Origin of the sequence: Streptomyces sp. NPDC001796 (assembly GCF_042892355.1) — a bacterium.
Lineage (GTDB): Bacteria > Actinomycetota > Actinomycetes > Streptomycetales > Streptomycetaceae > Streptomyces.
Genome location: NZ_JBIAUC010000032.1, coordinates 1 through 47706, shown reverse-complemented (window position 1 = coordinate 47706; position 47706 = coordinate 1). Strand labels below are relative to the sequence as shown.

General features: G+C 69.5%; 48 protein-coding genes and 6 pseudogenes. 28 read left to right on the top strand and 26 right to left on the bottom strand.

Annotated features, from left to right (window positions below; translation table 11 throughout):
- Positions 1–107: 107 nt before the first annotated feature.
- The gene (locus tag ACFYZE_RS35145; RefSeq protein ID WP_389003462.1) at positions 108–1355 is read right to left on the bottom strand and encodes a glycoside hydrolase family 3 N-terminal domain-containing protein; all 1248 of its coding nucleotides are present in this window, start codon (positions 1353–1355) and stop codon (positions 108–110) included.
- An 836-nt stretch (positions 1356–2191) separates the two neighbouring features.
- Here ACFYZE_RS35145 and ACFYZE_RS35140 point away from each other — a divergent pair.
- On the top strand, positions 2192–2764 hold the full coding sequence (locus ACFYZE_RS35140; protein WP_389003459.1) for a dihydrofolate reductase family protein: 573 nt from the start codon (positions 2192–2194) through the stop codon (positions 2762–2764).
- A 201-nt stretch (positions 2765–2965) separates the two neighbouring features.
- On the opposite strand, the gene ACFYZE_RS35135 is transcribed toward ACFYZE_RS35140, so the two are convergent.
- From ACFYZE_RS35135 to ACFYZE_RS35125, 3 genes are all read right to left on the bottom strand, one after another.
- Complete coding sequence (locus ACFYZE_RS35135; protein ID WP_389003456.1) at positions 2966–3490, bottom strand: ATP-binding protein; 525 nt, start codon at positions 3488–3490, stop codon at positions 2966–2968.
- Between the two features lie 133 nt (positions 3491–3623).
- Complete coding sequence (locus ACFYZE_RS35130; RefSeq protein ID WP_389003453.1) at positions 3624–3845, bottom strand: hypothetical protein; 222 nt, start codon at positions 3843–3845, stop codon at positions 3624–3626.
- Positions 3846–4301: 456 nt separating this feature from the next.
- Complete coding sequence (locus ACFYZE_RS35125) at positions 4302–4442, bottom strand: hypothetical protein (RefSeq protein ID WP_389003450.1); 141 nt, start codon at positions 4440–4442, stop codon at positions 4302–4304.
- Between ACFYZE_RS35125 and ACFYZE_RS35120 the strand changes: the two genes are divergently transcribed.
- The gene (locus ACFYZE_RS35120; RefSeq protein WP_389003447.1) at positions 4435–4626 is read left to right on the top strand and encodes a DUF4396 domain-containing protein; all 192 of its coding nucleotides are present in this window, start codon (positions 4435–4437) and stop codon (positions 4624–4626) included. The genes ACFYZE_RS35125 and ACFYZE_RS35120 overlap by 8 nt on opposite strands.
- A gap of 152 nt (positions 4627–4778) precedes the next feature.
- On the top strand, positions 4779–5189 hold the full coding sequence (locus ACFYZE_RS35115; protein ID WP_389003444.1) for a four-helix bundle copper-binding protein: 411 nt from the start codon (positions 4779–4781) through the stop codon (positions 5187–5189).
- A 194-nt stretch (positions 5190–5383) separates the two neighbouring features.
- Here ACFYZE_RS35115 and ACFYZE_RS35110 read toward each other — a convergent pair whose 3' ends face one another.
- A complete protein-coding gene (locus ACFYZE_RS35110) occupies positions 5384–6301 on the bottom strand; it encodes a polysaccharide deacetylase family protein (RefSeq protein ID WP_389003441.1) in 918 nt (305 codons plus the stop codon).
- A gap of 640 nt (positions 6302–6941) precedes the next feature.
- Between ACFYZE_RS35110 and ACFYZE_RS35105 the strand changes: the two are divergent.
- Positions 6942–7037 (top strand): annotated as a pseudogene (locus ACFYZE_RS35105) (IS5/IS1182 family transposase); the annotation flags it as partial.
- Between the two features lie 872 nt (positions 7038–7909).
- Here the strand turns inward: ACFYZE_RS35105 and ACFYZE_RS35100 are convergent.
- From ACFYZE_RS35100 to ACFYZE_RS35090, 3 genes and pseudogenes are all read right to left on the bottom strand, one after another.
- A complete protein-coding gene (locus tag ACFYZE_RS35100) occupies positions 7910–8575 on the bottom strand; it encodes a hypothetical protein (protein WP_389003438.1) in 666 nt (221 codons plus the stop codon).
- A gap of 306 nt (positions 8576–8881) precedes the next feature.
- Positions 8882–9199: a hypothetical protein gene (locus tag ACFYZE_RS35095; RefSeq protein ID WP_389003474.1), complete on the bottom strand. Its 318-nt coding sequence runs from the start codon at positions 9197–9199 to the stop codon at positions 8882–8884.
- A pseudogene (locus tag ACFYZE_RS35090) lies at positions 9174–10234 on the bottom strand (glycoside hydrolase family 2 protein); the annotation flags it as partial. The gene ACFYZE_RS35095 and the pseudogene ACFYZE_RS35090, both read right to left, overlap by 26 nt.
- Before the next feature lie 167 nt (positions 10235–10401).
- Between ACFYZE_RS35090 and ACFYZE_RS35085 the strand changes: the two are divergent.
- Complete coding sequence (locus ACFYZE_RS35085) at positions 10402–10641, top strand: ester cyclase (RefSeq protein WP_389003435.1); 240 nt, start codon at positions 10402–10404, stop codon at positions 10639–10641.
- Here ACFYZE_RS35085 and ACFYZE_RS35080 read toward each other — a convergent pair.
- Complete coding sequence (locus ACFYZE_RS35080) at positions 10619–12568, bottom strand: maleylacetate reductase and hydroxyquinol 1,2-dioxygenase domain-containing protein (protein WP_389003432.1); 1950 nt, start codon at positions 12566–12568, stop codon at positions 10619–10621. The two genes, ACFYZE_RS35085 and ACFYZE_RS35080, sit on opposite strands and share 23 nt — an antisense overlap.
- A gap of 122 nt (positions 12569–12690) precedes the next feature.
- A complete protein-coding gene (locus ACFYZE_RS35075; protein WP_389003429.1) occupies positions 12691–14466 on the bottom strand; it encodes an FAD-dependent oxidoreductase in 1776 nt (591 codons plus the stop codon).
- A gap of 191 nt (positions 14467–14657) precedes the next feature.
- Between ACFYZE_RS35075 and ACFYZE_RS35070 the strand changes: the two genes are divergently transcribed.
- The 5 genes from ACFYZE_RS35070 to ACFYZE_RS35050 all read left to right on the top strand — a co-directional run bounded on the left by ACFYZE_RS35070 (position 14658) and on the right by ACFYZE_RS35050 (position 19127).
- On the top strand, positions 14658–15617 hold the full coding sequence (locus ACFYZE_RS35070; RefSeq protein WP_389003426.1) for a LysR family transcriptional regulator: 960 nt from the start codon (positions 14658–14660) through the stop codon (positions 15615–15617).
- A 105-nt stretch (positions 15618–15722) separates the two neighbouring features.
- Positions 15723–16922, top strand: coding sequence for a thiolase family protein (locus tag ACFYZE_RS35065; RefSeq protein WP_389003423.1), 1200 nt, complete (start codon positions 15723–15725; stop codon positions 16920–16922).
- Positions 16919–17611, top strand: a complete 693-nt coding sequence (locus ACFYZE_RS35060; protein WP_389003420.1) for a 3-oxoacid CoA-transferase subunit A — start codon at positions 16919–16921, stop codon at positions 17609–17611. Before ACFYZE_RS35065 ends, ACFYZE_RS35060 begins: the two co-directional genes overlap by 4 nt.
- Complete coding sequence (locus ACFYZE_RS35055) at positions 17608–18303, top strand: 3-oxoacid CoA-transferase subunit B (protein WP_389003417.1); 696 nt, start codon at positions 17608–17610, stop codon at positions 18301–18303. The genes ACFYZE_RS35060 and ACFYZE_RS35055 overlap by 4 nt, the downstream gene beginning before the upstream one ends.
- Positions 18304–18341: 38 nt before the next feature.
- Positions 18342–19127 carry an IclR family transcriptional regulator C-terminal domain-containing protein gene (locus ACFYZE_RS35050; RefSeq protein WP_389003414.1) on the top strand — a complete coding sequence of 262 codons (786 nt, stop codon included), beginning with the start codon at positions 18342–18344 and terminating at the stop codon, positions 19125–19127.
- A 30-nt stretch (positions 19128–19157) separates the two neighbouring features.
- Here the strand turns inward: ACFYZE_RS35050 and ACFYZE_RS35045 are convergent, their stop codons facing one another.
- The gene (locus ACFYZE_RS35045) at positions 19158–19427 is read right to left on the bottom strand and encodes a hypothetical protein (RefSeq protein ID WP_389003411.1); all 270 of its coding nucleotides are present in this window, start codon (positions 19425–19427) and stop codon (positions 19158–19160) included.
- A gap of 240 nt (positions 19428–19667) precedes the next feature.
- On the opposite strand from ACFYZE_RS35045, the gene wrbA reads away from it, so the two are divergent.
- A complete protein-coding gene (wrbA, locus tag ACFYZE_RS35040) occupies positions 19668–20282 on the top strand; it encodes an NAD(P)H:quinone oxidoreductase (RefSeq protein WP_389003408.1) in 615 nt (204 codons plus the stop codon).
- Between the two features lie 358 nt (positions 20283–20640).
- Entirely contained in the window at positions 20641–21633 is a 993-nt protein-coding gene (locus ACFYZE_RS35035; protein ID WP_389003404.1) for a GlxA family transcriptional regulator, read from the top strand.
- Positions 21634–22270: 637 nt separating this feature from the next.
- Here ACFYZE_RS35035 and ACFYZE_RS35030 read toward each other — a convergent pair.
- Entirely contained in the window at positions 22271–22471 is a 201-nt protein-coding gene (locus ACFYZE_RS35030; RefSeq protein WP_389003471.1) for a helix-turn-helix transcriptional regulator, read from the bottom strand.
- Between the two features lie 189 nt (positions 22472–22660).
- Here ACFYZE_RS35030 and ACFYZE_RS35025 point away from each other — a divergent pair, with 189 nt between their 5' ends.
- The 6 genes from ACFYZE_RS35025 (at position 22661) to ACFYZE_RS35000 (ending at position 27287) form a co-directional block, all read left to right on the top strand.
- A complete protein-coding gene (locus ACFYZE_RS35025) occupies positions 22661–23299 on the top strand; it encodes an HD domain-containing protein (protein ID WP_389003401.1) in 639 nt (212 codons plus the stop codon).
- Positions 23300–23439: 140 nt separating this feature from the next.
- The gene (locus tag ACFYZE_RS35020) at positions 23440–24105 is read left to right on the top strand and encodes an MFS transporter (RefSeq protein ID WP_389003468.1); all 666 of its coding nucleotides are present in this window, start codon (positions 23440–23442) and stop codon (positions 24103–24105) included.
- 127 nt (positions 24106–24232) lie between these two features.
- Positions 24233–25123, top strand: a complete 891-nt coding sequence (gene sigJ / locus ACFYZE_RS35015) for an RNA polymerase sigma factor SigJ (RefSeq protein WP_389003398.1) — start codon at positions 24233–24235, stop codon at positions 25121–25123.
- Between the two features lie 181 nt (positions 25124–25304).
- Complete coding sequence (locus tag ACFYZE_RS35010; protein ID WP_389003395.1) at positions 25305–26225, top strand: NADP-dependent oxidoreductase; 921 nt, start codon at positions 25305–25307, stop codon at positions 26223–26225.
- A 15-nt stretch (positions 26226–26240) separates the two neighbouring features.
- On the top strand, positions 26241–26705 hold the full coding sequence (locus tag ACFYZE_RS35005; RefSeq protein ID WP_389003392.1) for a cupin domain-containing protein: 465 nt from the start codon (positions 26241–26243) through the stop codon (positions 26703–26705).
- Between the two features lie 123 nt (positions 26706–26828).
- Positions 26829–27287 (top strand): carboxymuconolactone decarboxylase family protein, encoded by a 459-nt coding sequence (locus ACFYZE_RS35000; protein ID WP_389003389.1) that lies wholly within the window; start codon positions 26829–26831, stop codon positions 27285–27287.
- 180 nt (positions 27288–27467) lie between these two features.
- On the opposite strand, the gene ACFYZE_RS34995 is transcribed toward ACFYZE_RS35000, so the two are convergent.
- The 3 genes and pseudogenes from ACFYZE_RS34995 to ACFYZE_RS34985 form a co-directional block, all read right to left on the bottom strand.
- Positions 27468–28016 carry a putative immunity protein gene (locus tag ACFYZE_RS34995; RefSeq protein ID WP_389003386.1) on the bottom strand — a complete coding sequence of 183 codons (549 nt, stop codon included), beginning with the start codon at positions 28014–28016 and terminating at the stop codon, positions 27468–27470.
- Between the two features lie 66 nt (positions 28017–28082).
- Positions 28083–28577: pseudogene (locus ACFYZE_RS34990) on the bottom strand (saccharopine dehydrogenase); the annotation flags it as partial.
- Positions 28578–28625: 48 nt separating this feature from the next.
- Positions 28626–29441: an SAM-dependent methyltransferase gene (locus tag ACFYZE_RS34985; protein ID WP_389003465.1), complete on the bottom strand. Its 816-nt coding sequence runs from the start codon at positions 29439–29441 to the stop codon at positions 28626–28628.
- A 192-nt stretch (positions 29442–29633) separates the two neighbouring features.
- Here ACFYZE_RS34985 and ACFYZE_RS34980 point away from each other — a divergent pair, with 192 nt between their 5' ends.
- Positions 29634–30827: a serine hydrolase domain-containing protein gene (locus ACFYZE_RS34980; protein ID WP_389003383.1), complete on the top strand. Its 1194-nt coding sequence runs from the start codon at positions 29634–29636 to the stop codon at positions 30825–30827.
- A 63-nt stretch (positions 30828–30890) separates the two neighbouring features.
- On the opposite strand, the gene ACFYZE_RS34975 is transcribed toward ACFYZE_RS34980, so the two are convergent.
- Entirely contained in the window at positions 30891–31289 is a 399-nt protein-coding gene (locus ACFYZE_RS34975; protein WP_389003380.1) for an RBBP9/YdeN family alpha/beta hydrolase, read from the bottom strand.
- A gap of 9 nt (positions 31290–31298) precedes the next feature.
- Between ACFYZE_RS34975 and ACFYZE_RS34970 the strand changes: the two are divergent.
- Positions 31299–31397, top strand: a pseudogene (locus tag ACFYZE_RS34970) (IS481 family transposase); the annotation flags it as partial.
- 96 nt (positions 31398–31493) lie between these two features.
- Here the strand turns inward: ACFYZE_RS34970 and ACFYZE_RS34965 are convergent.
- The gene (locus ACFYZE_RS34965) at positions 31494–32273 is read right to left on the bottom strand and encodes an NAD(P)H-dependent oxidoreductase (RefSeq protein ID WP_389003377.1); all 780 of its coding nucleotides are present in this window, start codon (positions 32271–32273) and stop codon (positions 31494–31496) included.
- Between the two features lie 138 nt (positions 32274–32411).
- Between ACFYZE_RS34965 and ACFYZE_RS34960 the strand changes: the two genes are divergently transcribed.
- Positions 32412–33260 carry a helix-turn-helix transcriptional regulator gene (locus ACFYZE_RS34960; RefSeq protein ID WP_389003374.1) on the top strand — a complete coding sequence of 283 codons (849 nt, stop codon included), beginning with the start codon at positions 32412–32414 and terminating at the stop codon, positions 33258–33260.
- A gap of 360 nt (positions 33261–33620) precedes the next feature.
- On the opposite strand, the gene ACFYZE_RS34955 is transcribed toward ACFYZE_RS34960, so the two are convergent.
- Positions 33621–34526 carry a LysR family transcriptional regulator gene (locus ACFYZE_RS34955; RefSeq protein WP_389003371.1) on the bottom strand — a complete coding sequence of 302 codons (906 nt, stop codon included), beginning with the start codon at positions 34524–34526 and terminating at the stop codon, positions 33621–33623.
- A 146-nt stretch (positions 34527–34672) separates the two neighbouring features.
- Here ACFYZE_RS34955 and ACFYZE_RS34950 point away from each other — a divergent pair, with 146 nt between their 5' ends.
- Positions 34673–35791: a PrpF domain-containing protein gene (locus ACFYZE_RS34950; RefSeq protein WP_389003368.1), complete on the top strand. Its 1119-nt coding sequence runs from the start codon at positions 34673–34675 to the stop codon at positions 35789–35791.
- On the top strand, positions 35788–37185 hold the full coding sequence (gene dctA / locus ACFYZE_RS34945; RefSeq protein ID WP_389003365.1) for a C4-dicarboxylate transporter DctA: 1398 nt from the start codon (positions 35788–35790) through the stop codon (positions 37183–37185). Before ACFYZE_RS34950 ends, dctA begins: the two co-directional genes overlap by 4 nt.
- Positions 37186–37403: 218 nt before the next feature.
- Here the strand turns inward: dctA and ACFYZE_RS34940 are convergent, their stop codons facing one another.
- On the bottom strand, positions 37404–38168 hold the full coding sequence (locus tag ACFYZE_RS34940; RefSeq protein WP_389003362.1) for an SDR family NAD(P)-dependent oxidoreductase: 765 nt from the start codon (positions 38166–38168) through the stop codon (positions 37404–37406).
- Positions 38169–38344: 176 nt separating this feature from the next.
- Here ACFYZE_RS34940 and ACFYZE_RS34935 point away from each other — a divergent pair, with 176 nt between their 5' ends.
- Both ACFYZE_RS34935 and ACFYZE_RS34930 read left to right on the top strand, forming a co-directional pair.
- A complete protein-coding gene (locus ACFYZE_RS34935; protein ID WP_389003359.1) occupies positions 38345–38671 on the top strand; it encodes an ArsR/SmtB family transcription factor in 327 nt (108 codons plus the stop codon).
- A gap of 128 nt (positions 38672–38799) precedes the next feature.
- Positions 38800–39018: a hypothetical protein gene (locus tag ACFYZE_RS34930; protein ID WP_389003356.1), complete on the top strand. Its 219-nt coding sequence runs from the start codon at positions 38800–38802 to the stop codon at positions 39016–39018.
- 91 nt (positions 39019–39109) lie between these two features.
- Here the strand turns inward: ACFYZE_RS34930 and ACFYZE_RS34925 are convergent, their stop codons facing one another.
- Complete coding sequence (locus tag ACFYZE_RS34925; protein ID WP_389003353.1) at positions 39110–39610, bottom strand: MarR family winged helix-turn-helix transcriptional regulator; 501 nt, start codon at positions 39608–39610, stop codon at positions 39110–39112.
- Positions 39611–39704: 94 nt separating this feature from the next.
- Here ACFYZE_RS34925 and ACFYZE_RS34920 point away from each other — a divergent pair, with 94 nt between their 5' ends.
- On the top strand, positions 39705–40157 hold the full coding sequence (locus ACFYZE_RS34920; protein WP_389003350.1) for an SgcJ/EcaC family oxidoreductase: 453 nt from the start codon (positions 39705–39707) through the stop codon (positions 40155–40157).
- Between the two features lie 79 nt (positions 40158–40236).
- Here the strand turns inward: ACFYZE_RS34920 and ACFYZE_RS34915 are convergent.
- Together ACFYZE_RS34915 and ACFYZE_RS34910 are read right to left on the bottom strand one after the other, a co-directional pair.
- Positions 40237–40532, bottom strand: a pseudogene (locus tag ACFYZE_RS34915) (hypothetical protein); the annotation flags it as partial.
- 125 nt (positions 40533–40657) lie between these two features.
- On the bottom strand, positions 40658–41353 hold the full coding sequence (locus ACFYZE_RS34910; protein ID WP_389003347.1) for a TetR/AcrR family transcriptional regulator: 696 nt from the start codon (positions 41351–41353) through the stop codon (positions 40658–40660).
- A gap of 102 nt (positions 41354–41455) precedes the next feature.
- Here ACFYZE_RS34910 and ACFYZE_RS34905 point away from each other — a divergent pair, with 102 nt between their 5' ends.
- The gene (locus ACFYZE_RS34905; protein WP_389003344.1) at positions 41456–42829 is read left to right on the top strand and encodes a serine hydrolase domain-containing protein; all 1374 of its coding nucleotides are present in this window, start codon (positions 41456–41458) and stop codon (positions 42827–42829) included.
- Positions 42830–43025: 196 nt separating this feature from the next.
- Here the strand turns inward: ACFYZE_RS34905 and ACFYZE_RS34900 are convergent, their stop codons facing one another.
- The gene (locus tag ACFYZE_RS34900; RefSeq protein WP_389003341.1) at positions 43026–43958 is read right to left on the bottom strand and encodes a LysR substrate-binding domain-containing protein; all 933 of its coding nucleotides are present in this window, start codon (positions 43956–43958) and stop codon (positions 43026–43028) included.
- 71 nt (positions 43959–44029) lie between these two features.
- On the opposite strand from ACFYZE_RS34900, the gene ACFYZE_RS34895 reads away from it, so the two are divergent.
- On the top strand, positions 44030–44944 hold the full coding sequence (locus tag ACFYZE_RS34895; RefSeq protein WP_389003338.1) for an SDR family NAD(P)-dependent oxidoreductase: 915 nt from the start codon (positions 44030–44032) through the stop codon (positions 44942–44944).
- Between the two features lie 498 nt (positions 44945–45442).
- Here ACFYZE_RS34895 and ACFYZE_RS34890 read toward each other — a convergent pair whose 3' ends face one another.
- The 3 genes and pseudogenes from ACFYZE_RS34890 to ACFYZE_RS34880 form a co-directional block, all read right to left on the bottom strand.
- Positions 45443–46672, bottom strand: a complete 1230-nt coding sequence (locus ACFYZE_RS34890) for an MFS transporter (protein ID WP_389003335.1) — start codon at positions 46670–46672, stop codon at positions 45443–45445.
- A gap of 145 nt (positions 46673–46817) precedes the next feature.
- Positions 46818–47576: an SDR family NAD(P)-dependent oxidoreductase gene (locus ACFYZE_RS34885; RefSeq protein WP_389003332.1), complete on the bottom strand. Its 759-nt coding sequence runs from the start codon at positions 47574–47576 to the stop codon at positions 46818–46820.
- 35 nt (positions 47577–47611) lie between these two features.
- Positions 47612–47706: pseudogene (locus ACFYZE_RS34880) on the bottom strand (MarR family transcriptional regulator); the annotation flags it as partial.

Here is a 47706-nt window from a genome sequence, read left to right as displayed (position 1 = left end):
GAGTACGAACGCGAGTGGTGGCGACAACAGGAAGCCACCCCCCAGTCCGCCTAAAACAAGATCACCGGACTCCACGAAACTCGGGGCAGCTCACGGTGCGAGTTCGCTCAGCGACAGGTGAGCAGGCCGGCCTGGAGTTTGGCGGCGAGGATCCGGTGCACGCTGTCGTTCACCTTGGCGCGGAAGGAGGCGTCCTGCTGCATCCTGGTCCGGACCGCCTGTGTCATCGCCGGAACGGTGCTCGGCTGCACCGTCAGGATCATGTTCCCGCCCGCAGAAAGGAAGTTCAGCGCCCGCTGCGCCGGCGTGTATGACCGCACGGCGACCGCTTGCCCGAGGTCGTCGGAGATGACCACGCCCTTGAAGCCCAGTTGGGTGCGCAGCAGCCGGCCGATGACCGTCGGCGAGAAGGCCGCCACATGCGTGGAGTCGATTTTCGTGTATTTGGCCAGGGAGACCATCACGAACGGCGAACCGGACCTGATCCCGTTCCGGAAGGGCGTGAGACTGGCGCTGGAAGCGGTCGTCACCGAGTCCACGACGTTGGCCGTGGTGTCGGTGTTCCCGAGCACCTGACCCAGCCCGGGAAAGTGCTTGAGGGTGGTCATCACACCCGCCTGCGCGAAGCCGGCGGCGAAGGCGCCGCTGTGCGAGGCCACCGTGTCCGGGGTGTTGCCGTACTCACGGAAGTAGCGGCCGATCGGGCCGTTGCGGGTACCCAGGCCGGCCGGGACGACATCGGCGACGGGAGCCAGGTCGAGGCCGACTCCGGCGGCCTTGAGCTGACCGGCCCACTGGGCGGCCCGGGTCCGCAGGGTTGCGGTCGACCAGCTTCCCTGGGTCAGCCCGCTGGGTATGGCCGCGAAGCCGGGACCGCTCAGTACCTGCACATGGCCGCCTTCCTGGTCGGTGGCGACCAGGATCCCGACCCGCCGGCCGGCGACCTGGTCCGCCTGTCGCTGGAGACCGTCCACCAGGCTCCTGGTCGCCTTGACACCGGCACTGCTTCGCCCGGTCAGCATGATCGACCCCACGTGGTTGTCGCGCAGGACACGCAACTGGGCCTGGTCGGGACGGGCCGCGGAGATCCCGCCCATGAAGAGCTGCCCGACGCGTTGGGCCGTGGTCATACCGGAGAACAGCTGGTCGGTGCAGGAGGCGGCCGAGGGCATGACACTGGCGCCGCGGGTTCCGGCGCCATGGCCGGTGGTGGCGGACTCGGGTGAGTTCCCCGGGCTCACCTGCGAAGCCGGTACACCGCAGGCGACCACGGCCAGCATCATGGTGACCATCGGCACCGCGGTGCGCAGGGCTGTTGAGCGGCGACCTCTGCGCGCTCGGGCACGTGCTGTCATGGATGTCGCTCCTGACATTGATGGTGTCACTTGGCTGAGGGCCCACGGCATCAGGGGACCCGGGGATCGCGCGATCAGGGCGCTGTGGATCCCCTCCCGTTGCGGCGAGCTCGGCACTCGGGCTCATACCAGCATGCCCACCCCGGCCCGGTGCCGCGACCGGTGCAGGATCTCGAGTGACATGTGGGTGGTCTCGGCCCGGCATTCCCGCGCGTCCTGCCGGAGAACAGCTGATCAGACTCCGTTTGTGGCAGACGCACTCAGACGCACGTGGAGGGTCGCGTTGCAGGGGCGGGGCGACTGGTCACGTCGATCCACCCGCGTCGGGCCTGCACCACGGCGGCCACGATCACCTGCCGGAGTCCGGTGCCGTAGGCCGAACGCGCGACATGCCGGGGTCGGCGCGGGAGGATCGTTCATCACGTCCGGTGGAAACGTCGTCGCTGCCCCCTCCTCGGACGGCACCCCGCTGGCCGTCGGCCATTACCACCCAGCGAACGGCAGGACCGGGATCGGCGACATCCGCACTCCGCCCAGCGGCCGCCGCCGCGGGCGGTGTGGGGCGGCGTGTTCTGCCTCCGCACGTCTGAGCCAGGCGCTGGTCACCGCTCGTCACTGTTGCGCTGCTGGTAGGTCTCGCGGTCGGACACGTGTGTGGCTGCCCGGGGCGGTCCGGATCCCGGAGGCTGCCGGGAGGAGCCGGGCGGACGGCCGATGAGTTTCTCCGTGTTCCGCAGTCATAGAACATGCTTGGTGCGCTGCAGCCGCGAGTGTGGTCGAAGCGTGCACCGGCCGAACCTGCCGAGAACCAGACACGAGATGCCGAGGAACCGTAGATGCGTACTCTGATCAGCACCGCCTTCGTCTCGCTCGACGGCGTCGTGGAGGCCCCGGGCGGCGAGCCCGGTTACCGGAACTCAGGGTGGACCTTCAAGCATGTCGAGTTCCTCCCCGAGGCATTCGACATCAAGGGCCGGGAGCAGAAGGAAGCCACCGCCATGTTGCTGGGCCGGGTCAGCTACGAGGCGTTCAGCCCGGTGTGGCCCGACATGGAGGACTTCGCCGGCTACAAGACGATGCCGAAGTACGTCGTCTCCACCACCCTCACCGAAGACGACCTGGTATCGAACTGGGGCAGGACCACGATCCTGCGCTCAATCGACGAGGTCGCCGCATTGAAGGAGACCGAAGGCGGCCCGATCATCGTCCACGGCAGCGCCGCACTGAACCACAGCCCTTCGGACGCCGGTCTGATCGACCGTTACCACCTGCTCGTCTTCCCCCTCCTGCTCGGCGCGGGCAAGCGTCTGTTCAGTGCAACGGACAAGGACACCCAGAAGCTGAAGCTGGTCGAGCACGAGGCCTACGCCAACGGCCTGCAGAAGAACGTCTTTGACGTGATCCGCTGACAAGGCACCCGTGCTCGCCGTCCCGTCGCGTCCCCGCGGACGTGGCACTCGGCGGAAGGACCTGCTCGGCGTGAGGTCGGCTCGCCGGTAAGCGGCGACCAACATGCTCACCGGCGCCATCACAGGACCGAGGACTTCGAGGCGTAGGCGTCTGCTTGGGGCACCGGCGGGCCGGCCGGGGCTGGGCGGTGAGCTTCTGGGTCAGTCACTCTGGGGTGTTCCGTCCGCCAGGGAGGCGGGCAGGACGGTCCGGTCGATGGCAGTGTGGCTGTCGTTCTTGTCGAGGCGCAGATGGGCGGTGATCTGCTTTCCCGCAGCGCTGGGTATGACGCTCACCTTGCTGCTGGCCGCGCGTACCAGGTGCAGTCCGTGGCCGCCGACGCGGTGCCGATCGGGCCTCCGGAAAACCGGTTCTTCGGCGGAGGTGTCCCACACGGTGATCGTCAGCTCGTCATCGGAGAGCTGCAGGACCAGTCCGCAGGGACCGGGGGCGTGCCGGATGGCGTTCGCTATCAGCTCGCTGACGACAAGCTCGGCGTCCAGGACGACAGGTTCGGGCGCCGGGGCGCGCCCGGAATGCGGGGCGTGGGCGAGGAAGGCGCGCAGTGCCCGGCGCGCGTCCGCGGCGCGGGCGGCGCCGCCGGCCCAGGCCGTGCTGTAGCGCAGCGTGGCGTGCTCACCCGTGCCGTGCTCGTCTGCCGCCTGCTTCCTAAGCGGGAAGACCATGTGGCTCTTTCGTCGTCTCTCGGCCGTTCGGATACAGCTTGTTCGCCCTACGCGTACCCCGGCCGCCGAGCGTGCATACCGCCGACAGTGCGGCAACGTCGGCGCGGGAGATCGGCGGGTGCCGGGACGTCGCCTAATGCCTTTCGTCCCGCCCACGCATCCGCCTCAGTGCTCGTCGGATCAGGAAGAGGGTTCCCGCCGCGAGCATGGCCATGCCCATGAAGATCAGGAATCCGCCGATGGCGGCCAGGACTACGGCCACCAGGGCCAGGAGGGCGCCGATGAAGAGCACGAGCGTGCCGACCAATACCAAGATCATGGCGGTGACAAGCAGAAGAAGTGCGAGGATCGCCATTGCTACCTCCAGCCCCTCGCTCTATTCGCTTACTGGCGAGGACTGGGCGGCGCTGCGCCGACGCAGCGGTGACGGTGCCCTCGTCGGTGGCCTTCTCGCCCAGCCGGTAGATCGCCTGCCCGACTGCCGATCATCGTGACCGCACGGTCAGACAGACAGGCAGGCGGGGCCGGGGTGATGATCGGCACGCCAGTGTCTTGCTGCTCGCCTCCAGCCTCACCCCCGCGACCCACGGACGCCAGCACCCACCGGCTTCTCGGAGCTCCGCCATCGAGGAAGTGGAGAGCAGCAGGTGAGAACAGCGTTGGCCCCCGTGCAGGGCCCCCTTCGGGTCATCGCTTTGTGCCCGAAGGGGGCCTTCGACTGGGCGACTACCAGCTCGCCGTCAGCGACATCTTCGGCGGCAACGCCTTCCTGCCTGTGCTGTTACCAGCACGTGCACCATGCCGGTCACGATCACCGCGTCCTCGGTTCTTCCTGACGCTCCGCCGCGCAGGCGGCGCGGACTGCCTGACGGGCCGCACCACCGGCGAAGTCCTCGGCATGGTGATCGGCACCACTGTCGGTCTGCTCTGCCGCCACCGTCGTCATGTCCATCGCGCTGACCTTGGTCTTCGGCCACGCGCCGACCATGTGGGGCGTGCTGCGCGCCGGTCTGCCGGTCCGCCAGGCGCTGAAAGGCGCTTCGGCCGCGGACACGGTGTCCGTCCCCGTGATGGAACTGATCGACAACACCGTCATGGCGGGCAAGGGGCGTGCCGTCGTGCGGGCCTACCGCTGACGGCCGCTGCGCTCCCGCCCGGCCCGGACCCCATGGCCCGGGCCGGTCCCGTTTGCCCCGGTTGTGGTGGGTGAGTCGACAAGAGTCGGGGGTTGAGCGGCATGTCCCACCCGGTGTGCCGCCTCCGGCGACCAGGAGAAGGAGGTATCACCGTGACCACCAGCGTGAAGGACATGCTCGCCACCTACCCGGCCGATCTTGGCGACGTCGACCGCGACAAGCTCACCCGCTGCATCGAGGAGTGCATCGCCTGCGCCCAGGCGTGTACGGCGTGCGCGGACGCCTGCCTGTCCGAAGGCATGGTCGGCGAGCTCACCAAGTGCATCCGCACCGACATGGACTGCGCCGACGTCTGCAACGCCACCGCCGCCGTCCTGTCCCGCCACACGGGCTACGACGCCAACATCACCCGCGTGATCCTTACCGCCTGCGCCACGGCGTGCAAAGCCTGCGCCGACGAGTGCGCCTCCCACGCTGACCAGCACGACCACTGCCGCGTCTGCGCCGAAGCCTGCCGCTCGTGCGAGCAGGCGTGCAACGAACTGCTGCAGTCCCTCGGCTGAACCGCGCAGCGGCCGACCTCCGTCGATGGGCCCGCAGCGCGGGCCGGGACGGTGAGCAGCGGCCGGGAGGCCGCGTTCGTGGGCCCACGAACGCGGCCTCCCGGGCAGACTCTCCAATGCCGGTGCGCACTCTTTCCTGGACGCCGCCCCGCAACTGAGAGGGCCGTCATCGGACAGCCGGCCAGGTCGGCGTCTCAGGCGGGGAAGCCGTAGCTGTAGCCCTGAGCGTCCAACTGGTTGAGGAGGCGGGCGAGGGCCTGCACCGTCTGCGAGCGGTCACCACCGCCATCGTGCATCAGGATGATCGTGCCGGGTCGCAAGTCCTGGTTGATGTTGCGGAGGATGCCGTCCACGCCCGGGCGCCGCCAGTCGTTGGCGTCGTCGCTCCAGCCGAGCGGCTGCAGGTGGTTGGCGCCGGCTATCGCCCGGATCGTCGGGCTCCAGTCGCCGCCGGGTGCCCGGTAGTACATCAGCTTCGCACCATCGCCCGCCGCATTGGTTATCTCGCGCTTGGCGTCGACGATCTCGCGGATGTTGTACTCGACCGGCTTGCGGCTCTGCTGCTCGTCGTGATGGACCGAATGGTCACACAGCCGGTCCCCATTCGCGACGATCGCACTGGTCAGGTACGGGTACCTCTGGGCGAGCGGCCCGATCTCGCAGAAGGTGGCCTTTGCGTGGTGCTGGGCGAGGAGCGCCAGCACCTGCGGGGTCCACCGCGGGTCCGGGCCGTCGTCGAAGGTGAGCGCTACGGACTTGCCGCCGCCCACGACCCCGTGGCCGACCACCATGTCGGAGCCCGCCGGGGCGCTCGGCAGCTGCGCGTAGGTATGCGCCGGGCCGGGCTGCGAGGCAGGCCCGGACGGCACTGCGGCGGAGCCTCCGGTGCGGCCGGACTGCGTTCCTCCTGCGGCGCCGCCCGGTACCGGCGCGGACGGGGAAGCCGACGAGGGCGACGGCGCCTGGGAGGGCGGGTGCGGCCCGGGAGAGGCGGGCTTCGCCGGGGGAGTCACGCTGCTGGGTGAGCTCTGGGCCAGGTGCCCGCCCGCGTGCGGCCCGCACGCCGTGAGCACGGCTCCCGAGATCGCCGCCGTGATGGCGGCTGCCGTCACCCCTTTGATTCTGGCCGATGCCACAGATCTACCTCCGTCGGCGCCACTCGGTGCCGGAATCGGTGTCGGTACTGGTCACGTCGATGCGCTGGCAGGGCCGAGCGCAGGCGCGCTGCCGGTCGACGGCACGTCGGCGTCCGCAGTCAGGGTCCGCTGGAGATCTGCGTCCCTGCACGTCAGCGCCCAGGGGTTACCGGTCGCTCCGAGGGTCGGTCACGCGGCGGGCTCCATCGCCCAGCCGCTGATCCCCCGCTCTCGTAGGAGATGACCAGTACATCCATGTTTGTGCCTGGTGTCGAACCACAATAAAGGACGCGCGGGGCTTTGCTTAACAATTCCAATACGTGATGAATGTCGCATTGCGTCCTGAGATGAAAGGGTGCGAGTCGAAAACAAAACCGCCGGCACTGAAATCGGGGGTGGTTCAGAACTCCGGGACGAGCCGGCGGATGCCCGGGCGGCAAGCCGGCGCGACCTGGTCGTCGGGCTGCTCATCGCCGGCGTCATCGCCGCCTGCGTGCCGGACTCGTTCCGGGCGGCAAGATGGCCTCCATTCTCCGGGGCGCCTTCCGCCTCGCCATGGTCATCGCCGGATACGGGTGCCGTGCCGGTGTCACGTTGCCGTCCTCGAGCTGTTCTCCGTACCGGTGGGCCACAATCCTTCGTCAGGACTGCCTACCGGCAGCGCAACACCACCCTCGAACGGTGCATCAACCGCCTGAAGCAACGGCGAGGCCCTGTCATCTGCCGCGGAATGGCGAAGGCGGGCAGGCGGACGAGTGAATAAACCGGAGCAAGGCCACCTGACTCGCAGTTCGCTGGTTGTCGAGGGTATCTCCAAACCATACGTTCAGCTCCAGCGCTCACAGCAGCGGCCCGTGCACAGAGTTCGGCCACACCTGCCACAGACCACAAAGCCGAGAGGAACAGTTATGCGCCTGATCCGCTGCGCTCTCGCTGCTGCAACGGTGGCGGCTTCCGCCTCAGCCATCGGCCTGCCCCTCTTCTTCACGGACTGGATGCCCCGGAGTTCCGACGCCACGCAGGTCCGCATGGTCAGCGCCCCACGCATCTCGCAGAGCGAAGTCGAATCGCCCCAGCCGTCCTTCACTGATCCGGACCCGCAGGAATGGGTGCACCACTGTCACAGCTACGGTGGCCCCTACTGCGGCTGGGTGGGGACATACTGGGGCGGCTGCGACAGGGAGTGGGGCCTGAGCTACGGAATCAAAAGCCCTTATTGGATCTGCCCCCACGACCCCCGCCCGAGTCCCTCGGACCCACCCAGTTCCTCGGACACCCCCAGTCCTTCGGACACACCCAGTCCTTCGGACACCCCCAGTTCCTCGGATACACCGAGTCCATGGGATACGTCAGCCACTGCCACAAGCAGCAGTTCCTCTTGACCAGTCCGGCCGAGACTTACCGCGACCGGCACCGGCGGCGGTGCGCACCTGCGGTGGCTGTGAACCGCAGGTGCTGCCGAGGGAAGAAGACCCACTCCGCTCTCGTCCCTGTGCGCACAGCGAGTGGGGCAGCACATCAGGCTCCCGATGCGACGTCACGTCAGGGACCGAAAGTGCCGCCGGTTCCTTTTCCGGTCGGGTGTCACGGGGCAGAACGATGTCGGCGGAGCCAGGCCACAGCCAGCATTCCTAGGATCATCAGCAAAGCGCCGCCCGCGATCACGATGTGAGTGGCGCTCAGAAGGCAGGTGCTCCAGCCGGCGGTCGCAGCATCAGGCGGAGCAGGGCGAACGGCGCCCCCGGGGGTGAGGGGCTTCTGCTCACCCTGGCCGTTTCGATGGTCGTCCCCCTTCCGCGGCGGCGGGTAGCCGGATGAGTCACTCCCGTCAGCAGTTGCTCCACCATGCGGACGCGAATGGTCCCGGCCGTCCCGGTTGTCTCCCTCGTCCCCGTTGCCTCCCACGCCCCGGTGGCCCCTGCGGTCCCGGTAGTCCCCGCGGTCCCTGCGGTCACCGTCCTCGTCGTCCTCGTCGCAGTGGGCGGCCGGGAAGAAAAAGGCTCGCTCGTGGCGGTCGAACGCCTTCACCACGAAGAGCGGGTGGACCCTGAAGAACCCCTTGATAGCGAACTCATAATGCTTGTGGGTCTGCGTGGGGTAATTCACGTCCAGATACGTCGCGACACTAAAGCTGCTCCACGGTGCCGTCGGCGACGAGGACGAGGATGCCGGGGTCCCCTCGAGGACGAGAGCCTCAGGCCCACGTCGGCCGTTAGTCAGAATCGCCCTCACTTCCTTCTCGATGAACACGACACGACGTCGGCTGTAGCAGTGACGCCAGGGATTGCGGCGACCGTGGTAGCCGTCCCCATCATGATGCCGCAGGGAGCCGGACGCGTGCCGCGCAGAAGCCTGTGCAGCGACGCCGACCGGAGACACGAGGACGATAGCCGCACCCGCCAGGGACGCCGCGACCCAAGGACGAAGATTCATTCGATGACCTCCATGGGTGGCGGACGCAGGAGACCGCCTGCTGCGCGACACATCGAATCTCAGAAGAAGTTAAGAGAAAACGACTCGCCGCATCCCGAACATCCTTGTGGAGCCCAACGCCTGTCACTCAACCGCAGCAGTCTCATGGGCCGCTTGCGCGTTCGGCGACAGCTCGGTCGTCCGCGTACCGGGCCGGATGTGGTCCTCGCCGACAAGGCCTACTCGTCCGCGCGCCGCCATGCCGCTGACCGGCTGGGCCGTGCACGTCAGCTCATCCGTCGTCACTTCGAGGGCCTGCGCTTCGAGTTCGGCGTGGCCTTCGGGGTCGTCGTCCTGGTCGTAGCCGGCTTTCGGGCCGTGGACGGTGCAGACGATGCCCTCGCTGTCGTCGAGGTCCCCCCTCGGGGACGCCGGCGAAGGCGTCGCTCTCGTAGAGGCCACCGCCCCACACACGCACGAGATCGACATGGGCCGCCGCGGCCTGTTGGAGGCGGCGGTAGGCCACCAGGGCGAGGCGGGAGGGCAGCACGTCGTCGGGGATCCAGTTCACCCCCGCGCGCGAAGACGCGTACCCCATTGATCACGAAGGTGAAGCCCGTGCCGTGCTCGTCCTCTGACCGGTCCAGCCGGAGGGTGCGGAAACCGATCCGGCGGCTCCAGACGTCGAGTGGCACTGGTTCGCCGGCCTCGTCATCGAGCAGCGTCAATTCCACGTCGTACAGGGGCTGTTCGCCGTATCCGCGAGGCCACCAGAGCTCGGGGTCGGGCACGTCGAGGACGACGGTGGCCCGGTCGCCGTGCAGGACGCCCGTCGCCTCGGCCCCGGCCACCGTGGCCCGGGCCGTCAGGGTGCGGGTGGCACCGGATGCGGTGCGCTCGACCTCGATGTGCAGTTCCACCCGGCCCCTGCCGTCCGCGACCGTCACCAGGGGCCGGACCCGGTCGATGCGCGCGGTGGACCAGCTCTTTGACCGAACCGGTTTCCAGATGCCGGCGGTGGGTCCAGTCCCAGCCGAAGCTGCAGGCCATCTTGCGGATGTACGGAGACGGCTCCGGATAGACGTTGGGACGCTCGCCGACCAGGTCCCTGACGGCGGCGGCCTCGGTGTAGGCCGAGGTGAACAGCACACTCAGTTCGCCGCCCCGGCCGGAGACGTCGAAGCGGTAGGAGCGGTGCATGTTGCGGGTGCGTCCCAGGACGGCGCCGTCAAGGGTGACCTCCGCCGCCGTGTCGAGCCCCTCGAAGACGAGGTCGGTTCGCTCGTGGGCGGTGGCCGGCAGGCCGAGGGACCGGCTGTAGACCCAGTCGCGACGGTCGACCCAGGCCACCTCGTGCTCGTTCCTCCCGAGGAACGGATCGGGGATGCGCCCCGCGGCGAGCAGGTCCGTGTGGACGCATCCCGGGACCTGTGCGAGCAGCAGCGACCCGTCGTGGCGCAGGTTCCAGCCCTCGGAGAGGAGGGTGACGTCCTTCATGCGCGCCTCCCGTCGAAGCGACTCGGGCCTGTCGGCGATCGGCTGCGGGGCGTCTGTCACGCGCCCTTCGGGCGGTCGGCGCTTTCAGCAGAAAATAACGGCTGACTTCCCTCCCTGTCCCGTCGAGCACGGTCGGCTCCAGGCCACTGCCTCCCGTCTCGCTGAGCGTGTGGCCGCCGCACCGCGAGCACCGGGCCGAAGATCCCCTCCTGGCCGACGACGGAGGTGTCGGCGACCCCGACACCGCCATCACCCTGGAGCACGTCTTCGCCTCCGGTGACCAGGTCGCCCTGGCGACCACCATGACCGGTACGAACACCGGGCTGTACTTCGGCAAGCCGGCCACCGGGCGCAAGCTGCAGTCCCAGGCGGCGGCGAGGACCGCTACTCCGGTGTCTGGTGCGTGACCGGTGCGATGCGAAACGTGAACCGCAACTCGCGCCACTCCCCGTTGATCTCCCGCCCGTCCGGCGTGGTTCCGGTGCGCGGCACGAACTCCACGATCAGGTCGTCCTTCACACCGAAGACCGCATCGGAGTCGAGGTACTTCCCGCCGGAGACGAACAACTGGGTGATGAGCCGCTGGTGTCCCTCCGCGTTGATCATGAAGTGCAGGTGTGGTGCCCGATAGGGGTGGCGACCGGTTGCCTTCAGCATGTCGCCGACCGGGCCGTCGTCGGGAATCGGGTAATCGCAGGGCAGGACGGACCAGAAACGCAGTCGGCCGTCGGTGTCCGTGCGCAGGCGCCCCCGCAGCACCGGACCCTCCAGATCCGGGAGTTGGACGTCGTAGTAGCCGTCCTCATTCGACTGCCATACGTCGACCACCGCGTTCGCGACAGGCTGGCCCTGCGTGTCCAGGACGTCGACGTCGACGTACAGCGGGGTGCCCGGCAGGTCCTGGGAGATGTCGGTGCCCTGTTCCAGCTCGGGCGGCCCCTCGACGTAGAAGGGGCCGAGCACAGCCGACGGAGTGGTCTGCGGACTACGGGAGTTGGTGAGCATGTCGACGACACTGGAGACTCCCAGGGTGTCCGACAGCAGCACGAACTCCTGGCGGGTGTCGGAGCACAGGTGTCCGGCGCGAGTGAGGAAGTCGATGGCGTACTGCCACTCCTGCTGGGTCAGGTCGTTGTCGACCGCGAAGGCGTGGAGCCGGGGAACCAGGTCTGTCAGCAACTGCTTGAGTCGCTGGTTCGGGGTTCCGTCGAAGGAGGCGACCACCTCGGCCGTGAGCCAGGACAGGTCCGGGGGACCGTCGGCCGTGCCGGCCGGCCGTACGCCCGCCCAGGCGTCGCGCAGCAGCACCTCGATGCCGTCCTGGGTGACCGGGCGGGGGTTGGGGTAGGGGGACGCGGTCGCCAGCTCCGCCGCCCGCTGCAACCGGTCCTCGGCCAGTCCCAGTTCGCGCAGGGAGGTCGGTCCGCCGGATGCGGTGAGCAGATCGAACACGGCTTGCGGAGCGTCAACGGCGTCCAGTGCTCCGGCGATCTCCCGCATCACGTCCGGAGTGGCGGGAGCGTTGTAGGCCATGGCGTGCGGGAGCACCACCGCGTGAGTGGGGGAGTGCGGCAGGTCGAAGCTGCCGCCCAGGGTGTGGCACAGCTTGTGGTGCAGGCCCATGCCGACGGCAGCCAGACAGGTGCCGGCGAGCCACGCACCGTGGAGGAGGTCAGCGCGAGCCTCAGGGTCCCCCGCGTCGATGGAGCTCTCGGACAGCCGGCGCAGGCCCCGGGCGAGACGGCGGATCGAGTCCAGGGCGAGACGGTCGACCAGCGGATTGCGATCGGGCGCGTACAGTGCCTCCACGGCGTGGGCCATGGCGTTGTACGCGCTGGTGACCGTTACGGACATGGGCAGCCCCCGGGAGAGCTCCACATCGTAGATCACCGTCTCCGGAAGGATGTCCGGCGAGGAACGGGTGGTCTTGACACCCGCGTCCGTCTCGCCCAGCACCGGGGTCACCTCGGAGCCCGCGTACGTGGTGGGCAGGATGACCTGGTCGGCTCCCGTGCGAACGGCCAGGGCCTTGGCCAGTCCGGTTGTCGAGCCGCCTCCCACGGCCACCACGCAGTCCGCGTCCACCTTCTCGAACACGGCGAGCGCCTCGCGGGTGACCTCCACCGGCGTGTGCATCACGGCCCCGTCGAACCGCCCCGCGCACAGGGCGCCGAGAGCTTCCTCGACCCGGTCCCCGAAGTCCGCGAGATCGGGGCCGGCCAGGAGGAGGGCCCGGCCGTGTCCCAGTCGTTCGACCTCCTCGCGCACCTGCTGGAGCGTGCCGGATCCGAAGACGATCCGGGCGGAATGGCCGGTGTACGTGAAGTTCTGCACCTTCGACTGCGCTCCTCTGTCTGGGGATGTGCCGCGTACGGCGGGCGGGCTGTGTCCTGGCGCCGACCGCCCCGCCCCCGACGGTGTGGGGTGTGGCGGGCGGGCGGCGGAGAAGGTGAGGGTCAGGCCCGGTCGAGCAGGCGGGCCAGCACCTCGGTGAGCTCCTTCTCCGGGTCGGCGGGCAGCTCGTGAGCGCGCCAGCCGACGTGCGCGTCGGGCCGTACGAGGACGCAACCCGACTCGGTGACCTCCCGCAGGCGCGCCCAGTCGCCGTACAGGTCCGTGTGGGTGCGGCCGGGACCGATCACATGGGCGTCGATCTCGATGCCGAGGGAGCGTGCGGCGCCCGCCGCGGCCTCGGCCCACGCCTCACCCGAGATACCGGTGAGCAGGGAGAAGCGGCCCTTGCCGGTGATGTCGTGGGTGCTGACCTTGCGGCCGCCGTCGGTGCCCAGCCAGCAGTGCGGCAGCCGGGCCCCGGGCCAGGTCGTCGGGTGGTAGTACAGCTCGGGGTCGCGGGTGTACCCGGGCTCCGGAGTGCCGTCGCCGATCACGGCACCGGACCTGTACCGCTGGCCGAGTTCCACGCCGTGCGCGTTGAACTCGTAGTCCTTCAGCTCCAGGGCGTCGAGCAGCGCGGCCCGCTGGGCCGCCGCCTCGGGAGTGTTGCCGGTCCGCGCTCGCATGTTGGCGATCTGCTGCTCGGGGTCCGGCGCCGAGCTGACGCCGAGGGCGTCGAAGATCGGGCCGAACTCCTCGATGGACTTGTTGGCCCGAAGCACGATCTGCTTGCCCACGGGGGCCCGTTCGGCGTCGTAGCTGTCGAGGAGGCCTTCGCCCGCCTGCCCCTTGAGGACCATCGCCAGCTTCCAGGCAAGGTTGTAGGAGTCCTGGACGGAGGTGTTGGAGCCGAGGCCGTTGGACGGCGGGTGACGGTGGACGGCGTCCCCGGCGAGGAAGACGCGGCCGGCGCGGTAACGGGTGGCGTATCGCCTGTTGTTGCCCCACAGGGACGTCGAGCGGATGGTGACCGGGATCGTGTCGTCGCCGATGAGGTCGTGCACGATCCTGGTCGCCATGGCGTCGTCGACCTGGGGTGGCGGCTGGTTGATGTCATAGCCCCAGACGACCAGCCACTCGTCCCAGGGGCGGACCATGCGCACAAGACCCATGCCGATGCCGCCGATCTCCGACCCCGGTTGCAGCACCCAGTACAGGACACTGGGCCGGTGTTCCACGAGACGGGTCAGGTCGGCGTGGAAGACGATGTTCATGCTGCCGGCGAGGTCCATCTCGCCCTCGAAGGGCAGGTCGACGTCCTCGGCGACCTGGCTGCGGCCGCCGTCGGCGGCGATGACGTACTTGGCGCGGATCGGGTACGTGTGACCGCTCAGCCGGTCCCGGACCGTCACCGTGACGCCGGTGTCGTCCTGGACGAGGGAGAGGTACTCCGTGTCGAACCGGATCCGGCTGCCGCGTTCGGCGGACCGGCCGACGAGGATCGGCTCGAACAGGGTCTGTGGCAGATCGCAGTTCTCGGACGGGCTGGCCAGGGTGTAGTCCGCCTTGCGGGCCGGGTGGGTGCCCCAGGTGCGGACCCGGCCTATCTCGTCGCCGGTGAGGCTGGTGCAGAAGACGGTGTCGCCCATGAGGTCCGACGGTGTGCCCTGGGCCTTGATGTCGTCCTCGATGCCCATGTCGCGCATGATCTCGACGGTGCGCTGGTTGGTGATGTGGGCCCGGGGAGTGTTGGCGGTCCACCGGTACTTGGTGATGACGATGTGGTCGACACCGTATGTCGCCAGGAAGAGGGCGGCCGAACCTCCGGCCGGGCCGCTGCCGATGACCAGCACGTCCGTCGTCAGGATTCCGTCGCTCGTGTCTCGCGTCTCGCTCACGCCGCCTCGTCTCTACAGCGGTGGATGGGGGAGGGTCCGGAGTGCCGCCGACGCACCTCGCGGCGGGTCGACAGATCCGCCGGGCGGCTCGGTGCGGCCGATTCGTGTGTTCCGGCTCACAGAGGTGAGTATGGAAACACGTCCGTCATACGTCCAATACCAATCCGCAACCCCGGCTATATCCTCGCGCTATGGACCTGCGCGGGCTGGAGTGTTTCCTCGCGGTCGCCGACCACGGCTCCGTGAGCCGGGCGGCGGCCCATCTGCACATGACGCAGCCTCCCCTCACCGTGCGCCTTCAGTCTCTCGAACGCGAGCTCGGGGTCGAGTTGCTCGTACGGCACAGCAAGGGAGTGGAGCTGACGGCGGCGGGCCGTCTGCTGGCGGAGCGGGCGCGGCGTCTGTTCGCCGAGCTCGCGCAGACGAGGGAGATGGTCCGGGCGGTCGGCCTGGGCACACGTGGGCGGCTGTCCGTCGCGGTCGGCCACACGGTCTCCCCAAGGCTCCTGGCTCGTTTGACCGGCGGTCCGCGCCTCGGCCCGGATGTCGACGTCGCGCTGACCGACGTCTCCGACGCCGACGTCATCGAACGCGTCCACCGACGTGAGGCGCACGCCGGACTGCTGCACCTCCCCCCGGTCGAACCGGGGCAGGCCCGACATGCCGGCGGGAGGGCGCGCGGTCTGGAGGTGGCCGTTGTCGCCCGCGACCGCCTCGCCGTCGTCCTGCCCGAGCGGCACCCCGCAGCCGGTTGTGACCGTGTCGACCTGGCGACGCTGGAGGACGACAGGGTGGTCGTCGCCGACGCGGTCGGCGAAGGCCTGGCAGCGCATGTGCGGACGGCCTGGTCCGGTGCGCCGAAGGCGTCCGCCACCCACCACGAGGCCGGGTCGGTCGCGCACGCCCTGGCCCTGGTCGAGGCCGGTGCCGGAGTGACGCTCGTGCCGATGGAGCACACGGCCCTGGTGTGGCCCGGCCTGGTGCCCCGCCCACTGCGCCAGCACACGGGCGTCGTCGAGACAGCCGTGTGCTGGCGTCCGGACGAGGACTCGCCCGTCCTGCGCCGCTTCCTGCGCGGCGCTCTGTCGACCCCGGAGCCCGATGTGCTGGGGCCCGCCCTGGGGCGTCACGAGCCCGACGTGAGGGGCTGACAGCAGGTACGCACGAGGGTCCCGAGAAAGCCACGGTTGTGGCGGCACGGGCGGGGGCCTACGCTGTATTCGCATATTGAACAGCTGTGCGCTATACGAACAAGGATGGTTCGGGTGGGTGACTCATATGTCTATTCGGCAGTTCGCACACCGTTCGGCCGCTTCAACGGGGCCCTGGCGGAGGTCAGGCCGGACGACCTGGCGGCCACGGCCCTGAAGGGCGCCCTCGCCACCGTCCCCGGCCTCGATCCGGCCGACATCGACGAGGTCGTGTGGGGCAACGCCAACGGCGCCGGTGAGGACAACCGCAACGTCGGCCGGATGGCGGTGCTGCTCGCCGGGCTGCCGGTGAGCGTCCCGGCGACGACCGTGAACCGGCTCTGCGGTTCCGGGCTCGACGCCGCGATGATCGCCTCACGCCTCGTCGAGACCGGCGACGCCGGCATCGTCATAGCGGGCGGGGTCGAGTCGATGACCCGCGCTCCCTGGGTGCTGCCCAAGCCCTCGAAGGCCTTCCCGGCCGGCAACGTCACCGCCGTCTCGACGACGCTCGGCTGGCGCCTGGTCAACGAGCGCATGCCCGAGGAGTGGACGGTCTCCCTCGGGGAGTGCAACGAGCAACTGCAGGAGCGGTTCGGCATCTCGCGGGAACGGCAGGACGCCTTCGCCGCCCGCTCCCACCAACTGGCCGACGTGGCCTGGGAATCGGGCTTCTACGACCGGATGGTGGTGCCAGTCGAAGGGGTCGGACTCAGCCGGGACGAAGGCATCCGGCCCGACACGAGCGTGGCCAAGCTCGCCGGGCTGCGGCCTGCGTTCCGCAAGGACGGGACCATCACGGCCGGCAACGCCTCGCCCCTCAATGACGGCGCATCGGCCGTCGTCATCGCTTCCGCCCCCGCCGCCGAGCGGCTGGGTCGGGACCCGCTGGCTCGCATCGCCGGACGCGGAGCGCACGCCCTGGAGCCGCAGATGTTCGGCTACGCGCCCGTCGAGGCCGCCGCGACGGCGCTGCGGCGCGCGGGCATCGGCTGGTCCGACGTGGGCGCCGTCGAACTCAACGAGGCCTTCGCCGTGCAATCCCTGGCCTGCATCGACGCCTGGGGCATCGACCCCGCGATCGTGAACGTCAAGGGCGGCGCGATCGCCATCGGCCACCCGCTCGGCGCCTCGGGCGGCCGCATCCTCGGCACCCTCGCCCATGTCCTGCGCGAACGGAACGAACGCTGGGGAGTGGCGGCGATCTGCATCGGCGTCGGCCAGGCACTGGCCGTCGTCCTGGAGAACGAGGAGGCGGCCCGATGAGCACCACCACCATCACCGCGGAGGCCGACGAGGCGGTCGCGGGCATCGAGGACGGCTCGACCGTCCTGATCGGCGGTTTCGGCATGGCAGGCATGCCGGTCACCCTCATCGACGCACTCATCCGGCAGGGCGCGAAGGACCTCACGGTCGTCAGCAACAACGCTGGCAACGGCGACCACGGGCTTGCCGCGCTGCTCGCCGCGGGGCGGGTGCGCCGTATCGTGTGCTCCTTCCCGCGCCAGCACGACTCCTGGGTGTTCGACGGGCTCTACCGCGAAGGCCGTATCGAACTCGAGGTGGTGCCCCAGGGCAACCTCGCCGAACGGCTCCGGGCGGCGGGTGCCGGCATCGGCGCCTTCTACTGCCCCACCGGTGTCGGCACCATGCTCACGGAGGGCCGGGAAAGGCGCACCATCGACGGCCGCGACTACGTCCTCGAATATCCGATCAAGGGCGATGTCGCCCTCATCGGCGCCCACACGGCCGACCGCATGGGAAACCTCGTCTACCGAAAGACCGCACGCAACTTCGGCCCGGTCATGGCCACCGCCGCCAAGCTGACCATCGCCCAGGTCCACTCCGTGGTCGACACCGGCCGACTCGACCCGGAGTCCGTCGTCACCCCGTGCATCTACGTCGACCGCGTCCTCGACCTCAGCCACGCCGCCCAGGCCCAGGAGGCATCATGATCCTCGCCACCGACACCGCACGAACGACCGAACACCTGGACCGTGGTCCCCTCGACGCGGACGAGGTGGCCGCACTGGTGGCCCGTGACATCGCCCCGGGCTCCTTCGTCAACCTCGGCATCGGACGGCCGACGAAGGTCGCCGACCATCTGGAACCCGAGAAGGGCGTCATCCTGCACACGGAGAACGGCATGCTCGGGATGGGGCCGGCCGCGCACGGTGACGAGATCGACCCCGATCTCACGAACGCAGGCAAGATACCGGTCACCGAACTACCGGGGGCCTCCTACTTCCACCACGCCGACTCGTTCGCCATGATGCGCGGCGGACATCTGGACGTCTGCGTGATGGGCGCGTTCCAGGTCTCGGCGCACGGCGACCTGGCCAACTGGCACACGGGCGCGCCCGACGCGATCCCCGCCGTGGGAGGTGCCATGGACCTGGCGATCGGTGCCAAGGACGTCTTCGTGATGATGTCCCTGTTCGCGAAGGACGGAGCCCCCAAGCTCGTCCCTCAGTGCACCTATCCGCTGACCGGCCTGGCATGCGTCAGCCGCGTCTACACCGAGGTGGCCACCTTCCTCGTGGGGGCCGGCGGAGCCGTCGTACGGGAGACCTTCGGAACCTCGGTCGAGGACCTGGCCGAACGCCTGGACGTTCCGCTGCGACGAGTCGAGGAGAGCGCCCGCTGACGGCGAGGCCGCATCCCCTCCCACCTAAGATCGACGCCATGGTGAGCGAGAAGCCCGAACCCGGAGACCAGTACGTCCAGTCTCTCGCCCGCGGTCTGTCGGTGATCACGGCGTTCGACGCCCAGCACCCCGAGATGACCCTCAGCGAGGTGGCCGCACGCACTGGTCTGAGCCGGGCCACCGTACGGCGTCTCCTGCTCACCCTGGCCGAACTGGGATTCGTCCGCGTCCTGGACAACCGCTTCACGCTGACGCCACGGATCCTGCGCCTCGGCACGGCGTACCTCTCCGGACTCGAACTGCCGCAGATCGCCCAGCCGTACCTCGAGCAACTCTCCGCCCGGCTGGGCGAGTCGACGTCCCTCGCCGTGCTCGACGGCACGGACATCGTGTACGTGGCACGCGTTGCGACCCGACGGATCATGACCGTCGGCATCACCGTCGGAACCCGCTTCCCGGCCTTCGCCACGGCCATGGGCCGCGTGCTGCTGTCGGCTCTGCCACCGAGCGGACTCGACGACTACTTCACCCGGGCCGATCTCACACCGCCCACCCCCCGAGCGGTGCACGACGAAGCGTCCTTGAGGGAGATCCTCACAATGACACGCGCTCAGGGGTGGGCTTACGTCGAGGAAGAGCTGGAGCGCGGCCTGTGCTCCCTGGCCGCACCGGTGGTCAACGGATCCGGCGACGTGGTGGCCGCGGTGAACGTGTCGACGACGACCCACCACGACGAGTCCACCGTCGACCGTTACCGCGAGGCGCTGCTGGCCACCGCAGCGGACATCAGCGAGGACGCGGCCGCGGCGGGAGTGCGGCCCTAGCCGACGGCGTCCGGCACCCGGCGCTGCCGGTCAGGGCCGGTCGCGGGACCTGGCGGCTGATCCTTCGGCCTTCCGGTGGGCGACGGCGATCACCCGGTGCTGCCTGAGCGACGAGCGACGAGGTGTGGCATGTGACTCGCCAGGCCGGGCGGGCCGCAGAGCGAGGCATTGCTCGGTGTCGTCCCCCAGCCCCGCCGGCGCGGCGCGGGAGATGTCGCGCAGTTGACGCACCTGTCCACGGTCGAGCAGGTGGAACAGGAAGTGCCGTACGTGCTCGGAGTGGCCGGGGGCCGCCTCCACGAGGGGCCGACGCTCGTCCGTGGATGACTCGGGCCGCTCGGTGCCGCGCCCTGTCGTCGACCGGGATCGGACACCCCAGGTAGTTGACGATTGAACAATATGGTTTAAGGTTCAACGTGACGTTGGTGATCGCAGCGCTCTTCGCGCAGTGCGCCGAGCGCGACGCCGACGCCTGTGCACCACGCGGGCCCAGTCCCACGTGGCGCACCGTACGCATCCTCAGGATCGGAGACGACTTCCATGACCAGCCCTGTCCGCGTTGCTGTCATCTACTACTCCTCCACCGGGTTCTCGGCCGAGATCGCCAAGGAGATCGCGGAGGCGGCCGAGAAGGCGGGCGCCGAGGTGCGCCTGCTGAAGGCCGCTGAACTGGCCCCTGAGGCCGCCATCGCCTCGAACGAGGCGTGGGCCGCCCACGCCGCGGCGAGCGCGGGCATTCCCGAGGCCACGACTGCCGACGTCGAGTGGGCGGATGCGATCGTCTTCGGCACCCCCACCCGCTTCGGGAACATCTCGTCCCAGCTGAAGCAGTTCATCGACACCCTCGGCGGCCTGTGGGCACAGGGCAAGCTGGCCAACAAGGTCTACAGCGGCTTCGTGACGACCGCCACAGCGCACGGCGGCCAGGAGTCGACGCTGCTCGCCCTGTACAACTCCATCCACCACTTCGGCGGCATCATCGTGTCCCCGGGCTACACCGACCCCGTCAAGTTCGTCGACGGCAACCCCTACGGCACCTCGCACGTCGACGCCCAGGGCAACAACTCGGTCGGCGAGCACACCCGCAACGCCGCCCGCCACCAGGCCGAGCGCGTGGTCCAGGTCGCTGCCGCCCTGAAGGCCGGCCTCGCCTGACCTGCCCCGCAACGCGGCGGTCCCAGGGTCCGCCGCGCGCCCGTCCGCACCGCGAGTCCGGCAGCCGACGCGCTGCCGGACTCGCGGTGCGCGCACTCCCGGGCCGTCGGCCGGGTGAGTGCGCGGGGGAGGGCGAGTCGACGCCGCCGCGTGGTGCGGACGGCTGACGCGGCACACCGGTGGCAACCGGCCGTCACGACCGGGCCGTCCCTGCGATGATGGCGGTCATGACGTCCGTGCTTCCGATGCGGGGGAGGACGAGTGGGCAGTGGCCGTCCTCCGTGGTCCGGACCGCGCCGTATGCGCGGCCTCGACCCCGCCGCGAGTCACCGGATCCAGATGCCTGAGGAAGAGAACTGTGAGCTCCGACATGCACCACCGGGTCGCCGTGCTCGTCTACGACGGGGTGAAGCTCCTGGATGTCTCAGGCCCCGCCGAGGTGTTTGCTGAAGCGAATCGGCTCGGCGCCGACTATCGGATCTCCCTGCTGTCGACGACCGGTGCCGACGTCACGTCGTCGGTCGGCATACGGATGACCGTCGACGGCAGCCCCGACTCCCAGCCGGCCCCGGACACGCTCATGGTGCCGGGCGGCGACATCTATCCCAGGACACCTGTCACGCGTGATCTGGTCGAGGCGGCGAGGGACCTGGCAGCCCGCTCCGGCCGTGTCGCCTCCGTCTGCTCCGGGGCGTTCGTCCTGGCTGCCACCGGCCTGCTGGACGGAAAGCGGGCGACCACTCACTGGAAGGTCGCCGGCGAACTCGCCTCGCGGTGCCCGAAGACCCGTGTCGAGCCCGACGCCATCTACGTACGCGACGGCACCACATACACGTCGGCGGGCGTCACCGCCGGCATCGACCTGGCGCTGGCCCTCGTGGAGGAGGACCATGGGCCAGAACTCAGCCGGGACGTGGCCCGGGCCCTGGTGGTCTACCTGCAACGCGCTGGCGGTCAGTCGCAGTTCTCCGCTCCGCTGCAGGCCCCGCCGCCCAGATCTCCCGCGCTGCGCAGAGTCATCGACCTGGTCCAGGCGGATCCTGCGGGCAATCACTCCCTCGGTGAACTCGCCAAGCATCTCAATGTCAGCCCCCGCCATCTCACGCGGCTGTTCCGCGAGGAGCTGTCCACCACGCCGTCCCGGTACGTCGAGTCGATCCGGTTCGACCTCGCCAAGGCATACCTCGATCAGGGGCATTCCGCGACCCAGGCGGCCGCCCTGGCGGGATTCCCGAGCTACGAGAGTCTGCGCCGCGTCTTCGCACGGGAGTTGTCCATCAGTCCCACTGCCTATCAGCGCCGCTTCGGCACGGCTCGCCGCGCGCAGGCGGGGCCTGTTCGGGGACGTTGAAGTCGACGGCTCACCGCCGGTTCCGTTGTGGTCGCGGGCCGAGCTTCGCCCGGGGGGGGTAAGAGACTGAGACGATCGCCGATCAAGACCAGCGGCGTTGGAAAACTGGACGACACTGGGGGCTGCGCGGGTCTGTGATCCAGTCGCACGTGTTTCGACGAACTTGGCCGGGGTCCTGCCGAGTTCCGCGCCCCAAGCGAGGCCGGCGGTTGCCGACACGTCCGGAAACGAGGGACATCTGTCCGATCGGGCCTGGCCGTCGTTCCGCGTACCGGTGTGGAATGAGACCTGGGAGCCGGCTGGGGTCCAAAGGCAGCCCGGAAGCCCTGGGGCCCAGGGGCAGCCGGCTCCCGTCCGCACCCTGCAAGGGACCGCCGCTGCACCCGGCGCGGCGGCCACGAGCGCCGGTAACGCCGCGCAGACAGCCACGATTCAGCGAGCACTGCAAAAGCTTCCGCGAGCGGGAGGCGGCCTGCCGGGCGTTCTGCGACGCGGTCGACTGCCGCATCCACCGAGCGACGTGAGGGAAGCCCGTCGAGCGGCTCGCCGAGGAACGACAGCGACTGCCGCACCGGGTGCTGTCTGGCCGCGGCTGCTCAGCAGGCCGCCGTCCACGGCAACCGGTCGGGCGTACTGGTCAGTCCGTCCCGTCGGCGAGATCACCCGGTTCGATCGCCGGGTGGGTCAGTTCGACACGCGTGTTGATACCGAGCTTGGCGAAGATGTGCCTCATGTGCGTGTTGACGGTGTGCACGGGCACATACGGCCGGTCGGCGATGGCCCGGTTGGTCAGGCCGTCCACGACGAGAGGGATCAATTTCCGTTCGGACTCGGTCAGGCTCCTGTACTCCGGGGAGGCGGTCGTGTGGCGCCGTGGTGCGCTACTGCGCAGCCCCCGCTCCCCGCCTGTCCGGATCCGGGTGACTCATGGCCGGACCGAGGCGGCGCCGGACGCCGGTTGGTTGCAGTGTGGAAGACGGACGCACCGTCCATTTGAGGCACACTGACATCGGAAGGCACAGAGGTCATGAGCGAGATCATCGCGGGGGTGGAGATTCCTGAAACAGCGGCGGTCGTCGAAGCCACCCGCCTCATGCAGGAGATGACCAGCCCCCTCATCTACCATCACTCCCGGCGGGTTTTCGTCTTCGGCGTCATTCATGCTCGCAGGCTCGGCCTGGAGCCCGACCCGGAGCTTCTCTACCTCTCCGCCATGTTTCATGACACCGGCCTCTTGACGCCGTTTTCCGACGTGGAGCAGCGCTTCGAGGTCGATGGAGCCGACCACGCACGCAAGTTCATGCTCGACCGCGGTTTCCCGGCCACGGCCGCCGACGTGGTGTGGACGGCGATCGCGCTGCACACGACCCCGGGAATTCCCGGGCGGATGGGCCCGGAGATCGCGGTCACGAATTTCGGGGTTCTGACCGACGTGCTCGGCTTCGGCCTGGACGAGCTGGATCGCAGCCAGGTGGACGAGATCACCGCCGTCCACCCGCGGGGCGACTTCAAGAAGGAGTTCTTGCAGACCTACGTCGACGGACTCAAGCACCGCCCGGAGACCACGAACGGGACCGTGAACTCGGATGTGCTGGAGCACTTCGTTCCCGGCTTCCGTCGCACGACAACGGTCGAGCGCATGCTGGGCGCTCCCTGGCCGAGCTGATCAGGGCGTCACAAAAGACAACGTGATGAAACGTGTGAGCCGCCCTCGCGACGGGAGTCGTCTCGGGCGAGGTGCGTACTTCGCCGTGCTGGTCTGCGCCAATGTGGTGATGATGGCCACGGCGAGCGCACCCGTCACCGATCTACCCGCTGTACCGGGAGCGCTGGGGTCTGTCGGTCACGATGCTGACGGTGGTCTTCGCGGTGTACGTCGTCGGTCTGCTCGGCGCGTTGCTGACGGTCGGATCGCTGAGTGACCACCTGGGGCGCCGCCCCGTGCTGGCCGTCGCCCTTTTGGTGGCGGCGGCCAGCACGGCGATCTTCTGGACGGCCGACGGCGTCGTCTCCCTCCTGATCGCCCGGGTGGTGCAGGGCATCGCCACGGGGACGGCCACGGGCGGTCTCGCCGCCGGATTGGTCGAGCTCTCACCCGAGCGACGTCCGCACCTGGGGCCAACGATGACAGCGGTGGGCACGAGTATCGGCATGGCCACCGGTGCGGGAGTCGTGGGGTTGCTGGTTCAGTCGACCTCGCGTCCGGATGCCTATGTCTTTCCCGTCCTCACGCTGACCTTCGTCGTTCTGGCCGCGGTCATCCTCACGATCCCTGAGACGCTCGCCCCGCGAGCGTTTCGGCTCGCGTCGACGCCGGACGATCGCGCGCTCACAGGCCCACCGGCGAGCCGGTGCGCACGGGCTGGGAGAGCGAGACTCACAGTGAACGGACCCGCTGCTGAGCGGGCCGCAACGAGTGGGATTCGAGGTAGGGCCGCCCCAGGGATGGTGTGGATGGCGGCTCCACCGTGAAACGCCCCCGTGCGCCGGCACCATCCCCGAAGCAGCTTGATCGCGACCTACGGCTGCCGTGTCAGGCGGGCTTCCCGAGTCCGAATATCTACGCTGGCTCACCGAACTGGAGGAGGTTGCGATCCGTATGGGTGACGGGTACGGGCCCGACCGGTCTGAGCAGGAGGACCCGCTCGGAGCCGAATGGGAGAGGCACCGGCCCGCGGTTTTCGGTGTGGCCTATCGGCTGCTGGGGAGTGTGGCCGATGCCGAGGATGTGACCCAGGACGTGTGGCTGCGGGCGGCCGGAGCGGATCTGCGGGACATCGGTGATCTGCGGGCCTGGCTGGTGACGGTGGCCGCGCGACGGTCGTACGACATTCTCAAGAGTGCCCGTGTCCGCCGGGAGACCTACGTCGGCCCGTGGTTGCCGGAGCCGCTGCTGACGGGGCCGGACGCGTCGCAGCCGGTACTTGTCGACGAGTCGGTCAGTTCGGCGATGCTCCTGATCATGGAAGAGCTGAGCCCGCCCGAGCGGGTGGCCTTCGTCCTGCACGATGTCTTCGGTCTTGAGTTCGGCCGGATCGCCGAAGTGCTGGATGTCTCCGGGCCGGGTGCCCGGCAGCTCGCCTCGCGGGCACGACGGCGGGTGGCCAAAGCGAAGCAGTCCACGCCGCAGGCGTCGAAGGCGGAGCGCGAACGCGTCCTCGCGGTCTTCCGCGCCGCCTACGAGGCCGGGGACCTGGCCGGCCTGGTCAGGCTCCTGCACCCGGACGCCGTCTACGTCACCGACGGCGGCGGCAAGGTCTCCGCGGCGCGCAAGCTCATCCACGGCGGCGAGCGCGTCGCCGAGGTCATGGTGCGTACGGGGCGCCAGTGGCGTCCCGACCGCATCGACTTCGCCGAGGTCGGCGGTGAGCTGGCCCTCGTGTTCCACCGGGAAGGCCGGGTCTACTCCGTCGACACGGTCCAGATCACAAACGGTCTGATCGCCGCGTACCGCAGGGTCATAAACCCCGACAAACTCGTGCGCGTCTGAGCTGTCACACCCGGAGGGGCTACCTCGTCTCCCTGATGAGAACGCAGAACGGGCGACGAAGGAATACTCGGCAGCACGTGAGATCGATCATGCAGAGCGGCATACATCCACTCGCAGCCGCCATGAGCACTCGCGCGAGCAGGCTGTGCGCTCGGGTCGCCCCTCCCCAGTAAGGACCTGTATGCAAGCCATCACTGTGCGAGACCGCAACGCCGGTCTTGCCGGGATGTCCCTGACGGACATGCCCCATCCCCATGCGGCCGAGAACGACGTCATCGTGCGGGTGCACGCCGCCGGCTTCACCCGTGGCGAGCTGGACTGGCCCGCCACGTGGACCGATCGCGCCGGCCGCGACCGGACGCCGAGCGTGCCCGGGCACGAGCTGTCGGGCGTCGTCGCAGAGCTGGGGTTCGGCACCACCGGCCTCAGCGTCGGACAGCGGGTGTTCGGCCTGGCCGACTGGACCCGCAACGGCACCCTCGCCGAGTACATCGCGGTGGAGGCCCGCAACCTCGCCCCGCTGCCGGCGGACATCGATCACACCGTGGCCGCCGCGCTGCCGATCTCCGGGCTGACCGCCTGGCAGGGCCTGTTCGACCACGGCCACCTCACCACAGGCCAGACCGTCCTGATCCATGGCGCCGCGGGCGGCGTCGGCTCGATCGCGGTACAGCTCGCCCGCGAGGCCGGCGCCCGCGTCATCGGCACCGGCCGGGCCTCCGACCGGGACAGGGCACTCGCCCTCGGCGTGGACACCTTCATCGACCTGCAGACCGAGAAGCTCGAGGACGCCGGCGAGGCCGACGTCGTGTTCGACGTGATCGGCGGTGACATCCTCGACCGCTCAGCTGCCCTGGTCCGGGCCGGTGGCACGCTGGTCAGCATCGTCATGCCGCCCAGGATCCAGCCCAAGGACGGGCGGGCGGTCTTCTTCGTCGTCGAACCCGACCGCGCCCGGCTCGCCGATCTCGCCACGCGGCTCAGGGACGGCCGGCTCAAGCCGTTCGTCGGTGCTGTTCGGCCGCTCGCCGAGGCACCCGCCGCGTTCGCCCCCGGCATGCGCACCCCAGGCAAGACGATCATCCGCGTCGCGGAAGACTGAATCAGGAGACCCATTGTGATCCGAACGCGAATCGCCGCCGGCCTCCTGGCTGCTGCCACGCTTACTGCGGCCACGGCCTGCTCGGCCTCCGACCAGCCCGCCCACGCCAAGGCGCAGATGACGGTCGCGGCATCGACGGCCCCCTCCGAAACCTTCACACCGCTGCTCCAGCAGCCCCTTCCGAATCTGAAGGGAAAGACGTTCACCTCAGCGATCGTCGCCTTCCCGCCCCGCGCAAGCGCGCTGCCGCACCGGCACGGCCAGGCGTTCGTCTACGCCTACGTCCTCGAAGGCACCGTGCGCAGCAAGCTCGACGACAAGCCCGTGACCACCTACCACCAGGGCGAGAACTGGGTCGAGCAGCCGGGCGCCCACCATGTCCTCACCGAGAACGTCAGCCGGACCAAGCCGGCCAAGCTCCTGGTCGTCTTCGTCGCGGACACCGGAGCCAAGCTCAAGGTCGAAGACCCGAAGTCGTAGCCCGGGGCACACAGCGGGGGGCAACACTCTTCCCGAGCTCCGCCCCTGCCGGACCACGCCCCACCCACCACCAAGACGTGCCCGAAGGGCGCGGCGCAGGCCACACGAAGGAAGCACAGAACCATGACCGACCCTCAGCGCGTCAACATCGGCGAGCAGCACCCGGCCGCCTACAAGACCCTCATCGCCCTGTCGTCGGAGGTGGACAAGGCCGCCGCGGCAGCGGGCCTCGACCCGCTTCTGGTCGAGCTGCTGAGGATCCGCACCTCCCAGATCAACGGCTGCGCGTTCTGCCTGCGCATGCACACCCGCGACGCCCTCAAGAAGGGCGAAAACCCCGACCGGATCGCGGTGCTGCCCGGATGGGAGGAGACCGGCTACTTCTCCGACACCGACTGCGCCGCCCTCCGCCTGACCGAGGCGATCACACGCGTGCCGGACGGACACGTCAGCGACGAGGACTTCGACGCCGCAGCGGCCGTACTCACCGCAGAGCAGGTCTCGGCAGTCGCCTGGCTGGCCACCGTGATGAACGCCTTCAACCGCGTCGCGATCACCAGCCGGTACCCCGTCGGCAGCTGACCTCGACGGCGCCACCGGCGGTGATACGGGCTGCGAAGCCTCCACCGCCGTGGGTGATGATGCAATCAGCCGGGCAGCTTGTGCGAGCTGCCCGGCTCGCACAAGCGGACATGGCCACCGGTTCTGTCAGTGAATGCCCGACAACCCTCGTCGGGAGCCGCGCCAACTGGACGCCGAAAGTCACTCAGTGACGGTGAGTAAACGAAGGTCGGCGTCCAGCATGCGGATCAACTCACCGACCCGTCCGCCGCCACCCGGCGCGGCCGGGAAGCGTTTGAGCACGTCAATGACCACCGGTGTTGCACGATGTACCGTCTGCTCGAGGTGTTCGACACCAACGCTCCGATCGTCGCCGGCGAGGAGTTCGGCCGCTCTGGCTGCGTAAGCGCCCGCTCCGAGAATGTGCTTGACCTGGGTGGCCTTGGCCAGCGGATGCAGATAGGCGGAGCCTGCCGCAGACATCGCTGCCCACGCCGCCTCGCGGGCAGCCGCAGTGCCCGCGCTCTTGGCTGCCTTGAGGGCCGCCGACGCTGTGTCGCGCAGAGATTTCCCGCGCTCACCACCCCGGGCGAACTCCCACGCGGCACCGATGGCGTCTCGAGGCCGCGAGTCGTCCGGCTGATCGGCCTCGAATATCTCCAGCACCACCTCCGCGCATGCCGCGGCGAACGCGGTGACCTCACGAAGGTCCTGCTTGCTCAGAACGACCTCGCTCGCTTCCCCTGTCATGGTTCCATCTTCTGTTGTCACGGTTCGCCAAGGGCACGCGCCCGACGACTGGGCGGATAACTCGGGTCAGGTGATCTGCTCGTGGGGGTGCAGGGCGAACGTGATACGGGGGGCGAGCGCGCGCAGGAAGTCAGGGGCGTCGAAGATCTCGCCGGCAGAGGTGACGCCGACGGCCTTGGCCCGGCCGGTGAGGACGCGGTCGAGGGCTTCGACGACGAGGAGCGCGGTGATGGCGTAGATGTCCTGGCCGCTGGCTGTGGCCCGGCGTTCGGAGCCACCTGAGCGGACGACGACATCGACGAGGAAGGTCTGGTCGGAGCGTCCGTTCTTGTCGGCGGCGATCGGGACGGGTGTGTCAGGGGCGGCGACGTCGCGGGCCGCCTCGGTGTTCATGTAGGTGGTCACGTCGGGGATGGCCAGATGCTGGGGAACGGTCACGACGTCCGCCATGGTGAACTCCGCGATCACGGACCGGCGTCCCACCGGCTCCGGAAAGGTCCACTCCAGAGTGGGCGCGGCATCGGTGCGCCGCGCCCACCGTCCGCCCCGGTAGCGCACCGCCGTACCTTCCGCCCCTGAAGGAATAGCCGCAGGGAACCGGGAGGCGCTCTACCGGCGGACCGCCGAGATCAGTCCGCCGGGCCGCTCCTCGCCTTGCGGCGGGGTGCTGATCGGGCGGCCGTAGGCGGCAGCGCGCTCGCGCAGGGTGTGGCAGCTGGCCTCCCAGCCGTGACCGGCCAGCCAGCCCACCGGGTCGTCGGGCATCTCCGAGACCCACATGGACGCCGCCGATCCCGGCGCGGCATCCGCGCCGAAGCGTTCGATCACGCCGCGCGAGCCCAATGTCAGCCCCATCCGACTGCCCACCGCCGACTGCGCGCTGATCCGGGCCAGCAGCAACTCCACCGCGTCCTCGGGCAGATAGATCAGCAGTCCTTCGGCGATCCACACGGTCGGCACCGCCGCGTCGTGCCCTGCGGCGGCCAGCGCGCCTGGCCAGTCCTCACGCAGATCCACCGCGACGGTGATCCGCTCGCAGCGTGCGACGGCCCGCTCCTGGTGCAGCACCGAAGCCTTGAAGTCCAGTGGCGCGGCGGTGTCGACCTCGAACAGCCGGGTGCCCTCGGGCCAGTCCATCCGGAAGGCTCGGCTGTCCATGCCGGCGCCGAGCAGCACGACCTGCCGGACCCCGGACGCGGAGGCCTGCTGCAACAGGTCGTCGAGGAACTTCGTCCTGATGACGATGGAGAACGACACGGCCAGCCGGCGGCGTCGCGCGGCCTCGTCATCGGGCAGCGGCGGCGAGGAGGGCCACAGGCCGCCGGCGGCGGCGAAGGCCTGTGCCAGTGGGTCGCGGAACAGCGCGTTCTCCCGCTCGGTCTCCAGCGCCCGCACCCTGGCCACCCCCACCGCCGTGGCCCACACTCCCGACGGCTGCACCCGCCCCTGCTCATCAGTCACCGCGCCAGCCTAGACACGCGCGTCCGCTGGCGCCTCATGGGTGGCCGAATGCCGCCAAGGTCATCCGTAGGCGGGACGGGTCATGGGTGTGATGGGGGATCACTCCGGGGCGAACCCTGATGCGCGCGGGACGTGCCCGCCGACAGGGTGGGGGACATGACCGCAACGCGTATGTCACGCAGGTTCTTTGTGGGCGCCGCCCTGTCGGGGACGGCCGCGGTGGCCACCGGCGCGGTGCTGCCCGCGCCCCGCGCCCTCGCCTTACCCGCACCGCTCCCGCCGCTGGACCCCACCGCCCTGCAGACGGCGATCGACGACCTGGAGCACCCGCCGTCGACTGCGGCCCAGCTGCGCGTCGGCGGCACGGCCGGCTACTGGCGCGGCACCTCGGGGGTGGCCGACATTCGAACGCAGTGTCCAGTGACGGCACATGACAAGGTCCGGATCGGCAGCATCACCAAGGTCTTCGTCGCCACGGTGGTCCTGCAGTTGGCGGCGGAGCGACGGGTCAGCCTGGATGCGCCGGTGCGGCGCATCCTGCCGGGCGTGTTGCCGACCCGGTTCGCGGCTGTCACCGTGGCGCATCTGCTGAACCACACCAGCGGACTGCCCGACCACGTCGGCATCCCGGACCCGGAAACCGCGGAGGAGGTGTTCCGCCACCGCTTCGATCACTGGACGCCGCAGGAGTGGGTGGCGACGGCGACGCACGGACCGCTGAAGTTCGCCCCGGGCACCCGGCAGGAGTACCGCGGCGTCAACTACGCACTGGCAGCACTGATCATCGAGAAGGCGACCGGCCGCCCGTACGGGGAGGCCGTCGCTGCCCGCATACTGCGTCCGCTGGGTCTGGCGCGCACCGTCGTGCCGGGCGACGACCCGCGCATCCACGGCCGGCACGTGCACGGCTATCTGGCGATGGCCGATGGCAGTCTGCGGGACATCACCATGTACGACCAGTCGTCCAGCCGGGGCGAGGGCGACATGATCTCCACCACGGGCGACCTCGACCGGATGCTCGCCGCACTGTTCTCCGGCGAGTTGCTCCCGCCTGAGCTGCTTCAGCTGATGTTCACCCTGCCCCCGGACGACGTGCGGATGCCGGACGGCTCTCCGGCCCGCTACAGCACCGGCCTGCAGCAGGCCACCGTCAACGGCATCACGCTCTGGGGCAAGACCGGCGAGACGTACGGCTACAAGACCGCCGCATTCTCCACTCGTGACCAGCAGCGCCGCTTCGTACTCGCGTACAACCCGACGACCGCCCGCGACGGCGAAGAGAGCCAAATGATCGCTCGCGTCGCCGACCAGCTCACCCGCACCCCGAGCGCCGAAGGCTCAGCGGTATAAGGCCTGTCTTTTTGACCCGCCCTGACGGCGCTGGTACCCACGTGGGCAGTGAACGGTGGTTGATCACTGCTGGATCAGCGAGCCCAGGAGTTCACGGCCGTGCTGCCACGAGCCCAGGCCGCTGGCCGAGTTGATGTGTCCGCACTCGCCCGCCAGGTGCCATCGCGCCTCCCACCGCGACGCGAAGTCGGCGGCTGCCTCAGGGGTGCAGTAAGGGTCGTTGGCGCTGCCCACCACCAGGGCCGGGCACGGCAACGGTTGTGCCGACTCCTCGATGAACGTCGCAACAGCCTGGCGGGGGAAGGCCGGCCCGTGCGGGTCGGGCGGCGCGGCCAGGAATGCGCCGCCTGTCGGGCTTGAGGGGTTCTTGTTCAACCACGTGGACGCCGCCCAGCAGCCCAGGCTGTGGGCCACCAGCACTACTTGGCCGTCCTGCCGGTAAGCGTCGTCGTACAGCGCCATCGAGTGTCCTGGCCCACCGCCAAGCGGTGGGCCGACCGTTACTCCAAGTCTGGTCCGGCCACAGTGGTCGACCGGTCGTCATGGCCGCACCGCAGCCCGGCACGAACCGCGCAGCCGCAGGTCTGCCTGGTCCTGACGGCAGTCGACCAGGAGGGCGATCGACCACGGCGCCGGTCGTCAGCTCGTCCTGTCCGTCGTCGGCGGTCAGCCGCGCACGTGCAGTGCGAAACCCGTGCGGCCCGCCGGTTCCAGTCCCTCCTTCAGCTGCAGTGAGGGAATCTCATAGTCACCGAAGTTCTGCCGCCGGAACGCGATCGGCTCGGTCGACTCCAGGGTGAGCAGGCGCTGCTGCCAGGCCTTGGCGACGTCCGGGTACTCCTCCTCGGTCATCCGGTCGGTGCCGTACAGCACGAACGGCGGCAGCACCTCGATGCCCGGGTAGTAGAGGATGCCGTGGTGGATCGGGAACAGCAGATCGTCGATGGGGCCGTTGATCCCGCGGGCGGCGTAATGCGGCTCCGGGCCGCCGACGGTCACTGACAGCAGAGCCTTCCTGCCCGCGAGGGTGCCTTCACCGAAGCGCTCGCCGTACTTGGTGTCGCTGTGCTCGCCGACGCCGTACGCGAAGTGGTAGGTGAACACCCGGTCCACCCAGCCTTTGAGGATCGCGGGCATGGTGTACCACCACAGCGGGAACTGGAAGATGATCGTGTCGGCCCACAGCAGCTTCTCCTGCTCGGCGAGGACGTCCGGAGTGAGCGTCCCTGCGTCGAAGGCCCGGCCGGAGTCCAGGGCGACCTTCAGCGGACTTGAGGCGTTGGGGCCGTAGTCCTCGGCGTCCACGACCGCCTTCCAGTTCATCGCGTACAGATCGCTCACCCGTACCTCGTGCCCGGCGGTCTCCAATGTGGACACCGCGAGGTCCTTCAGCGAGCCGTTGAGCGACTTCGGCTCCGGGTGGGCGTAGACGATCAGCGTCTTCATGAGAACTCCTTCGGATCGGGTGCCTTCGATCCTGGGCGCCGCGGCGCACGGCGTTCAGGGGCTCCTCTTCCGTCGGACGGGACTTCCTGGTAGCGACAGGACCACCTTCACGGGCCCCGTCGAAGCCATACTGGGGTCGTGGACGATCTGGCGAGCTTCCTCCGGACCCGGCGTTCCCGGGTCGACCCGGCGGTCGTCGGCATCACCACCGACAGCCGCCGCCGGGTCGAAGGGCTGCGCCGCGAAGAGGTCGCGCATCTGTCCGGAGTCAGCGTCGACTACTACGTACGCCTGGAGCAGGGCCGCGCGACCCAGCCCTCCGAGCAGGTCCTCGACGCGCTCGCCCGCGTCCTCGGCCTCGACGAGACCGAACGCGGGCACCTCTACCGGCTCGCCCGGCAGCGCCGCCGCCGCGCGAAGGCGCCGGGCGGGCGGGTCCGGCCGGAACTGCTGCGCGTCCTGGACCTGGTCGCCGACGCACCCGCGATGATCATGGACCACCGCCTGGACGTGCTCGCCGGGAACCGCCTCGCCGGGCTCCTCTACGGCCGGCCGATGCCGGGCCTGAACACCGCCCGGCATCTCTTCCTCGAGGAGGCCGAGCGCGGTCTTTACGCCGACTGGGAGACATGCACTCTCGACGCGGTCGGGCACCTGCGGCTGGCCGCCGGCAAATACCCCGAGGACCCTCGACTGGCCTCGCTCATCGGCGAGCTGGCGATGGGCAGCGAGCGCTTCCGCCGCCTCTGGGCCCGCGCGGACGTGCGCGCCCGCACACATGGACGCAAGGCGTACCGGCACCCGCTGGTCGGACTGCTGGAACTGCACCAGGAGAACTTCGCACTACCGGATGAATCAGGCAGGGAGCTGCTGGTGCTGTCCGCGGCTCCCGGCAGCCCCGCCGAGGACGGGCTGCGTTTGCTCGCGGGCCTGGGCGCGGACAGCGGTGACGCGCGTCCCGCAGCGAACGTTCGCGTCAGCGAGTAACTCAACGACGCTCACCCACCGCCGGGATCGTCTTCAGATGGGCCACCAAGTTCGCCGTCAGGTACTGCAGGCCGCGCACCCCGAGAAGTCGCTGCCCCGGATCCGCTGACCAGGCGGACCGCCCACTGCCATCACCCGCAGTGGAAGACGTCGACCATGCCTTCGGCCTGTCACTGCCGGAGCCGACGCCGGCCACGCGTTCAACTCGGGTCCTGTGCTCCTTGCGGATCACGAATCCAACGTATGGCCAGGGCTGTTGCCGCCGCCTGTCGTCCAAGTCCAACACCGAAGTGCGGGGCCTGGATTCTCGTCGGTGAGCGCGACGGCGACACGACCGGTGGGTGTGGTTCGGCGTCGGTGTCAGGGTGTTCGGGCCGCGGCGGTGTCGCGGAGAAGTCCGGCGAAGGTGAGTGCGGCAGGGGTGAGCGAGTGGTCGGCCATGCGAACCAGGAGGATGCGGCGGATGGGGGCCGGCGGCTGGAGGGGCAGGACGTTGACGCCGGGTCGGATGCCCTCCAGGGCCAGGGTGGGGGCGAGGGCGACGCCGATGCCGGCGGCGACCATGGCCTGGGCTTCCTGGTAGTCGTGGGCCTCGTAGGCGATGTGGGGCTCGAAGCCGGCCGCGCGACAGCCGCGGACGAGGGCTTCGGCCACCGGGTGATGGTCGGCGCGGGTGATCCAGGGGTCGTGTGCGAAGTCGTCGAGTGAGGCGACGTCGCGGCCGGCGAGTGGATGGTGGTCGTTGACGAGAAGGGCCGGCGGGTCATCGAGGAGTGGGGTGACGACGATGTCCTCCCGGTCGATTCGGCTCCAGTCGTAGTCCCACATCAGCGACATCTCGATCTCCCGGTTCTCCAGCATCGTCCAGAGCCCGGCGATGCGGGCGCTGCGGACGGTCAGCCGTACGTCGGGGTGGGCGTCCCGGAAGGCGATCACGGCCTGCGGGAGGAGCGAGGAGCCGACGGTGGGGAAGGTGCCGATGCGCAGTGTGCCCGCGCGCAGGCCGGCGTAGTCGGCGAGTTCGTTTTCCGCGGCCCGCAGTTCGCGTTCGATCCGTTGCCCTCGTTCGGCCAGCGCCCGTCCGGCGTCGGTGAGGGTGACGCCCCGGGCGTGGCGTTCCAGCAGAGGCTGGCCTGCCTCCGCTTCAAGGCGGCTGATCTGCTGCGATACCGCTGATGGGGTGTAGTTGAGGGCGCGGGCTGTCGCGGTCACCGAGCCGCGCCGGGCGACCTCCGTGAACAGCAGGATGCGCCGGACGTCGAGCATGCCGCCACCTCAAGCATTCACTTCACCTTAATAGCCATGCAGATTTCCGAGATTGTACTTCACGCTGCCGTAACCCACCGTGGAGGTCACCACGCACGGCGAGACCGTCGGTGGACTTCCCTTTCCACGTCTGTGAGGAGTCGGTTGTGCTGCGCCTGCAGGGCGAGATGATCCGCGGAGGAACCAGCAAGTGCTGGATCTTCGAACACCGTGACGTGGCGGCCACGGGCGTGGACGTCGATGCCCTGCTGCTCGCCGCCTTCAACGCCGCCGACCCTCGCCAGATCGACGGCGTGGGCGGCGCCTCATCCACCACCTCCAAGGCCGCTGTCGTACAGGCGTCGACCCAACCCGGCGTCGATGTCGAGTACGCGTTCGCGCAGGTAGGCATCGGCGACGAGCGAGTGGAGTGGGCCAGCAACTGCGGCAACTGCGCCACCGCCGTGGCCCTGTACGCCGTCCACCACGATCTCGTGCCGATCGCGTCGGACACCACCACCGTCCGCATGCTCAACGTCAACACCGGGGCCCGCCTCACCGGCACGATCCCCACCCCCGCGCGCGTGGCCCCGGAGGAGGGCACGGCCGTGGTGCCGGGCACCTCGGCGCCCGGCGTGCCGATCCTGCTCGGGTTTCAGGACCCGGCGGGCTCGACGACCGGCCGCGCTCTGCCGACCGGCCGGGCACTGGACGAGTTGACGGGCCCGGACGGTCCAGTCGAGGCATCCCTGGTGGACGCCGGCGCGCCGGCCGCGCTGTTCGAGGCCAAGGCCTTCGGCCTCGACGGCACGGAATCCCTCACCGCATTCGCCACCGCAGTGCCCGCGCTGACACTGCTGCGCCGCCAGGCAGCGCTGGCCATGGGCCTGGCCCGCGAGAGCGATCCGGTCAGCCACGCGGTGCCGAAAGCGGGCATCGTGGCCCGCCCCGCCCCCTATCGCACCACGCAGGGCATGCTCGTCAACCAGGACGAGTACGACCTGGCCGTGCGCATGGTCTCCATGCACGCCCCGCACCCGGCGATCGGCCTGACCTCCGCCGTGGCCCTGGCCACGGCCGCCGCCACCCCTGGCACCCTCGCCCACCGCGTCGCCCGGCAGACCGCCGACGGCACGCTGCGCCTGGGCACCCCCGCCGGCGTGGTCACCACCCAAGCCGTCCCCGCACCGGACAGCGCGTCCCCCACGGTGCTGCTGCACCGCGCCGCCCGGCGTATCGCCCGAGCCGAACTCCTCGTTCCCGTCCTGGAAGGACGCCCCGCATGAGCCGCAACGACGCCGCCCCGGGTACCGTCACCGCACCACCGGGCCGCATCCGCCGGATGCTGTCCCATCTGTACATCCAGTGCCTGATCGCCGTCCTCCTCGGCGCCGCTGTGGGCGGGCTGTGGCCGTCCGCCGGCGCTGACCTCAAGCCGCTCGGCGACGGCTTCATCGGGCTGGTGAAGATGTTCATCGCACCGATCATCTTCTGCACGGTCGTCCACGGCATCTCCTCCATGGGCAACGCCCGCGCGGTCGGCCGCGTGAGCCTGAAGGCTCTGGTCTACTTCGAGGTGCTGACCACCGTGGCCATGGTGATCGGCCTGGTCGTCGTCAACGCCGTCAAGCCGGGCAGCGGCCTGCACATCGACCTCTCGACCCTGTCCACCAAGGGCCTGCCGCCGGAGGCGACCACGGCCCACGAGGGCTTCGCCGAGTTCCTCCTCGCCACCATCCCGGCCACCCTGGTCAGCGCCCTGACCGGCAACGAGATCCTTCCGGTGCTGCTCGTGTCGGTGCTGTTCGGCTTCGGCCTGCACGCCACCGGAGAGGCCGGCCTGAGCATCGCCCGGGGTGTGGAGAAGTTCTCCACGGTTCTGTTCACGCTCATCCGCTGGATCATGCGGCTGGCCCCCATGGGCGCGTTCGGCTCAATGGCCTTCACCATCGGCAACTACGGCCTGGGCACCCTGCGCCACCTGGCCCTGCTGGTCGGCTCGTTCTGGCTGACCGCGCTCTTCTTCGTCCTGGTCGTCCTCGGGACCGTGATGCGCCTGAACGGACTGCGACTGCTGCCTTTCTTGCGCTACATCAAGGAGGAGCTGCTGATCGTCCTGGGCACCTCCTCCACCGAGCCCGTCCTGCCGCGCATGATGGCCAAGCTCCAGCACGCGGGCGCCTCGAAACCGGTCGTAGGCATCACGCTGCCCGCCGGGTACTCCTTCAACCTCGACGGCACCGCCATCTACCTGACCATGGGCTCGGTCTTCCTCGCCCAGGCCCTCGGCATCGAACTCAGCCTCACCCAGCAGCTGACCATGCTCGCCGCCATGCTGCTCACCTCCAAGGGCGCCGCAGGCGTCACCGGCTCCGGCTTCATCGCCCTGGCCGCCACACTCAGCGCCGTGCCGCACGTCCCGGTCGCCGCCCTCGCTCTGATCTTCGGCATCGACCGGTTCATGTCCGAAGCCCGCGCCCTGACCAGCCTGGTCGGCAACGGGGTCGCCACCCTGGCCGTCGCCCGCTGGGAGGGCGAGCTCGACGAGGACCGCGCCAGGGCCGTCCTGCGCGGCGACATTCCCTACGCCCCTGCCCCCGCTCCTTCTGCGGTGGCAGCCGAGCCCGGTCCGAAAGAGACGCCCGCACCGACCCGCGACCCCGTCCCCGCCGCAGGCTGACGGTGCATGGGAGGGCCGGTCCGGAGCAGACGCCGGGCCGGCCCTCCCACGTCACGATGCCGGGTGCGTGACTGCCTGACGGCGCGTCGGGGCATGGTGTGCTGTGGGAGCTGGGCCTGAGCCCGAGCCACGGCGAGCCCACTACGCCCCGACACACCGCCGGATACCGACCCGTCCAACAACACGACAGCGCCGCGGCGGCGGAAATCACGGCGTACTCAGATGAGTTCGAGGCCTCCGTCGATCGTGAGGACCTGGCCCGTCAGCCACGTTGCGGTGGGTTCTGCGAAGCGGACGATCCAGGACGCCACTTCCTCCGGTTCTCCTCTCCTCCCCAGAGGGATCCGGGATGCCTGCTCCTTCTTGACTTTCGTCACCTCCTCCTCCGTGAGCCCGCTGACGTGCAGAGCCTCGCTCTCGGTCGGACCGGGGGCGATGGCATTCACTCTGATCCCGTCCTTGGCCAGCTCGACCGCCCAGGTACGCGTCAACTGTTCCAGGGCGGCCTTGGTCGCCCCGTAGTGGGCACCGCCCGGGTGGGGGCGATGGCCGTAGGTGCTGGAGATGTTGATGATCGAGCCCTTGCTGCGGCGCAGGTGAGGCAACGCTGCCTGGGCGAGCATGGTGGGTGCGATGACGTTGAGGTCGAACAGGTCGGTGATGCGCGAGCGTGTTACCTCGTCGAACGAGACACGTGCGGTGGCGCCGGCGTTGTTCACCACCACGTCAAGCTGCTTCCACCGGTCGATCGCCGTACTGATGATCAGCTCAGGGGCCTGCTGCGAGCGCACGTCAGTGGCCAGAGTCGCGATGCCGGGGTGCATGGCGGCGGTTTCCTCAAGGGCAGCCTGGCGTCGGCCGACACCGAGGACGCGCGCCCCCGCCTCGGCCATCGCGACCGCCGTTGCCCGGCCGATCCCTGTACCGGCTCCGGTGACGATGACGACGCGGTCATGAAGGGGGCGGGCGTGCTGGTGTTCCATCACGGAGTCTTCCTCTTGAGTCCCTCGCCGATGTCCGTCCACTGGGCGCCCGCGTCGTCGCTTCTACGTACGACTGGCGTCCGGACACGACCGCCAGGCAAACATCGGCAGAGTCGGGTGTCCACGAGAGGCACGGTACATCGAATATCGTCGATAATCGATGTATGGTGTGGGCCATGCCCAAGGAAGTAAGCCACCCAGACCTCGAAGACGTCACCCTCGCCGCGGTGCTCTCAGCTCTGGGTGACCCTGTCCGCCTGCACATCATGGGCGTCCTCGCGGACGGCAAAGAGCATGTACGCACAGACTTCACCGTTCGAGTCGCCCAGTCCACGTTCAGTCACCACATGAAGACGCTCCGTGAAGCGGGACTCACTTGGCAACGGATGGAGGGCACGCGCTGCTACGTGACCCTTCGAGAAGAGGCACTGGGACGATTTCCCGCCGTACTGGAAAGCGTCCTCGCTGCGGAACGAGCCGAGCGCATGAGCGCCATTCCATAAAAGCCCCTGCGCGTGGCCGCGGGGGGAGTGTGGCGGCGTCCAGGGCACGTCGGCGCACCGGCACCGGATCCCGCGCCGAGTGATGGTCCTTCCAGCCCTGGTTGGACAGGCCCTGGCCACTCTGGCCGGTGTACCTGAGGAACAAGGAACTGGTCCGGGCGGCCCTTGCCCGACTGCGGGTCGGTCAGGCGAAAGCGCTCGAGGTCGGCGAGGGACTTCTCCAGGCAGCGGTCCAGGCGGCGGTCCGCGCCGCGCAGCACCGGGACGCTCCCCGGCACCTGGTCCGTGGGTGGAGGCGAGAGCTGGTCGACGTCGGCGTACCCGGCCGCACGGCACAGCGTCACTGACCACGAGGCGCCGGGATCCACCTCGACGTCGTAGGACTGCAAGAAGATTCCCGAAGGTCGGCGATGTTGCCGCGCCCGCTGCCCGCCGGGTTCAGTCGCCGTCCGGGTCCTGGGCGGCCCTTCTGCGCCTCGGAGCCATCGCCTTGCGGATCTCCTCGGTGGCCGCGCGGAACGCGGGCGCGGCGTGCTGGAAGTAGTCGAAGAGCAGATGGCGCTGCTCCGGGGTGTAGCGGGCGAGGACCTCGGCGATGTGCCGGCGGGCGGGGCCTACGACCTCCTCGATCCGGGCGAACGCGTTCGGGATCGGCTCCACGATCACACGTCTGCGGTCTTTGGGGTCCGCGGTGCGGCGCGCGTACCCGGCCCGCTCAAGGCGGTCGATCAGGCGCGTGGTGGCGCCGGTGGTAAGCCCGGTCCTCGTGGCGAGTTCGCCCGAAGTGAGGCCGTCTTCCAGAGTGATCAGGCTGAGTGCGTACCACTCCGACGTGTGCAGTCCAGCGGCTTCCGCGCTGGCCAGGCCCTGCAGGCCTACCGCGTCCAAGTACTGACGGAAGATCACATGCTCGTCCCCGCTGTCCAAGGGGGTTGCCATCGCCGGAAGTCCTCTCTAAATTTATCTGCACGCATGCAGATACTGCTTACGTTCAGAATCTGCTCCAGTTTAGCCAGAAGAGGGGTCCTCCGTCATGTCGACAACCACCCGTGACGTCGCCGCAGTCACCTCCGTGCTGAACGAACTCGTCGCCGCATGGGAGCGGCACGACGCCGACGCCTACGGCGAGCTGTTCACCGAAGACGCCACCTACATCACCTACGTCGGCACCTTCTACCAGGGGCGCCGGGACATCGTGGAGAGTCACCGCACTCTGTTCACGACCTTCCTCAAGGGCACCAAGCTCGCGGACGAGGTCCTCGCCATCCGCTTCCACGGACCGGACGTGGCCGTGGTGAACGGGCGCGGCGACACCTTCAAGAACAAGTCGCCACGCAAGCTCACCAAGATCCAGACCTACACCTTGGTCCGCCAGGACGACGGCAAGTGGCGCATCGCGGCCTTCCACAACACCAAGCGCAAGCCGCTGATGGAGGCGGTCTCCTACAGGTTTGCCCCGGGCCTCATCCCTGCCGCCGGCAAGTGAAATCCCGGCATCGCGCCTGCTCGCCTGAGAAAGGCGGAGAACGCCGCCGCAACCAGCGTCCGCAGGTGCGGCTCGCGACCGGCTGCGGGTCGGCCCCCATCCAACGATCGCCAACGCCGCGCCGGCGGCGCGGGCCGCAGCCCCGAGTCGAACTCAGTGACCCGCTTGCGAACCCGCCCCTGCGGACCGTCGTCTCACTCACCGCGGCCGCCCGCGCAACGGCCCGGACCCCGCCATGCCACGGCAGCCGAGCCTCGGCTCCCAGCAGCAACCGCCGCTGCCGCTGGTCGAGACGCCGGAGCAACGGGGCGAACTTCGCGGCGAGTTGGGCCGAGCCTCGTGCGGGATGCGCCATACCCCACCAACGAAGCTCAGAACGGAAAGCAACACGGTGCAGATCTGCAAGCCCTGTGCCGCATCTCGGCCTGCTCGTGCGTCGATGTGAAGCCGGAAGGGTGGAGGGGGTTGTGGGCTGGTCGGGCGGGCGGTTCGGGGGCGGGTCACTCGCGCCCGGTGGCGCGGTCGGCGGTGAGGCGGGCTTGGAGGCCGTCGAGGACTGACTGAAGGCCGAACGCGAAGGTGTTGTCGGGCGCTGCGGCGTACTGTGTGGCGGCTGTGGTGTCGAGGCGTTGGCGTAGGCGCGGGAATTGCAGGGCGGTCTTGGTGGCGCGTGTCATGGCGTCGGCCATCAGTTGCTCGGCGTCCGCGCCGTTCTTGCTCAGCCGGCGGTTCAGGGAGACCTGTGCGGCAGGGCCGAGCGCGCTGCCGAGGACGAAGGTGAACACGGTGGCGGCCGCCCGGTCCGCGTCGTCGGCGGCGAAGCCTGCCTTTTCGTAGATGGCGAGGCCGAGGTCGTTGTACCGGGCCTGGCCGGGTCCGTGCAGGAGGTGGCTGCCGAATGCCTGGACGAGCCAGGGATGCCGGGTGAGCATCGCGTGCATACCGGAGGCGTGGGCGGTGGCGGCCGTGCGCCAGTCGGTGGCGTCGAGATCGGGCAGCTCGACCTCGTGCCAGATGGCGTCGCTGGCAAGTCGAACCAGGTCGTCCTTGGTCTTGATGTGCCAGTAGACGGCCGTGGCTGCCGAGCCGAGCCGTTTCGCCAGGCTCCGCATGTTGAGGCCGTCCAGTCCCTCGTCGTCGAGCAACTCGATGGCCGCACGGACGATCCGGTCTGCGGTCAGTGTGTCTCGCGGCATGCCAACCACCTTACTTGAACTTAGTTCACGCCGGTCTTGCACTTTGTTCAATCGGCGGTCTACGCTGCCCTCGTACTTAGTTCAAGTGTCGGAGGGGGAGCAATGCTGCAGGACAAGCTGTCGGAGTTCGTGAAGGCCCAGGCCAGGGAGCTCGGCGTTCCCGGCGTCGCCGTCGGGGTGCTCCTGGACGGCCAGGAGATCTATGCCTCGCACGGCGTGACGAGCCTGAGCAACCCGCTGCCGGTCGATGAGAAGACGCTGTTTCCGCTGGCGTCGGTGTCCAAGACCTTCACGGCGACCGCGCTGATGCGCCTGGTCGCCGAGGGGAAGGCGGACCTGAACGCGCCGGTACGGCGCTACGTGCCCGAGCTGGAGCTAGCCGACGAGCGGGCCGCGGCCCAGATCACCGTCTTGAACCTGCTCAACCACACCGCGGGCCTGGACTGGAACCTGATCGACGACGGGGAGGGCGACCGCTCCCTGGCCGGGCTGGTGGCGAAGCTGCCCCAACTGCCGCTGATCGCACCGCCCGGGGCCCGCGCCTCGTACAGCCAGGCCGGATACAACCTGGCCGGGCGGATCATCGAGAAGGTCACGGGCCTGCCTTTTGAGAAGGCCATGGCCTCGCTCGTCCTGGAACCGGTGGGCCTTGCGGACACCGTGTACGGCCTGGCGGAGGTGATGGTCCGCAAGTTCGCCGTGGGCTACAACCGCGGCGACGACGGCGAACTGCGCCCCGCCCGGCCCTGGGGAGCGTTCAAGGAGGGTGCGCGCGGCGACAACCCCGGCGGCGGCCTCGCCTCCTCGGTGAGCGATCTGCTGCGCTGGTCACGGTTCCAGCTCGGCGACGGCGAGGGTGTGCTGCCCGCCGCGGAGCTGCAGCGCATGCGGGAGCAGACGATCGAGCTGCGCGCCAGCACGCTCGGCGACGGCTTCGGCATCTGCTGGTTCCTGCACGACCTGGACGGCCTCCACGGCATCGGCCACGGCGGCTCGGGCAACGGCCAGTTCACCGAGCTGCTCATCGTGCCCGAGCGCAACTTCGCGGTGGTCTCCCTGGCCAACGCCGGCCCGGACGGCTACCCCTTCAACCAGTCCGTCGTGCGGTGGGCACTCGAGCACTACCTCGGCGTCATCGAGAAGACGCCGGAGCCACTCCCGTACGACGAAGGACGAGCACGGCAGGTCGTCGGACGCTACGAGATCGACGCCATGAACCTCGACATCGCCACCGACGGCGCCCGTCTCACCCTGGCGGTCGGGATCAAGCCGGAGATCCGCGAGGCATCGCACGAGGAAATGCCCCCGGACTACCCGGCCGCAGACATCGGATTCCTTCCCGGCGACGGCGAGTACATCGTCACGGAAGGCGGCCTCAAGGGGCAGCGCGGCTACTTCTCCCGCGACGCCGACGGCGCGATCACAGGCGTCGACCTCGCCGGCCGCCTCTTCAACCGGGTCGCGGAAGCGTCCTGATCCAACGCAGGCAGGGGCGGTCCCGAGCGGCCGCCCCTGCCAACACCCCGAATCGACGACAGTCGGTTCACCGACACGACCCGTCTCCGCAACTATGTCGGTGCGCTCTCATCGTTACGGGGCGGCGCACGTCCACCTGCGCGCCGAAATCCGGACAACCTGCGCTTGTCCTAATCAAGAGGCGCCTCCCTTTCCGTCACGAGTGCGGGGCGTCTGAGGTGGCGTGGAGGGCTGCGGCGCGAAGGGCGGCTGCCACTCGGGCGACGGACTCTGCGGGTGGGTGGGGGAGACGGGCCAGGAGCAGTCGCCGCTGCTCTTGGGGTCCGCCGCGGACAGGGAGGATGCGTACGCCCGGTGGCGCCGCCGGGGCGAGGGTGGCGGGCACGGTGGTCAGTCCGAAGCCGGCCGCCACGAGGTGGAGCTTGGCCAGCCAGTCACGCGCGGTGTGGGCGATCTCGGGCCGTTCGTCCAGGCCCGGCCACACGCCCATCAGTCGGTCCTCGCCGGAGGTGGAGCCCGCGATCCAGCGCTGCCCGCGCAGGTCGGTCACGTCGACGAAGTCGCCGCGGGCGAGCGGGTGGGTGGCGGGCACCGCCAGACACAGGGCCCGTTCGGTGAGCGTTTGCAGTGCGAGCGGGGGCGTCTCCGTGTCCGGCGGCCGGAACGGCGGCGCCGACGCGAGCAGGGCCAGATCCAGGCTGCCGGCCCGCAGGGCGCGCACCAGCGCAGGGGTGCTGCCCTCCCTGCCGACCACGTGCAGGCCTGGGTCCGTCCGGCGCAGCGCGGCCAAGGCGCGGGGCAGCAGGACGGCGCCGGCGCTGGGGAACCATCCCAGGCGGACCGTCCCGGCCTGCCCGGGCAGGCCGGACAGCTCGCGCGCGGTCGCTTCGATCTCGTCGAGCACGATCGTCGCGCGGCGCATGACGATACGGCCGGCTGCGGTGAGCCGTACTCCCTCGCGGCGCCGCTCCAGAAGTTCCGTACCCGCCGCCCGTTCGATCGCGGCGATCTGCCGGGACACCGCCGACTGGGTGTAGCCCAGCGACGCCGCGGCGGCGGTGAAGGTTCCCTGCTCCGCCACGGTGCGGAAGACGCGAAGGGCGGTCAGCGACACATCCGTGAAATCCATGACGTTTACGCATACCAGCTGTGCCCGACTCTCGTTGGACTCATGGATGCGGCGTTTCTAGCCTGGCTTCCATGAACGCTTCGCGCATCGCCCTTGTCACGGGGGCGAACCAGGGACTCGGCCGCGCCCTCGTCGAAGGACTGGCGCCCCGCATGAACCCCGGCGACCTGGTCCTGCTCACGGGCCGCAACCCGCAGCGGGTGACGGACGCGGCCCGCGAGGTCACCCAGCTGCCTGGCACGCGTGCGCGCGTCGAGGGGCGGGTCCTGGACGTCACCGACACCGACGCCATCGCCCGTCTCGCCGGGGATGTACGGGCCCGGTTCGGTGGGGTCGACGTCGTCGTCTCCAACGCGGTCGCCCGACTGATGCCCGAGGAGTCCCAGGCTGAGCGGGCCGATGAGTTCATCGACGTCTCCAACAGGGCCACCCATGCGATCCTGCGCTCCTTCGGCCCGGTGCTACGCCCGGGCGGCCGGCTGCTCGTCGTGGCCAGCAGCTTGGGCACCCTCGGTCATCTCGCCCCCCGGCTGCACCACCTGTTCGACGGCGCGAGCCTGGAGCAGGTCGAGTACGCCGTCGAGTCGTGGCGCAGCGCCCTGCACAACGGGACGGCCCAGGAGGCCGGCTGGCCCGTCTGGCTGAACGTCCCCTCGAAGGTGGCGCAGGTCGCCGCCGTCCGCGCGGTCGCCGCCGAGCGCCGCGCCCAGGACCTCATCGACAGCACGCTGATCGCCTCCGTGTGCCCCGGGATGGTCGACACCGCCACCTCGCGTCCCTGGTTCAGCGACTACAGCCAGGCCCAGACCCCGGCCCAGGCCGCGCGGCCCGTGCTCGACCTGATCTTCGCCGAGCACGTCGACCCCGCCCTGTACGGCGAACTGGTCCGCTTCGGCAAGGCCCTGCCGTGGCACGACGGCACACCTCCGCTGGAACAGGACCGGATGCTCACCCGGGCCAGCGACTCTGCCCGGAGGCGGCGTTGAAGGCGAGACTGCCGACGAACAGCACGAGCAAACCGGCCACCGTGCCGACCAGCCTGCGCAACATGAGTCCCTCTCCGGGCGCGACGACGGCGGGCCACGCGATCGTAGCCGTGAAGTCGCCCCGACGGAGCGGTGATCGGCCGACGCCAGTGCACCTCGATGGCGCTGCACGCGGTCGCGTGAAGGCGCGCCGGTACGACACCGCGGACGCGTCGGCGGGGCTCCGGCGAGTGGTACCAGGCGACCGCGCGGCTCGGAACCTCCGTGGGCGAGCGGTGGCCGCGTCGGCCCGCGCCGGCACCCATACGGTCATGCTGCCGGCGTCCACACCGGGGCGGGCCGCCCATGCCTCTTGCCGACCGGGCACCAGGCTGACCGCTGCGCGCAGTCACCATCGATGGCGCAGTAGCCGGCTCGAGTGCCGTCAGCAGCCGATGGGTCGCTTCGATGTGTGGGATGGTCAACGATGATCGATCCACAGCCAATGCCGAGCTTCGCCTACGCGGCGCGTGTCGCAGCCTGTTGGCCGGTTCGTTTGGCCGGTGAGGTCGATGTGCTGGGCGTCTCCCACACGGCGGGGAGCAGAAGTATGGCGAGATTTGCAACGCTCACCAATGCCGCTCCCAGGAGCAGTGGAGTTGTGGTCCCGATGGTCGCCGAGACAGGGGCGGCGATGGCGAGACCGAGCGGTCGGGCGGTGAAGGAGATCAGTGTGTCGAACGATCCGACGCGCCCAAGAGCTTCTTGCGGGATGCGACGTTGCATGGTGGTTTCCCACAGCGGGCTGAGAAAGCCGACTCCGAACATCCCGCCGAAGTAGGCAGCCGTGACGATTGGGATCGCTGGGAGAAGGGCGAACGCCGTAAGCGGGAGCGCGAAGACAGCAGCGCCCACGGCGACGCCGACCAAGGGGTGACGTATGGGCAGCCGGGACGCGGCGTAGATACCGACGACCATCCCCACCGCGCCGACTTCTGCGATGACAACCCAGGCGCTGTCTCCGCCCAGATGACGTACGGCGATCATCGGACCCAGGGTGAGGAGGAAGCCCGCCGTCAGGTGCCACACGCCATGCCCGAGCACGTTGGCCAGGAACCAGGGATGGCGGCGGGTTTCGGCCCACCCCTCGCGTAGTTCTCCCAAGAAGGCGCTTCGCTTGGCGCGCTGGAGGGGGCGGTCTGGCCGCAGGCCGCCGAGAGTGGTGGCGGATGCGATGAACAGCGTCCCGGTGAGCAGCGAGGACCACCCGGCCCCCACAAGCAGCATCAGGCCGCCGGCGGCTGCGGGAGCCGCTATCTGAGCGAGCCCTTGCGCGGCCCCGAGTTGCGCGTTGATCCGAAGACGCTCGGGTCCGGCCACTACAGCGGCGACCAGCGTGCGGACGGCTGGTGTCCCGAAAGCCACGGCCCCACCTGTGATCGCCGACAGCACGGCCAGATCGGGGATCCGCACTCTGCCGCCGAGCAGTTCCGCGCCGATCGCGAGTTGTGCGGCGGCGCGTATCAGGTCCGCGGTGAGCACGACCCGCTGCGGTGGGAAGCGGTCGGCCACCACACCAGCAACAGGCAACAGGACGAGCATGGGGAGCAGCTCGCAGGACAGCACAAGGCCGAGGTTCATGGCCGAGCCGGTGCGGACAACCGCGAGGGTGAGTGTGGTCGGGATCAGCGCGGTCGCCAGAGCCGCAACAGTGCGCCCTACCAGCAACCGACGCATCGAAGAGGTCATGACGGGCACGGTACTTTGTCCGGCAGGTGGTCAGGCGGGTCAGAGGACGTGCGGATGGCTTCCGCGACCAGGGTGGTAGCCCATGGCCCGGACGAGAAGCCGGTACTCGCCGGGGTCGCACTACGGGACCTTTGGTCAGCAGCCTCTACGGAAAGAGCCGACCCGCGCTCGGGTGGTCCTGGGCGCCGTCCACGCAGATGTTGGTGCCATTGACCCCGCTGGCGCGGGCCGACAGAAGGAAGCACGCCACGTCCGCCACTTCGTGCAACTCGACCAGCCGCCCACGGGGGAAGTCGTCGCGGGCGAAAGCCTTGTACTGCTCCGGTCGGTTGTCTCGGAACCAGGCCCAACCCCCGCCCTCGAACATCACCGAACCCGGACTGAGCGCATTCACCCGGATGTTGCGCGGGCCCAGCTCCTGGCCGAGTGCGGCGGCGAGGTGGATCTCCGCCGCCTTCGCCGAGGCGTACGACGATTTGGGGCCGGGCTTCCACCCGGTGATCGACGCCACTATGAGCGCACTGCCGCCCCCGCGCTGCTCGAAGTGCGGCACCGCGCTGCGGATGGCGTGGGCGGCATGCAGCACGTTCAACTCGTACGTCTGCAGCCAGTCCTCGGGCGTCGAATCCAGCAGTCCACCCCCGAACACACCGCCGGCATTGGCCACCAACAGGTCGAGCCCGCCCATCTGCTCAGCCGCCTCGTCGACGGCCCGGGCGAGCGCGTCCGGATCCGTGACGTCCGCCTGGACCCCGGGCAGCCCGGATTCCTTCAGCCTTTCTGGATCCCGTCCGCAGACGGTGACCGCCGCCCCCTCTTCCTGGAGCGCCCGGCCGATAGCCAGCCCGATGCCACTGCTTCCCCCGGTGATGAAAGCCGTCTTCCCCGCAAGTCCTAGATTCACGGCAGCAGCGTGTCAGCAGACGCGGACGCGATCAACGTGCCGGACTGCATGAAGACGGTGGTGAGCGTCTCCTCGTACGCGCGCACGGCCTCGGGATCGCGTCCGTACTCCTGCGGGGGCGCCTCCGCAC

Coding starts and splice junctions, on each gene's coding strand:
- ACFYZE_RS34910 (WP_389003347.1), bottom strand. CDS start 41,353: ATGCCGCGAGACACACTGACCGCAGACCGGATCGTCCGTGCGGCCATC.
- ACFYZE_RS34890 (WP_389003335.1), bottom strand. CDS start 46,672: ATGACCTCTTCGATGCGTCGGTTGCTGGTAGGGCGCACTGTTGCGGCT.
- ACFYZE_RS35000 (WP_389003389.1), top strand. CDS start 26,829: ATGACCGACCCTCAGCGCGTCAACATCGGCGAGCAGCACCCGGCCGCC.
- ACFYZE_RS34935 (WP_389003359.1), top strand. CDS start 38,345: ATGCCCAAGGAAGTAAGCCACCCAGACCTCGAAGACGTCACCCTCGCC.
- ACFYZE_RS35055 (WP_389003417.1), top strand. CDS start 17,608: ATGATCCTCGCCACCGACACCGCACGAACGACCGAACACCTGGACCGT.
- ACFYZE_RS35070 (WP_389003426.1), top strand. CDS start 14,658: ATGGACCTGCGCGGGCTGGAGTGTTTCCTCGCGGTCGCCGACCACGGC.
- ACFYZE_RS34900 (WP_389003341.1), bottom strand. CDS start 43,958: ATGGATTTCACGGATGTGTCGCTGACCGCCCTTCGCGTCTTCCGCACC.
- ACFYZE_RS35010 (WP_389003395.1), top strand. CDS start 25,305: ATGCAAGCCATCACTGTGCGAGACCGCAACGCCGGTCTTGCCGGGATG.
- ACFYZE_RS35060 (WP_389003420.1), top strand. CDS start 16,919: ATGAGCACCACCACCATCACCGCGGAGGCCGACGAGGCGGTCGCGGGC.
- ACFYZE_RS34995 (WP_389003386.1), bottom strand. CDS start 28,016: ATGACAGGGGAAGCGAGCGAGGTCGTTCTGAGCAAGCAGGACCTTCGT.
- ACFYZE_RS34905 (WP_389003344.1), top strand. CDS start 41,456: ATGCTGCAGGACAAGCTGTCGGAGTTCGTGAAGGCCCAGGCCAGGGAG.
- wrbA (WP_389003408.1), top strand. CDS start 19,668: ATGACCAGCCCTGTCCGCGTTGCTGTCATCTACTACTCCTCCACCGGG.
- ACFYZE_RS35025 (WP_389003401.1), top strand. CDS start 22,661: ATGAGCGAGATCATCGCGGGGGTGGAGATTCCTGAAACAGCGGCGGTC.
- ACFYZE_RS34965 (WP_389003377.1), bottom strand. CDS start 32,273: ATGAAGACGCTGATCGTCTACGCCCACCCGGAGCCGAAGTCGCTCAAC.
- ACFYZE_RS35050 (WP_389003414.1), top strand. CDS start 18,342: ATGGTGAGCGAGAAGCCCGAACCCGGAGACCAGTACGTCCAGTCTCTC.
- ACFYZE_RS34895 (WP_389003338.1), top strand. CDS start 44,030: ATGAACGCTTCGCGCATCGCCCTTGTCACGGGGGCGAACCAGGGACTC.
- ACFYZE_RS34975 (WP_389003380.1), bottom strand. CDS start 31,289: ATGGCGCTGTACGACGACGCTTACCGGCAGGACGGCCAAGTAGTGCTG.
- sigJ (WP_389003398.1), top strand. CDS start 24,233: ATGGGTGACGGGTACGGGCCCGACCGGTCTGAGCAGGAGGACCCGCTC.
- dctA (WP_389003365.1), top strand. CDS start 35,788: ATGAGCCGCAACGACGCCGCCCCGGGTACCGTCACCGCACCACCGGGC.
- ACFYZE_RS35130 (WP_389003453.1), bottom strand. CDS start 3,845: ATGGCGATCCTCGCACTTCTTCTGCTTGTCACCGCCATGATCTTGGTA.
- ACFYZE_RS34955 (WP_389003371.1), bottom strand. CDS start 34,526: ATGCTCGACGTCCGGCGCATCCTGCTGTTCACGGAGGTCGCCCGGCGC.
- ACFYZE_RS35140 (WP_389003459.1), top strand. CDS start 2,192: ATGCGTACTCTGATCAGCACCGCCTTCGTCTCGCTCGACGGCGTCGTG.
- ACFYZE_RS34925 (WP_389003353.1), bottom strand. CDS start 39,610: ATGGCAACCCCCTTGGACAGCGGGGACGAGCATGTGATCTTCCGTCAG.
- ACFYZE_RS35145 (WP_389003462.1), bottom strand. CDS start 1,355: ATGACAGCACGTGCCCGAGCGCGCAGAGGTCGCCGCTCAACAGCCCTG.
- ACFYZE_RS35135 (WP_389003456.1), bottom strand. CDS start 3,490: ATGGTCTTCCCGCTTAGGAAGCAGGCGGCAGACGAGCACGGCACGGGT.
- ACFYZE_RS35065 (WP_389003423.1), top strand. CDS start 15,723: ATGGTTCGGGTGGGTGACTCATATGTCTATTCGGCAGTTCGCACACCG.
- ACFYZE_RS35125 (WP_389003450.1), bottom strand. CDS start 4,442: ATGGACATGACGACGGTGGCGGCAGAGCAGACCGACAGTGGTGCCGAT.
- ACFYZE_RS34920 (WP_389003350.1), top strand. CDS start 39,705: ATGTCGACAACCACCCGTGACGTCGCCGCAGTCACCTCCGTGCTGAAC.
- ACFYZE_RS34980 (WP_389003383.1), top strand. CDS start 29,634: ATGACCGCAACGCGTATGTCACGCAGGTTCTTTGTGGGCGCCGCCCTG.
- ACFYZE_RS34940 (WP_389003362.1), bottom strand. CDS start 38,168: ATGGAACACCAGCACGCCCGCCCCCTTCATGACCGCGTCGTCATCGTC.
- ACFYZE_RS35120 (WP_389003447.1), top strand. CDS start 4,435: ATGTCCATCGCGCTGACCTTGGTCTTCGGCCACGCGCCGACCATGTGG.